We start from the raw sequence: 57,671 nt of genomic DNA, 5'->3' as shown, positions 1-57,671 counted from the left end.
TTTAACTTCTGATCCTTCTATTCCTTCTTTTAGAATGTATTTTTTACCATCAATAGTTATTATTTCCCCTGAAGTATTATCACCACTAACTTCTTCAAGTACTGGTGCAAATATAACTCTAGCTCCATTCATAAAGTCAGAACCCTTGATTTTTATTTCTTGTTCTCCATCTATATATATTTCAGATATACTTTTATTGCTTGTAGGATCAACTACTCCTGTTATTTTTGGATTACTTGAATAAGTAAATTCAACAGTATTAGAAAGTTCTCCATCTGGATTTTCTACTTTTACTTCTATCGTTCCTGGTGCATGAGGTGGTATTTTTTCAATTATTATTGTTGTATGGTCTATATACTTTACATCTTCAACTGGCTCATCTCCGAAATAAACGATAAGTTTTTTATCTTCAAATCCATCCATTTTATCTCTAAAATCTGAACCATGTATAGTAACTGTTGTTCCTCCTTTAGAAGTCCCTGTATCTGGAGTTATTTTATCAATTTGAGGAGACGTCTCTCCTTTTGTAAATACAATGTATATAGGAGGCTCTAAATCATCTGAACGTGCCATTCCTCCATCTTCATTTTGAACAACTACTGGATATTTTTGACCAACTACACTTTCATCCATAGCAGGCATTTTAAAAGTAAGCTCATTAGGAAGATTTGATGTTATTTCACTATAAGGAATATTTTTTATACTTCCTATAGAGATTGTTGCATTTTCTCTAAAATCAGTTCCTTTGATATTTATTGTACTTCCACCTTTATAATTTACATGAACTAATTTTATTGGTTTATTATTTTCATCAGTAGTTTCTTCAGGGTTTTGTCCATCCCTAGTTACTGCTATAATTGTAGGTTTACTATCAGGGTTTTTATATTCGAACTGTGCTTTTGCCTCTGATCCATCAGGATTAACTGCAATTAAATCTACAACTCCTATAGTATTATAATTTGGAGTCTTAACTTTAAGACTTTTCTTTGGATTTTCCTTATCAGGAATAACCTCTGGAGCATATCCTGCTTCTAAAAGAAACCTATTTATCTTTTGTTCATCTATATATACTCCTACCTTAATTAATTCTTGTTTTGTATATTTCCCTTTTTCATTTTCAAAATTTAATGTATCAATATACTTTATAGAACCATCGTAATTGTTTTCTGTATAAGTATATACACTTTCTCCTTCTTCTATATAAAGAACTAGTTGTTTACTTTGTGTATTATATTCTGCTCTATATGTTCTAAGAGGCTCTTCTAACATTACTCTTACTGTACTTCCTGGTGTTATTACTCCAGCATTTATATCATCTGTAGCCAAATGTCTATTAGTAATATTTCCGAACCTAACCTTAACTTTAGGATCAAATCCATCTCCTATTATTTCAATAATGTCTCCACCTTTTTTATTTCCTATATCAGGATAAACTTTCGAGATAGATATATTTGTCTTTTCATAGGTATACTTTATAGTATTAGAAATGCCTGTATCATTATTAACTATGTATACATCTACACTTCCTTCACCTTCAGGAACTATTACTTGTATTTCATCAGATGCAAAACCTATAATCTCAGCTTGTTTAGTTCCAAAATACACCTTTGGAAGAAGTGGAGAATCTATATATGTACGAGTTTCATCGTATTTAGACTTCTTTCTTTCTCCTCCTACTATTTTTTCTTCTATATCATATCTTCCATTTTTAAGACTATCATTTACAGTTCCATCTTGTAGGATTCCATCTAAATAGAATTTTTCATAATAGTCTCCTTTTACAATATCTATTGTCTCTTTTTCATCAGCTTCTTTTTCTCCATTACCATTTTCATCACTATATGGTTCAAAATCTCTAAAATCTTTCCCTTTTATATTTACTGCATTTCCAGGTATAGGGATAATAGATTCAATTTCCGGATTACTTTGAGGTCTTACATATGTATATCCAGTCACTCTGTTTCCATCAATAACAATAGGGTCGTTTATTGTTATATTAAAGCTTCCTCCATCAGGATTTACTAACACGATAGGTTCTATTTCCCAATCTTCTTTTATTTGTTTATTATATTTAGGAACTTTAATAGTTAATTCTTTTCCATCTGCAGAAACGTATACATCTTCAGCTGGAACTTCTTGATTTCCTATAAATACACGTGTTTTTTTTGTAATATAATCTACAAACCTTGTATTTGTATCTAAGTCATCTGGTCCTGTAAAAGTTACTATACTTCCTCCATCTACAGATCCTGATACCGGATCAAATTTTGTTACTACTGGTTTAGTACGTGAAGAAGCAAAATATTTAAAAGCATCTTTTTTTTCTACACTTTTTGTATCTGGATTTACTATTTTAACATCGCAAACTTTATTAGCAGTTCCAAGAAAAGGAACATTAAAAATAAGCTTAGAAGAATCTATAAAAAACACTCTATTTCCTACAATTGTATCAAATCCATCTTCATCTTGATCTACTTCATATGGAGTATATGCTTTTAACTCTATATCAGTATCAAATTTTAGTATACCTTTTTCGTCCTGTATAACAGAGTATTCAACACCTTCTTTTTTAGCGATGATATCACCATTTTTAAACATTATTAAATACTCAGTACCTAAACCATCTTCTATTTTAATTTGTTTATTTTGTTCTCTTATAGCATAGAATTTTTTATTTGTTTCATCTAATAAAATAGTACTTCTAAAGTCTTTACCTACAGTAATAGGTTCATCTTCATCTGAAGTTTCTTTTACTATTATATTTTCTCTTATATTCTTAAATTTATCTTGTGTGAAAGGTTCTAATTTAATAGCTCCATCATCTCTATTATATTTATTTATATCTTTAGCTATATCTTCATCCATAAATATCCTAGTCCCCATTAATCTATAGATCATGGTTTCATCTAAGTTTTTATAATCAGATGCATCTACTGTTGGATCTTTATCCTTAAAGTTTTCCCCAGTTGCAGTAACTGTAGTATTAGTAGTTCCCATATCTGGATTTAAACTATCAAATTTGGGTTGAGAATAAGTTTTTATATACCATAAAGGGTAACTAGCTAATGCATCATTTGGATTTACAACTACAATTTGAGTTTCTCCTTCTCTTCCATTAGGAGCATTAAATGTTATTTTTTGATTATCTCCACTAACTTTTACTCCTGTTACTTCTTTTCCATCAATGAATACTTTTAATCCATCATGAAAATTATTACCTATAACTGTGACTAAATCATTACTATCTACTGCAATTTGTCTTGGACTAATATCACTAATAGTTGGAAAATCATTTATCCCTATTTCTTTAAAATCTACAATTTGATCAAAATGTATGTATGGATCAAACTTATCATCTTGATTTCTCCAAGGATTTGAAATGCTTACAGGCTGTTTTCCAATGTGTTCTATATCTGATATTTTGCTTGTTTTTAATACTATTTTTATTCTATTTCCTATTTCATTGTTTTTTGTTCCATCTACATCAGTTTCTCCATTAAGTATTTCAAAAGAATTAACGATTGAATTATCTGTATCATTAAGATCATTAAGATCGATTTCTATATCTCCTATTTTAACTTTAGGATATACTATTTTATTATCAGAATTTCTAGTAACCAAAAACTTGTCTCCAAAAATATTTACTTCCATTAACTTAGGATTTCTTTGAGTAAAATTAGGAGAAATATGATAGTTATCATCTGATTCATTTTTTTCAATAGGTATAACACTTGGAATCATTTCTTTAACTTGTGGCATATCTGTATTAGGGATAAAAGTGAAATAATCATCACTATATATTTCCTTATGCATTTCTAATACTTTTTCAGCTTTCTCTCCATCTATCATTTTTATTTTAGTGTCTATGGCAATTTTAATTTTAAATTTATTATTATCGGGATCAACATTTACCTCAGGTGTCTTAACAACAAAGTTTTCTACAATTGGAATAGTATCACCTGGTTTTTTATTATTTTTATCAGCTATAAATGCTGTTTGTCCCCCAATATATACACGAATTTCTCTTGTCACATTTGCATTACCTACATATTGTCCACTAGAAAATGCATGGGTTCCATAATCTACAACAAGCGCTCCATTTGTATTTTCTGTTGGTGGAGTATAGACCTCATACTTTACAACTTTTTCATCCCAAGTATATCCTTGTAACTTTAAGTTTGTAATATAAGATCCTGTTATTGTTACTTCTTCATTTGTTTTCTCAGCGGCTTCCTTTGGAGTAAAATGAGTTATTTCAGGTGTTTCTTTTGCTTCTATATAAGTAAATTCTTCATTCTTTAGTACATATCTACTTTTAATGCCTTCACTTAAAGAGTTTTTATTTGTTAATACAACCTTATAATTTCCTGGTCCTTCTGGTAACTTAGGAACTTTAATCTTTAATACACTATTACCCTTTTCATCTTTCCCGTAATTTGAGAAAATACCTTTATGTGCATTATCAAAATTACTTTTATTAGATACATCCTTTACAAAATATACATCATGCTCTTGAAGTGGGTTTCTGGTGAAAGAAATTTCATCATTAGGCTCACCACTAGCTGGAAACATAGATATTCCATCTAAAGCTATAACTCCAACTATTTCAACAGCATCCTTATAAACATTTGATATTTCTAAGTTATATTTGTCTCTAGGATCAAAATCAGCTCCAGTTACACCCATAGATAGGTCATTTGTTTTAATTGTAAGTACAATGTCTTGTAAAATTTGAGTTTGCGCAAAAGCTTCTCCATTTGGAATAATTTTTGCTTCATCATCATTTATAGGAGTTCCATCCAGATTGGTATCTGTAGTTATAGTCTGATCTTTTCCTCCTACTATTACATTAATATCTGTACTACCATTTACAAGTTTTCCAAGATTTTTACCATTTAGAACAATAGGTCCTTTTGCATCTACTTGTGAAGTTACTACACTTGATACTTCTAGATTTTTTGCACTTGACATATTTTTATATTCAAGTACATCCCCATCTTTTTTATCTATTACTCTAATAGAATCAATATCCCAGTTTAAATCTATTTCTGCTTGTATTATCCCTCCCATATCCGTTATATCTATAGGTTCATATTTACCTTTATTTGGAACAAATGCGTACGCCTCTTTATCTCCCTTCTCGATTTTTCCTAAATTTGAATCATTTATAACTATAATTTTTGATATTGGTTTAAATGCAGATGGGTTTTCAAATTCATATGTTATCCTTACTGTAGGAGTATCATCTGCTGCATATGATATTTCTTGCCATGGCATCATCCCAAATACCATCAAAAACACTACCATAAGAGAAGTTATTCTCCTAAAAAAACTTCTCTTAAATATATTTTTCTTCATCTTCTCCCTCCTTAATCTACAACTACGAATATTCCCTTATTTTTAGATTCTATATAAACATTTTTATCTACTTTATCTACACTAAAAGGTACAGTATACCAGTTTCTCATCTTCTCATCATATCTTAGAACGTTTATATTATCCCCCGAGCTTTTAAAAGGAATTTTTAGAATTACTTTATCAAAGCTGTAATTATCTCCTGTTACTTGTATAAAATCTGAAACTACATTAGCCCCTCTTAACTTACCTTTAATATTTTTAGTAACAAAAGGTTCAACTCGTCCAATATTTACAATTACATCTTCATGCTTATCATAAGTATCAGGATTTAAATTATAAATAACTATATCAGAATATTTTGACTGAGTAGATAATGTAGCTAATACTTCCGTTTTACTTCCTTCATACTTTATCTTTCTAACAAGAGTATCTTCTCCCATAAGCTCATCTAAATTAATATCTACATAACTCTTCTTTTTATATTTAGAACTTAGAATAATAGTATCTTCACTTACCTTAATATTTTCTCTTATCTCCCCCTCTTTCTCTTCACCTTTTACTCTATACTCTTCATTTGGAATATAATCTCCTTCTTTTACAACACTAAATACTCCATGTACAACTTCAAACTTATGATGTTCATCGCTATTTTTTACTATAATATCGTAAAGTCCAACATCTAATCTATCACTTCCATCAGGAAGATAAACATAAAGTACACCATTATCTTCATCATGTTCTTCTTTTTCTGCTTTTATTTCTTCTCCTGATGAATTTCTAAAATAAACCTCTAATCCTGCTTCATAAAACATACTTCCTTGTAAAACAATAGGTTTATCATCGTCATAATTTTCTGGAACACTCCCTACAACTACATTTGAAACAACAGGATTTTTATTTGTAGTAAAGTTAACTTCTTTTTTTTCATTTCCTAATTTCTTTCCACCATCTTCAGCCCCATTATATACAGCATCTTTATCAATAACCAACGTATATGTAGTTGCTGATGATAAAATTTCTTTAATAGGTATAGATATAGTTGTTTGACCAGATGAACGATCAAATTCAGGAATGTTTGATACATCTAATAAATTATTCTCTCTATTTCCATCTACATATAAAATAAATTTATTAGGATCATCTATATAAATAGACTCATCTATATCTTCAAATACAATTATAATGTAATATACTTTTACACCATCATCATTTTTTTTGTAATATATTCCACTACGATCATATTTATCTTCAGTTCCATTTTCATCTATACCTGTAGTCCCATTTTCAGGATATGTTCTTATAATAGTAGGTTTTTTCTTAGGTTTTATATCTATTTCTATTGAACCTGGATCACCATCTAAATCATCTATCTCACCATCATCATTAAAATCAAACCCAAATTCATATTTTCCTGGACCTGCATCATAAAACCAATCCTTAGCTATAGATGCATTTATCTCTACAGAAACTTTTGTTACATCTTCAAAAGTTATTTTAGCTTCAGATGATGTAAGTGTAATTTTTTTACCTGAAGATGTATTTTTAAATACTATTTTTGCTTTACTTATATCCTCATCGAAGTTATAACCTATAATATCAAAATTAACTTTCTTCTTATAAAAATCAATAAGATTAAATTGATTTGTTCCAGAAGACCCTACTACTTTATATACCCCTTTAGAATCATCTTTATCTCCTTCTACTACAAACTGAATTCTTAAGTCTTTAGACATTCTTGTATTTGATCTTGTAACAAAAACATTCTTTGGTATACTCAAATTATAATACTTTCCAGCATCTAATGTACCTTCTGGATATAAATAAATTTTTGTTTTCTTAACCCCATTTTCAAAATAATACTCTATATAATACTCTTTTATATCTTTATCTTCAATTGAAGAATCATTATCAGTATATCCTTCATAAAGCTTTATATCATCTAAATGGTTCGATAATCCTTTATTGTATACATCCACCATCACTTCATTATCTACATTTATAATAATCGGCTTTGTGTCACTATATCTAGGAACCCCAAATAATGTATAAGACTTATATGGAGCATTTTTATCTTCTTTTATTTCTTCAGCCTCTATATCTTCTATATCCCATTTAGGAGATATTATATTACTTGAAGGTTTTGTCCAAATATCCTGATCTATATCTGATCTTAATTTTTTATCATAATCATCTATTATAATCCTTTTATCATCCGGCTCATCCAACTCAATTCTATATTGATTAAAATTAAGAAGTTCATATTTAGGCTTTATTTTTATAATATTTCTGTTTTTTCCATTACTATCTTTTAAAATCTCAACACTTTCTATATGTATTTCTTCTTTTTCTCCACCCGTATTATTTTTTGAACTATCATATATAAATTTACTATCATAAAGCTTTCCTGTTGGATCATAGTCTCTTTCACTAGCTTTAGGTTTTTTATATAATTTAAAATAAGATAAAAGTTCACTACCTTTAGGATTACTATCTTTAAGAATCTCATCATCCCATTTTATATTTCTATTAAAATGTATATATATACTTCCATCCTTATCAAGTCTTGTAGCTTTTGAATTACTAGAATCATAAGGCTTAGTAATATCATCACTTTTACTTTCATTTGACGAATATCCCTCTACAGAAAGACCCGGATCAGGGGTTATCGTTCTTGATCCTGTTATAAAGTCTAAATTTATATCTTTATATAATTTACCTGCTAAATCGCCACAACCCGTTAATGGTAAAGTACCTTTTTTTAATGATACAGCACCTTTTTCTAATTTTAATCTATATACTGTATTTTTTCTAAGTGGATTACTTCCTTCTCTATGCTCACTATTAATATCTATTTTTAATGTTTTTCCATCTTGAGCAATAGATACATCTTTCTGCATATCTACTGCAAATTCATCTCCATCTGAACTTAAAGTTATTTTATTTTTATTTAAAGTATCAATAGGATACTTAAAAGTTAACTTTATAAGTGGATTAATTTCAACATCTTCTTGATTTTTTTCAGGATATGTATATTCTACAATATCATTTGTATAAAAGTTAAAAGTATGAGAATCATTAGATATATTCTCAGCATTTTTTAGATGTACAGTATTAGGATTTAATTTAACAGTATATTTTGCAAAGTCAATTAATTCATTAGATACTGTATTGTCAGCTTTTTTTCTAACAGCTTTTAAAATAAGTTTATTTCCATCTACATCTAAGTCAAAATTTTTGATATCATCCTTTATATAATTATCTCCAACAGGATTAGTAATAGGATCTGTAGATATAGTTATATACTTACTTTTATTGTTTTCTTCATCATCTAAAAGTTCTTGATTTAAAACAATATCATCTATAAAAGTAAATGTTATAGTTCCATTTTTATAATCTACATTTTCTGATGTATTTGAAGGTGATATTCCTTCAATTATATCGTTTGGATATGACCCATCTCCTTTTGTAACAAAACTAAATTTAATTGCTTTACTTTCTTTTCCATCACCATCTACATAAAATCCCTGTGGAATATAAATAGTATATAAAGAATGCTTTCTAAGCTCAACTGGATGCATACTTGTTTTATCAGGATTCGGATCTTTAAGAGATATTTTTAAGTTATTCGCTATTTTATCATCAAAATCAAACTTAAAATCATCTGCTTTTGATACTCCATTAACTAAAACATCAATAGAACTTAAATCTTTATTTTTAGTAAAAGAACCAGCATAATTTATGTTGATCCAAGAAGCAGTATAATCTACCCCCTTTTTCCCATCAGTTAAAGCTTCCTTGTCGGTTGTTACACTATTTATATGCATTGTAACAGTATTATCTTCTGCTCTTACATTCCCCAATGGAATCATTGAAAAAATTAAAATAAAAATCAAAAAGAAACTCAATCTTTTTTTAAAACGATTCATTTTTATCCCCCCCATTTCAAAATATACATTATGTCTTATATATCGTCAAAATATAAATATTTTTTATAACGAATAGGAAATTATGTCCCCCTCCAAATCATGGAACACGTATAATTTCCGTGGAAATTATTGTATCCACCATTATATTATATGTTTTTGTCAAAAAAGCCAAATAAAAATTCGCCATACAAAAAAAGACCTAGAAAACTAGGTCTTTTAATCTATTACAAATCTCTTTTGTTCAAATACATCTTTATTTATACTTATATACACTTTATCACTTTTTCTAAGATTTTTTACATCTTTATCTGCTGTTATTTTTATTGATCCTTCTCTTTCTAAATAAGCAAGTATATCTCTTAAGTCAGAATGTTTTACCTTAGTGCTATTTTCTATATTATCCATTATTGTTGAAAATGATTGTCCACTATTTAATATTAAAGTTAATACTCTATTAAATTCATCTTGATATTTAATCTCAAATTTAATATTTTCTAATATTTGTTTTTCTTCTTCATCTAAATCAAGTACTTCTTCTGGTCTTGGAACTGGATTTGTATATATATACCTCATTATTCCTTCTTTATCTTTTTCAAGCTTTACAAGTTTATATTTTAAAAGAATGTCTAAATCATCAGCTCTAGATTCAGGATATTTTAGCCCCAGCTTATTTAATAATTTTTTCTTATCTTCAGTTACCTGAGGATGTTCTTCTCCTCCTTCAAGATTTGTATTTAATATATTTTGAGTAGCTTCAAGACCTTTTAATTGCTGTGAATTAGTAGCACCTACAACCAAATAAGTCTTGTACGTTGAAAGAGGCATATATCTAAACCACATATACTCTTGAAGTTCTTCTGGTACGTTTATCTTTACTCTTTTCTCCATACTAAATCCTCCTCTTCATATCAAACTTAATCTATAATAAATATTGTTCTATAAAGAATATCTTCATCATCCATAAGTCTAAATTCATATCTACCCTTTTGCATTACCTCTGATTTAAATGTTATAGATGCTTTACCTTTTTCATCTAACTTTATAGGGATCCCCGCAAGTATTTTGTTAGTTTCTATGCTTATCAACTCTCCTGTTGCCTCTTGCGCTTTCTTATTTGAATTCAAATCTAGACTAAACACACCTTGCTCTTTTGTGTATTTATCAGATACTATAAATGGTATTAATATCTTCTTCTTACCTATTTTTAACCTTATCTCATAATATCCGTTTTCCCATAAATTATCAGAACTTCTCATTTTGATTTTTACCTTATTATCTTCAACAGGCATTTCAAAATTTATCTTAGCTTTTTCATTTTTATTATATACAAGTTCACCTTTTATATTCTCTTCATAGCAATCTATGTCCGTATCTACAAATATCTCTTTTTGCTTTTCAAAAAACATTATATTCTTAAGTTCATGAGATTCTAACTCCCTAGATGGTTTATCTACTATAAAATTTATGTGCTTAACCTCTTGCTTTGAGACAAATACCTTTATCTGGTACCACCCCATAATCCAATTTCTATCTTTAGGTTTTTCAAAATCAGTGACGTATATACCTTTTATTTTAACATCCTTATCATACCCATCTAACTTTTCTTCATATCCATTATCCATATAATAAAGACTTACAGTAGCATCCACTTCTTCTGTAGCATTTATATCTACGCTAAACTTCATATTAGGAATATTAGATGGTATTTTTGATATAAACCATCTACTCATTCTATATTTGTCTTCTAATTCTTCTACTCTTTTTATTCTTTGCTCTTCATTAAATTCATGCTCTCTTTTAATCTTTTGAACTTCATCTAATTCTTCATTTATATTAGCTATTATAAATAAGGATTTTATAGAGTTTTCTTTTATTTCTTCTAACATATTAGAGAACATATCATATGCCTCTTTGTTGAATATTCTAACTGGACTTTGACCTCCTATATATTGGAATATTATCCCTTGTCTTATTTGATCAACCAAATCCAAATGATCAGTCCACTTTTCATCTATATTCTTCATTAAAGTTACTCTTTCTAGATATCTAAGCTGTGTTTCTCCAGTAACTTTTTCCTTTTGTTTGTATAATTCAAGAGCCTTATTATATACTTTTTCTTTTATCTCATCTTTTGCTAGGTTTTCAATCTCGCTGCTTTCCATTTTAGTAAAATCTATATAATTATTAAATTTAAATGTTTCATTCAAATACTCTTGTATAGAGCTCAAATCCCATTCTTCAGGATATTCACTATTAGATGTATAACTGTCTATATTTGTATCTATAGTATCTTTTAAAATCCCGTAGATAAACTCGCTCATATCGTCTCCATTTAATATCTTGTTTCTCTCATTGTATATAGTTTCTCTTTGTTTATTTAATATTTGGTCAAATTCAAGAGTATTCTTTCTAACATTGTAATTACTAGTTTCTACAGTTTTTTGTATACCATCTACAGCTTGAGACACTAATTTATCCTGTATAAATTCATCTGAATCCAAGTTCATCTTATCTACTATTTTTATGATTCTATCTAATGCCTCTTTTCCTACCTTCGAGAATAAAGAGTCTTCAAGTGATGTGAAAAATTGGCTTTCTCCTGGATCTCCCTGACGTCCAGATCTACCTCTTAGCTGATCATCTATTCTTCTTGAATCATGTCTTTGAGTCCCTATTACATAAAGTCCTCCAAGTTCAGAAACTCCGTCTCCAAGCTTTATATCCGTTCCACGACCAGCCATATTAGTAGCAATAGTTATAGCTCCTTTTTGTCCTGCTAAAGTTATAATATCTGCCTCATCTTTGTTTTGTTTCGCATTTAGAAGTTTATGCTTTATATTCTTTTGGGTTAAAAGTTCACTTAATTCTTCTGAATCATCTATATATATAGTTCCTATTAATATCGGCTGTCCTTTTTGGTATCTTTTTTGAACTTCATCGATTAAAGCATTAAATTTAGCTTTTTTTGTTCTGAACAATAAATCTGTTTTATCTATTCTTTTTACTTGTTTATTTGTAGGTATACACACAACATCAACATTGTATATATCCTTGAATTCTTGCTTTTGACTATAAGCAGTTCCAGTCATACCAGCTATTTTATTAAATAGTTTGAAATAATTTTGATATGTAATCATAGCTTGAGTTTTTGTTTCTTTTTTTATTTCTACATTTTCTTTAGCTTCAAGAGCTTGATGAAGACCTTTTCCAAATCTTCTTCCAGGAAGAGCTCTTCCTGTGAACTTATCTATTATCATAACTTCATTATCTTGAACTACATAATCCTTATCCTTAATAAATACATAATTAGCTTGAAGAGACTGTCTTATATGATGATATAACTCTGTATTTTTTATATCTGCTATATTTTCTATTCCAAATATCCTCTCAGTCTTTTCTATACCATTTTGAGTTAAATTAGCTATTCTCTTCTCATTATCTATTTCATAATCTTCTTTTTGAAGAGATTTTATAAATTTGTCTACAGTTATATAATATTGAGAAGGTCTTGCTGCCTCTCCAGTTATAATAAGTGGAGTTCTAGCATCATCTATAAGTATAGAATCTACCTCATCTATAATAGCGAAGTTTCTGCTTCTTTGAACTACATTTTGTTTAACCGTAACCATATTGTCTTTTAGATAATCAAATCCAAATTCAGAGTTAGTTCCATATACTATATCACATTTATATTCTTCTTTTTTCTGGTTAATATTTAGTTCTCTATGAGTAAGTCCTACTGTTAGTCCTAAAAAAGTATATAGCTTTTCCATTTCTTCTTTATCTCTAGCTGCAAGGTATTCATTAGCAGTTATTACGAATACACCATCACCAGTCAATGCATTTAGATAAGTAGGAAGTGTTGCTACTAAAGTCTTACCCTCTCCAGTTTTCATCTCAGCAATACTGCCCTCATGAAGAGCTATTCCTCCCATCAACTGAACCATATAATGCTTCATTTTAAATACCCTAAAAGAAGCTTCTCTAACTACTGCAAAAGTTTCTTCTAATATATCATCTAATGTTTCTCCTGATTTTAATCTATTTTTAAATTCTTCAGTTTTATTTTTTAGCTCATCATTTGATAAATTAGAAATCTCTTTTTCTAAATCCATTATATTTTGAGCTCTTTGTTGAAGATATTTAACTTTTTTATCATGAGGATTGATAAGTCCACTAAAAAAATCTTTCATATATATTCCTCCTACTATCACTTCATTAAATATTATTATTCCTATATCTTGAAATTTTATCCTCAATTAAAAATAAGAGAAGGAATAATTCCTTCTCTTACTTTATTAATTTATAAAATCAATTTATAAATATTATTTTTTAGTTAATAATACGTACTTAACGAATGTAGTTCCAGCTTCATCTAAAACTAACTCAACATTGTAATCGTCAAGCTTGATATCTGATACAGACTCAACAGTTACATCAGATGAATCAGTTACATCGAATACTTTTGCTCCAGATATTAATCTGTAAGTATCTCCACCAAATATTATTTCTTTAGCAGATATCTTAACAGTTGCAGTACCTGGTACTGTAGTAGTTGATAATGTATCTAAATCTGTATTAACAACCTTTCCAGATTTCTTATCTATTTCTAATTCAACAACTTTTCCTACTAAAGCTTCAGCTTTAGTCATATCGAATCCTGAGTTATTTATATCTAATCTTTCGTTAGTGTCTGTGTAGAATCTCTTCTCTTCTCCATTTACGTAAGCTTTGATTCTTAACTCATCTTCTCCAGAAACTTTCTTAACTTCTGTTATTAAAGCTTTTTCAGTTGTAGATTCTTCTGAATCATTATCAGCATCCATTACAAGTATATACTTAGCTTTTCCGTCTTTAGCATATACTACAGAATCTGTAACTTGATCAAAAGATACATCTTTCCAAGTGCTTATCTTAATATCTTTTGCATCTGTATCAGCGTAGTCATACTTTTCTATATTGAATACTAATACATCATCAGATAATCTGTATCCACCAGCATAATTGTCATCTTTAACATCTATGTCGCTATCTGTATCATTGTCTAATACAACTATTTCTTTAACATTTCCATCTTCATCTATTTCAAGCTCTACTAATCCAGTTATTCCATCAACTTTATTATCAGTTATAGTTTCAGTTCCAGCTATAACATCATCTTCAACTTCAACATCATAACTTACTTCTTTACCATCTTTATTGATTATATCAACTGCATAGTAATCTTTTCCTCTATTTTCAAATTTCTTAATAGATCCATTCTTTAAGAATCCAACTATTTTGCTTGTATTCTCAGAATCTTCATCAACATCTATAAGAACAACGTCACCTTTTCTATTTACATAGATAGTAGTTTCTTTATCTTCCATATCATTAACTTTATCTTCTAAATCTGTAGTAGATTTTTCAGAATCTTCATCTAAGTAGAATGCACCTTCATAGTTATATTCTACTCCCTTTATTGTGAATTCATCAGTTAATACATCTTCGATTTTTCCAGTTACAGTCTTAGTGTATACTTCTGCGAAATCTTTAGAATCGTTGTAGAATACTATATCTCCTTTTTTGATATCAGAAACCTTGATTTCTACTCCATCTTTTATTATAACGTAATCTTCTAAATCAACTTCTTCATCATGTCCAGATATAACATCTTTCTCAACATCTTCTACTAAGATGTATCCATCCATTGAAGTTATAGCGTCAAGTCCAACTACCTTACTATCTTCTACTATAACTTTAGCATATTCAAATTTATCTCCATCTGCTATAGATGTGAATAAATCACGCTCATAAGCGCTATCAGTAACTTTGTAAGTCTTATCCATTCCTACTAATTTGATTTCTAAGTCTGATCCATCTTTATCTACTTCTATAGCATCAAAGTATACATCATCCTTAGCTTCGTATGATACTAATTCATCATCATCATTGTAGTAAGCTTTGATTTTAACTCCTTTTAATCCTTCAAAGTTAAATCCGTCTTTAACTTCGATTTCCTTAGTTCCAACTTCTATTTTATTGTCATCTTTTTGAGAAGAAGAAAAATCTACTACATCTTCTTTAAATGCAACATCTAATTTAGTATCTAATAAAGTTTCTTTATCTGTACCATCAGTTCCAGACTTTACGAATTTAGATGAATCTCCGTATCCTACTTGAACCATCATAGATACTTCTAATGAATTATCTACTAATTGAGCAACTATTCCTCTTGGAGCAGATGTTCCTATTGTTCCTTTTACATCATCAGTTATATCTTCTTGTCCAGCTACTACTAAGTATCCATTTGGGTATCCACCTTTAGCTTTTGCTGCTGGCTCATATCCTAAAGCTCTTACTATCATAGTTACTGCTTCTTCGTACTTAACTGGTGCTTCTGGATCAAATACTCCATCAGCTTTTCCATTTATAACCTTAAGTCCTGAAGCTATGTTTATGTATCCTGACGCCCAATGGCTAGAAGGTACATCACCAAATCCAGTAGCTCCCATTGAAGATTTAGCTGAAGCATCAAGTCCTAATGATCTAACTACAACTGCTGCAAACTCTGCTCTTGTTATTGTTTTTTCTGGTTTGAATGTACCATCTTGGTATCCATTTAATACATTAAGTCCTGATAATCTTTCTACTGCTGTTTCATAATCTGTTCCCTTAACATCAGTTGGCATTGCTGCAAAAGCTGCACCCATTGATCCAAATGCTAAAGCTCCAGCTAATGCTACTGAAAGTATTTTTTTTGTATTTTTCATTTTATTTCCTCCTTAAACCTAGTTGTCTTTTAATTCTGTCTGTTGAGGATTTGAAATTTTTAACATAAAAACTGTCATTTCCCTCTAGTTGTCTTTTTTGTCTAGTAATGCCTCTTTCTTGATTGTCATTTTCCTAAAAATGTCTGTAAAGGCTTTGTTTATATGTAAAACTACAAGGTAATTATACACTTATACGTGACTTATTTCAATTACAATTATGTTACAATTTCTAAGAATATATTTAATTTTAGATTTTTCCACATTATACCTATGCATATTTTGGAATTTTCATGTAATTCTCAAGGGTATTCTTACATAGATGTAATTTAATGGTGTATTATGTTAAATTTTATTGACATTGGCTTTTATGACCATGTTAATGATTTCCTTTTATTAAAGAAAGAGACCCTAAGGTCTCTTTCTTTAATCATCTATTACTTAGCAGCCAATACTACGTATTTAACAAATGTTGTNTTTCCTACAAGAATCATTATATACTCATATTAATCCTATTACAATTACAGGAGTATTACAGTACGATTAATATAATATTACACGGTATAGGTCTAGGTAATAGAAAAGAGACCCTAAGGTCTCTTTCTTTAATCATCTATTACTTAGCAGTCAATACTACATACTTAACAAATGTTGTTCCAGCTTCATCTTCTATTATTGTTACTGTGTAATCAGTAAAGTCTATATCTGATACTGACTTAACTTCTACATCTGTTCCATCTACCTCAAATACCTGTGCACCTGAGATTAATCTGTAAGTTGTACCACCTGAAGTTATTTCTTTCTTAGATACTGTAACTGTTCCATCAGCTAATGTTGTTCCAGCTATTACTGCTATCGCTGCTTCATTAACTACTTTTCCAGTCTCATCATCTATATCAAGCTCTACTACTTTTCCTACTAATGCCTTAGCATCATCCATATCAAGTCCAGTTGCTGAGTCACTATCTATATCTTCTATAGTTAGCTTCTCGTTAGTATCTGTGTAGAATACCTTATCTACTCCACCTACATAAGCCTTGATTCTTAACTCGTCTTTTCCTGATACTTTCTTAACTTCTGTTACTAACGCCTTTTCTGTAGTAACATCTTCTGCATCATTATCTGCATCTTGNTGCTATCGCTGCTTCATTAACTACTTTTCCAGTCTCATCATCTATATCAAGCTCTACTACTTTTCCTACTAATGCCTTAGCATCATCCATATCAAGTCCAGTTGCTAAGTCACTATCTATATCTTCTATAGTTAACTTCTCGTTAGTATCTGTGTAGAATACCTTCTCTACTCCACCTACATAAGCCTTGATTCTTAACTCGTCTTTTCCTGATACTTTCTTAACTTCTGTTACTAACGCCTTTTCTGTAGTAACATCTTCTGCATCGTTATCTGCATCTTTAACTATCATGTATTTTACTACTCCATCTTCAGCATATACTGTTGCACTTATAGCCTCATCAAAGTCTACATCTTTCCAAGTGCTTATCTTAATATCATCTGCATCATCAGTGTATTTTTCTGTGTTGAATACTAAAGCTGAATCATCTAATTTANTAACTATCATGTATTTTACTACTCCATCTTCAGCATATACTGTTGCACTTATAGCCTCATCAAAATCTACATCTTTCCAAGTGCTTATCTTAATATCATCTGCATCATCAGTGTATTTTTCTGTGTTGAATACTAAAGCTGAATCATCTAATTTGTATCCACCAGCATAGTTATCATCAACATCTACATTAGTAACATCTTTTGAATCTAATACTACTATTTCTTCTAAGTTTCCATCTACATCTATCTTAAGCTCTACTAATCCTGATATAGCATCTAAGTCTTCAGTTCCTTCTATAAGGTCTTCATCAAACTCAACATCGTAGCTTACTTCTTTTCCATCTTTATTGATTATATCTACTCCGTAGTAAGTTTCTCCTCTATTTGTATAAGATTTGATCTTTCCATCTAATAATCCTACTACCGTTCCTGTTTCTTCTGAATCTTCATCAACATCTACAAGTATAATATTTCCTTGTCTGTTTACATGAATAGTAGTTTCTTTACCTTCCATATCAAGAACCTTATCAGCTAAATCTACAGTTGATTTTTCTGAATCAGAATCTAGGTATGAAGCACTTTCGTAGTTATACTCTACTCCATTCATTGTGAATTCATCTTCTNATCTACAAGTATAACATTTCCTTGTCTGTTTACATGAATAGTAGTTTCTTTACCTTCCATATCAAGAACCTTATCAGCTAAATCTACAGTTGATTTTTCTGAATCAAAATCTAGATATGAAGCACTTTCGTAGTTATACTCTACTCCATTCATTGTGAATTCGTCTTCTAATACATCTTCAACTTTACCAGTTATAGTTTTAGTGTATACATCTGCAAAATCCTTAGAATCGTTGTAGAATACTACATCTCCTGCTNATCTACAAGTATAACATTTCCTTGTCTGTTTACATGAATAGTAGTTTCTTTACCTTCCATATCAAGAACCTTATCAGCTAAATCTACAGTTGATTTTTCTGAATCAGAATCTAGATATGAAGCACTTTCGTAGTTATACTCTACTCTATTCATTGTGAATTCATCTTCCAATACATCTTCAACTTTACCAGTTATAGTTTTAGTGTATACATCTGCGAAATCCTTAGAATCGTTGTAGAATACTACATCTCCTGCCTTGATATCAGAAGCTGATATTTCTACTCCATCCTTCATTACAGTATAATCATCTAAGTTTAATTCTTCGTCATGTCCAGATATAACATCTTTATCAACATCTTCTACTAAAATATATCCATCAAATGAACCTACAGTATCAATAGCTACTACTTTTCCATCTTCTAATATAACTTTTGCATACTCAAACTCTTGTCCATCAGTAAGCCCTGATAAATCTTCACGAGTATCATCTGATACATCATAAGTCTTATCCATTCCAACTAATTTAACTTCTATATCACTACCGTCTACAGTTATTTCAACAGCATCTACATATACATCATCTTGAACTTCATATGATACTAATACATCATCATCATTGAAATAAGCTTTAACTTTAACATCTTTTAATCCTTCAAAGTTGAACNCCTTCATTACAGTATAATCATCTAAGTTTAATTCTTCGTCATGTCCAGATATAACATCTTTATCAACATCTTCTACTAAAATATATCCATCAAATGAATCTACAGTATCAATAGCTACTACTTTTCCATCTTCTAATATAACTTTTGCATACTCAAACTCTTGTCCATCAGTAAGTCCTGATAAATCTTCACGAGTATCATCTGATACATCATAAGTCTTATCCATTCCAACTAGTTTAACTTCTATATCACTACCGTCTACAGTTATTTCAACAGCATCTACATATACATCATCTTGAACTTCATATGATACGAATACATCATCATCATTGAAATATGCCTTAACTTTAACATCTTTTAATCCTTCAAAGTTGAACCCTTCCATTACTTCTAACTCTTTAGATCCTATAGATACCTTGTTATCCTCTTTTTGAGAATCAGTGAAAGTTAATACATCTTCAGTATACTCAACATCTAACTTATCAGTTAATAAAGTTTCTACATCTGTACCATCAGTTCCTGACTTTACAAATTTAGCTGAATCTCCGTATCCTACTTGAATCATCATAGGTACTTCTAATGAATTATCTACTAATTGAGATACTATTCCTCTTTCACTTGCAAGTCCTATTGTTCCTTTTACATCATCAGTTATATCTTCTTGTCCTGCAACTACTAAATATCCATTTGGATATCCACCTTTAGCTTGAGCTGCCGGCTCATATCCTAATGCTCTTACTAACATAGTTACTGCTTCTTCATACTTAACTGGTGCTTCTGGATCGAATGTTCCATTNCATCATAAGTCTTATCCATTCCAACTAGTTTAACTTCTATATCACTACCGTCTACAGTTATTTCAACAGCATCTACATATACATCATCTTGAACTTCATATGATACTAATACATCATCATCATTGAAATATGCCTTAACTTTAACATCTTTTAATCCTTCAAAGTTGAATCCTTCCATTACTTCTAACTCTTTAGATCCTATAGATACCTTGTTATCATCTTTTTGAGAGTCAGTGAAAGTTAATACATCTTCAGTGTACTCAACATCTAACTTATCAGTTAATAAAGTTTCTACATCTGTACCATCAGTTCCTGACTTTACAAATTTAGCTGAATCTCCATATCCTACTTGAACCATCATAGGTACTTCTAATGAATTATCTACTAATTGAGCTACTATTCCTCTTTCACTTGCAAGTCCTATTACTCCGTTTACATCATCAGTTATATCTTCTTGTCCAGCTACTACTAAGTATCCATTTGGGTATCCACCTTTAGCTTTAGCTGCTGGCTCATATCCTAATGCTCTTACTAACATAGTTACTGCTTCTTCATACTTAACTGGTGCCTCTGGATCGAATACTCCGTCTCCTCTACCATTTACAACCTTAAGTCCTGATGCTATATTGATGTATCCTGATGCCCAGTGGTTAGAAGGTACATCATTAAAGTTTGTAGTTCCCATTGAAGCTTTCGCTGAACTCTCAAGTCCTAACGCTCTTACTACAACTGTTGCATATTCTGCTCTTGTTATTGTTTTTTCTGGCTTGAATGTTCCATCTTCATATCCTTTTNTGTATCCTGATGCCCAGTGGTTAGAAGGTACATCATTAAAGTTTGTAGTTCCCATTGAAGCTTTCGCTGAACTCTCAAGTCCTAACGCTCTTACTACAACTGTTGCGAATTCCGCTCTTGTTATTGTTTTTTCTGGCTTGAATGTTCCATCTTCATATCCTTTTAATATATCAAGTGCTACCAGTCTCTCTACTGCCGTTTCATAATCTGTTCCCTTAACATCTTTTGGTACTGCTGCAAAAGCTGCTCCCATTGATCCGAATGCTAAAGCCCCTGCTAATGCTATTGAAAGTACTTTTTTATTGTTGTTCATATCTCTTTTTCCTCCTCGAAATTTTGATAATTTTTTAATTTGATTTTAATTACCACCTTTTCGTGTCGAACTTTGTCGTTCGCTACTTGATTCATTATACACACATAAATTATCAAATACAATTACAGGAGCATTACAGTACCTTTAATAAAATGTTACATTATAAAAAGACGGATAAGTTCACTTATCCGTCTCAATTTTATATCTATTTAATTCAAACTACTTAATATATTCTGAGCATATGAAGCCTTATTTATAGTATTCTCGTCTAAGTCTATTTTAAATCTATCATCTACATAGCCCTTAGGTATATTCTCTACACCATCTAATATAGATTTTTTTCTTTCCTCAAGAATGTCATTATTCTTATTTACAGTTTCATACGCATCAACTATATTAGAAAAATACTTCTTAGCTTTATTCATATCTTTGCTAGCAAAACCAAATGCAAGCTCATAGTACGAATTTATATAAGTTTCATAAGCACTATCTGATAAAGGGAAGTATTCTATAGTCTTATCCAACAACTGTTCAGCTTTCTTCAAATCACCTATACCTAGATAAAGTTGTGCTGCTTCAGTTAAAACCAATACATCTCTATCATTTATATTAATCGCCTTCTCCATATTACTTAATGCTTCTTTAACAAGCTCTTTTGATTTATTTTTTTTAGCCATGTGATACTGAACTTTAGCTAAATCAATCTTGTATTCCTCTTTGAATGGCTTATACCTACAAGCCTTTGAAAAATACTTTAATGCTTGATCATAGTCCTCACTTTCAAATGCCTTATAACCTTTATCATAACTGTAGTCTCCTAAGTTAAACATACAAGAATATCCTAGAATTATCAAACTTAAAACTATTGGTATATATCCTAATTTCGATTTAACTACACTTAACTCATTAGATTCATTAGATTTATGCTTAGCTGATACTATACCTATCATACTCCATACAAATATAGAATATGACCCAATAGACATATCAAAGTCTATAAAAGTATGTGCTACAAGAACTACACATGCCACCATTACACCTATTATATTACCGTTACAATCATTTTTTAATATCTTAAAACTAGAATACAAAGTTGATAAATACAATCCAATAAGAGATACAACTCCTATTATACCAACCTCTATAAATACTTGTATAATGTAGTTGTGTGTCTGAGTAGTTGTATATTCATAAGTTCGATACTGAGGATACAGCGCCTGCCATCCCCCACCGCCTGTTCCAAATATGAAATAATCCTTTATAATACTTACAGCATCTTTATAAAAAACATTTCTTTCAACAACTGTAAACGTCTTTAGATTTATACTGCTTAACCTATCAGATATGCTAGTTGGAAGTATACTTATAAACTTATCATTAAAAATCAAGATAACTCCTAAAATACTCATACCTATTATAAGTATAAATACCTGCTTTTTTGTAATACTTACTTTTTTAATATTTGAAACTATTTTATCCAATAGTGCGCATATAACTACAGAAGCTATAGTACCTAATATTATGTACATCCAGCCTTTAGAAGAACTCGATTCTATCGACTTATATATTCCTGAGAACGAAATCAAGAATCCAATTTTAGCAGAAACTAACGATATAAGCACTCTCTTTATTGCACCTATATTAATCAATGCCATAACAAGCAGGATAGCAATAGGAGCTAATATCCAAGCCCCTCTTGAATACGAAAATACAAGAGAAGAAAATAATAAGTAAGACATACCAGTAAATACATACGTCTTAATATTATTCTTATTAGATATTTGTCCCATACATAATGCTAAAGCTCCAACTATATAAGCGCCAAATGTATTGTGATATTGAAAAGTAGAATTTATAATCCCATCTCTAAAAGCACCTTCATACGAGAAAGTTTTAAATGCACAACCAAACCCTATAATTCCAACAACAACTGCACTAGCTATATATATATAGCTTAAATAATTTATCTCACAATCACTTTTAACTTTATTGCTTATTATAAAAAATAAGCATACATACAAAGCATTTTTAAGTATCTCATATATAGCTCCACCTTTATCTACTGCAAATAAAAAGGACAATGTATATATAATTAAAAATCCTAAAGCAAAATACTCTATAATAGAAAGTTTCCCTATAGTTTCACCTTTTTTAATAGAAAAAATAGATATGATCAGAAATAGTATAGAAAAAACCAACATAAAGCTATACATTTCCTTTTCAAAGAATAAACCTCTAAAAAAAGGTGTGAAAAATAATATTATGCCCAATAAAATAACACTTCTGTCAATCCTCTTGTTGTCACAAATCATCAAGCAAATCCTCCCTTATATATATTATCTATAATGCTAAATTATATCATTATAAATCATACAGCTTCAACATATTTCGTCATTTTTCGTCAATCCGCCAATACAAAAAAGCCCACACTGATTAGTATGGGGCTTTATTTCTATATGCTATCAATTTTTTCCATTATACATTCCATCAATGTATTCAGCTTCTCATCTGATTTTTTTTGTGAATCTGAATTAACAGAGAAATAAAATTTAATCTTAGGCTCAGTTCCAGAAGGTCTTATTGTAAACCAAGAACTATCATCTAATATATACTTTAATACATTAGATTTTGGTAAATTATCTATTCCATTTTGATAATCTTTTATATCAGATATCTTAAAGTTTCCTATACTATTCATATTATTTTCTCTAAAAAACTTTATTATATTCTGTATTTTATCATTTCCAGATTTTCCTTTTAAGGTTATAGATTTTAAGTCTTCTTTATAATATCCATATTCCTTGTATATCTCTTTTAGTTCATCACATAAATTCAAGCCTTTAGAATAATAATAAGCTGCCATTTCACATATAAGCATAGATGCTATAACTGCATCCTTATCTCTTGCATGAGTTCCAACTAAGTATCCATAGCTCTCTTCATATCCTAGCACAAAGTTTTTATCTTTATTTTGCTCAAATTGTTTTATCTTTTCACCAATAAACTTAAATCCAGTTAATGTCTTTAACGTTTGAACATTATAAGACTTAGCTATCTTCTCTCCAAGATCAGATGTAACTATAGTATTTATGATTACACTGTTGTTAGAAAGCTTATTATCTTTGCTCAAATTATCTAGAATATACTTAGTCAGCAGTGCTCCAACTTGGTTTCCGCTAAGACATACATACTCATCATTGTTTTTAACAGCTATCCCCACTCTATCACAATCAGGATCTGTTCCTATAACTAAGTTTGCATTTTCTTTCTTAGCAAGCTCTATTCCAAGCTTTAAAGCCTCTTTTTCCTCAGGATTTGGATATTTAACTGTACTAAAGTCAGGATCTGGCATCTCCTGTTCTTTAACTACCATTACATTTTTAAATCCGATTTCCTTTAATGCTCTTCTTACAGGTATATTTCCAGTTCCATGAAGAGGAGTAAACACTATCTTAAATTCATCAGAAACCTTATCTATAATATCTGATCTCAAAGATTGTTTTTTAACAGCTTCTATAAACTCTGTATCTACTTCATCTGATAACTCTATTATAAGTTTTTGATTTACAGCTTCATCATAATCTATACTAGGTATCATGCTGTAATCTTGTATCTTTTTAACCTCATCTATTATCTCATTTGCAACATCAGGAAGTATTTGAGCTCCATCTTCCCAATATACCTTGTATCCGTTGTATTCAGGTGGATTATGACTTGCAGTTATAACAATACCAGATATAGCCTTTAAATGTCTAAGAGCAAAAGAAAGCTCAGGTGTAGCTCTTAAACCATCAAATATATAAGACTTTATACCACAAGCCGCCAAAGTCTTAGCAGTTTCTATACAGAACTCCCTAGACTTATGTCTATTATCATGTGCTATTACTACTCCTCTATCTTTTGCTTTATCTCCTTCATTGATTATCTTATTGCTAAGCGCAAAAGTAGCACGTCTTACGGTATATTTGTTCATCCTGTTAGTACCAGCGCCTATTATACCTCTAAGACCTGCCGTTCCAAACTCTAGGTTTTTGTAAAATCTATCTTCTATCTCTTCTTTATCATCTTTTATATTTAAAAGTTCCTCTTTAACATCTTCAAAATAAGGGTCATTAATCCATTCTTTATATGTTTTTAAATAATCCATAATAACCTCCTCTATTTAAAATACCCTTCAAGAGCTGATTCCCAGCTTCTTATGTGATAATCAAATTCTAGTTCTAACATATAGTTTCTCATAACTGAGTATTTAGGTCTTTTTGCTGGTCTTCCTAGTTCTTCTGTTGTTATAGGTAAAACTTTAATGTCTACATTAGATATTTCAAATATCTTCTTTGCAAAATCATACCAGCTACATTTTCCATCGTTTGATACATGATATGTTCCGTATTTTTCAGTCTTTATAACCATGGCTATAACTTCAACAAGATCCTCCGTAAATGTAGGCGTCCCAACCTGATCATCTACTATCTTTAATGTGTCATTAGTTTCAGCTAATCTCAGCATAGTCTTTACAAAGTTATTTCCATTCTTTCCGTAAAGCCATGCCGTTCTAAGTATAAAGTATTTAGAACTCATCTTCTTTATGAAGTCCTCTCCAGCTTTCTTACTCTTTCCATATACACTAAGAGGATTAGAATTATCAAACTCAGTGTAAACACTATCAGTCTCACCATCAAATACAAAATCAGTAGATATATGAACAAGTTTGATGTCATTTTTATTAGATGCTATAGCCAAGTTCCTAGCACCTATACCATTTATCTTATAAGCTAAATCCTGATTTTCTTCACAACCATCAACATTAGTATATGCAGCACAGTTGATTATTACATCTGGATTTACTTCATTTATGCAGTTTAAAACACTTTCTAAGTTAGTTATATCCAAATCATCTTTATCTAATCCAACAACCTCATAATATCTAGATAGATGATTCACAACATCTATTCCTAACTGACCTTTGGATCCCGTCACTAATATTTTCATTGTATATTTCCTCCTCTATGCCAATTCCAAGCAGTCTTTATTATATAATCTAAATCATCATATTTAGGATTCCACCCAAGTATCTTCCTAGCTTTGTCGCTAGATGCTATTAAAACGGCTGGGTCTCCTTCTCTTCTTCCTTCAATAACTGCTGGTATTTCATGTTTAGTTACGTTTCTAGCCGTATCTATAACTTCTTTAACTGAAAAACCTTTTCCGTTGCCTAGGTTGAATATGTCACTTTCATTTCCTTTTCTTAGATATTCAAATGCTAAATAATGAGCTGATGCCAAGTCCATAACATGTATATAATCTCTTATACAAGTTCCATCTTCTGTATTATAGTCATCACCGAATATGTATATATGTTCTCTTTTACCTAAAGGAACTTGAAGTATTAATGGTATAAGATGAGTCTCTACTTTATGATTTTCTCCTATTTTTCCACTTTCATGTGCTCCTGCTGCGTTGAAGTATCTAAGTGATACATACTTTATGCCATGTGCTTTATCAAACCACTTCATCATCTTCTCCATAGATAGCTTAGTTTCTCCATATGTATTAGTCGGATATGTATCATCAGATTCAAGTATAGGTATATTCTTAGGTTCTCCATATGTCGCTGCTGTTGATGAAAATACAATTTTCTTTACATTATACTCATTCATCTTCTTTAATAAGCAAAGCGTTCCACTAACATTATTATCGTAATACTTATACGGATCAATCATACTCTCTCCAACTAATGAACTAGCTGCAAAGTGTATAACACCATCTATGTTATTTTCTTTAAAAACTTTATCTAGAAATTTTTCATCTCTTATATCTCCCTCATAAAGCTTTCCTCCAAATAAAGCTTCTTTATGTCCTGTAGAAAAATTGTCTACAACTATTATCTCTTCTTTTTTTTCTAAAAGATATTTTATAGCATGACTTCCTATATAGCCTGCTCCGCCTGTAACTAGTATAGCCATCTCTATCCCCCCCCTAATATGCGTTCTTATTTACAAAACCTTTAAACACTGTATAAAACAGTATCTTCATATCGAATATAATATTCCAATTTTCTATATAATAAAGATCGTACTCTATTCTCTTTTCGATAGAAGTATCACCTCTCCATCCACTCACTTGAGCCCATCCAGTAATCCCTGGTCTTACTTGATGTTTTATCATATACTTAGGTATTTCTTCCTTAAATTTATCTACAAAATAAGGCCTTTCAGGTCTTGGCCCTATAAGGCTCATATCACCTTTTAAAACATTAAATAACTGAGGAAGCTCATCTATACTAGTTTTTCTTATAAAAGATCCAAATTTTGTTTTACGTGGATCATTTTTAGTAGTCCACTGTACCTTTTCTTCTTCATCTTTTTGAACATGCATAGATCTAAACTTATACATATTGAATTTCTTTCTATTAAGGCCAACCCTTTCTTGATTGAATATAACAGGTCCTGGAGAAGTTATTTTTATACCCATAACAGTCATTATCATAATAGGTAAGAATAGCATAATAGCTATAGAAGATCCTATTATATCTATAACTCTTTTAACAAATTTATTAATAACATTATCAAGTGGTACATGCCTTATGTTTATAATAGGCAGTCCATCTATCTCCTCAACATATGGTCTTGCCGGTATATATTTATAATAGTCAGGTATAATCTGAGTTCTAACTCCACTTTTCTCACATACACCTATAACCCATTTCAATTTTTTATACTCGCTTATATCAAAAGTTATAATAACTTCATCTATATAGTGAGTTTCGATATACTCTTCTAAATCATAAGTTCTACCTATAATATTTAGTTCTTCAAATCTAGAACCTATATCTTTATTATCATCAAATATCCCAACTATATTGTATCCCCAATGTCTATTCTTTCTAGCTCTCTTTAAGAACTCAGTAGTCAACTCACTACAACCAACTATTAAAGAGTGCTTCAAATTATATCCTTTTTTTCGCATATTTCTAAGAACTAATCTTATACATCCTCTTTCACCTATAGTAACAATAGTATTTGTAATTACGAATATAAGTAATAGATATCTTGAATAATGAACTTCTTTATATATATACAGCATATTTATAAGTATCAATAAACCAAGTATATTTGATTTTAATATATTAAAAAACTCATGAAATATATTCTTGAATCTATGTGGAACGTAAAGACTGAACATACTGTATATAATAAGATATACAGGTATTATAATCAAAATAGGATTCATGTACTCTTCCAGTGTCAAATGTCCACTAGATACTTTAATAAGATTACTTTCAAATCTTATATACCAAGATATAAAAAATGATATAAATACAGAAATAGCATCTATCAATAACAATAAACTATTTAAATGTCTTTGATTTTGTTTTATCATATCAATCCGTCCCTTGTTTTTTGAATAAATTAATTAATAAAGTTATAATTAATTTAACACTTATTCCTAAATATATACTTAATGTAGTAAGTATACTATACTTTGACTTATAATGCTTATTATAAAACAAATACATAGCTCTATGAAATTCATATATAGTCTTAAATCTCTTCTTCTTTGCACTAGATCCTTTGAAGTGAGTTATTTTAGCTTCAGGATAATATATTATCTTATATCCAACTTGTTTTATCCTATAGCACCAATCTATATCTTCTCCGTACATAAAAAAATCTTCATCAAACATACCAACTTCATCTATAACACGCCTTGGTATTATCATGAATGCTCCAACTAAAGAATCTACTTCATTTATATCATCTTCAGATAAATATGTTAAATTGTATTCTCCAAAGCTTTTTCTATTAGGAAATAACTTATCCAACTTCAACATATAGTATAAAGACGCCTTTGGAGTTGGAAATCCTCTTTTACATGGCTTATCCAATTTTCCATCAGGAAGAAGTACCTTACATCCTAATGCACCTATTTTATTGTCTTTTTTTATATAGTCTAAACATTTATCAACGCAATCATCTACTATTACTGTATCTGAATTTAATACGAGTATATATTCCCCTTTAGCTATTCGTATACCTATATTATTAGCTTTTGAGAAACCTAAATTTTTATTATTTCTTATTATCTTTATTAAATTGGTCTTTATTTTTTCTTTAAAGCCTTGTTCTATTTTTTCTATACTACCATCATTTGATGCATTATCAACTAATATTATTTCATAATTAATAATATGATTTTTAGATAATATAGAATTTATCGTCTGTTTAGTAAGTTCATATGTCTTAAAATTCACTATTATTATGGATAAATCTATATATTTCATAATATTTCTCCTTAAAGTTCGCATCATGCTATCGCATGGCTCATGTCGCCAACGACTCCTAACGGTTTCCGTTGCTCAAAATAGTTGATATTTTTCTTCTCTTATCCATGTTATCCACGTATTGAAATTAACATAATTTACTTATATATAATATAAAATCATATATTATTTTAACATAAAATAATATATGATTTTTATATTTATTGGATTATTTTTTTATTTTTAAGAATACATATTTAAACGTATTCTTTATAAGTTCTAACTCTATTTTTATGTAATTAAAAAGATTTTTATTTCGATACTTAACTTTCTTTATCTTATGTAAATTAGTTAATCCTTCTTTTATTCCTTCTAAATAGATTTTCCCAAATCCTTTTTTTAGAAAGAACACGTATTTTACAAAGAATCCAAGTAATAAAAACGGGAAATTCATAATCAATTGTATTAAAGGCATATTTTTGTAAGGTACATATATATTATTTCGAGCTGCAAGTTTTACTTTAAATTCATTATATTTACTTCCGCTAGTTCCACTTCCTACATGATATACTAAAGCGTCTGGACAATATATGTTCTTATATCCATGAATCTTAGCTCTATACGATATATCTACATCCTCCATGTAAGCAAAGAAGTTTTCATCAAAACATCCTATTTCATCAAATATTTTTTTTCTATATATAGCCGCTCCTGCACAAGAGCTAAATACTTCTTCTTCCCTAGAATAGTTTTCTATATCTCGTCCATCTCCGCGTTTATATGCCCATCCTATTATTGAATATTCGTCTCCTGTATCATCTATTTTATCTCTGTCATTATATTGAATCATTTTGCTGCAAACAGAAAATATTTTTTCATCTTTTTTTATACAATTAACTAGATTTTCAAGCCAATCTTTTTCAACTTCTGTATCATTGTTTAATAAAGCAACATACTCTCCTTTAGCTGCTTTTATACCTTCGTTTACTGCCTTGGAAAAGCCATGGTTTTTATCTAACTCTTGTATAATAATATCCACATAATTATTTCTTAAATATTCTATACTTCCATCACTAGAATTATTGTCTATTATTATTACTTCAAATTCATTAAAAGATTGTTTATATAAAGAATCTAAACAATCTTTTAAATATTTCTTACCATTATAATTAGGTATTATAACTGATACTTTCATAGTCGCCTCTTTATTCATATGAATTATTTTCCAAACATACTTTTTTACTTAATATGTAATTTAAAATTACTATTATTATATTCATTATTATTTTTCCAATCGTTTGATTAAATTCTAAATATTCTACCAATAAAACCAATCCTACTAAATCTATAAAATATGTTGAAATTCTAGCTAATAAAAACCTAGAAAATTCTTCAACTATTCTTTTGAAATCTTTAGTATTACTTTTAAAAACCCAAATTTTATTTGTTACATATGCAAAAATTATAAATATAAAAAATGCTATAGTTGTGGAAATTTTATAATTATATCAAAATATTTTTAAGTTTTATATGCGAAATTATATACATCATAATAGAATTATTCATTATAGAATAATAAATAATTCACTAGTACTTTTCTCAATATTTTTTTCTTAATTTTTCATTTATGAAATGAATACGTGATTTCCAACTATTTCTTTGTATAAAATCTTTAATTTCATCATCACTATTAAAAGGATTTTTTATAAATTCATGTTCCTTCAATATTTGTATTAGTGAATCATAATTGATATAAAGGGTCATATAATTTTTAAACTTCTCAATTTCTATACTTTTACATCCTATAACTTTTTTATTTAGGCTTAAATATTCATAAATTTTTACTGGATCTATAGTATCTAAAAATTCATTTATCTTAAATGTATATAAGCAATAATCAAAAACATTTATTATTTTAGGCAATTCATTTTTTGAAACAGGAGCATAATAGTGAATTCTATTATGCTCTAATTCATTAATATTATTTTTACCAACAAGAACAACATGAAATCTTTCATCATGATTTATAATTCTTTTTATAGCCTCATAATCAAACCAATGATCTATAGTTCCTATATATCCAAATATCACTTTTTCATTTTGTTTCATTTTATTAATATCACTAACAATTTCATTATTTGCATTCTCTATAGTTTTTTCAAAATCAATAGGTACCCCATTATTTACAACAAATACATGTTTATTTTTATTTTTATTTTTTATATGTTGGAAAAAAATATTACATGTAGTGAAAATTATCGACGCTTTTTTTATTAATTCATCTTCGTTTTTTACTATAATTTTTTTTAGTAATTTATTATTAGTTAAAGTTACATAATCATCCATTTTGTCATATACTATTTTTTTATCTTTATCACCTTTAAACAAAGAATAGTATATTGGACTTCCAAGCCAAATAATATCACATTTTTGTATTAATTTTTTTAATTGAATTTTTTCATACGAACTATTAATCCCTAATACATCAAAAATTTCTAAACTTTTAGGTAGTCTGTACTTTCCACTAGGTCTTATAACTTCTAAATTTTTATTTACATTAAATTTATTATATTTATATAGATTATTTTTATTTATTACTGAATTTATAAAGCTAATCGACGGTTCTATATAATAAACCTTATGTTCATAAGATAATTCTTCTGCTATATGTTGTGGCCTTTGCTTCAAATCATTCCATAATATAGGTGAAAAATATAATATATTCATACTTAAACTCCTTTTATCTTATTCTACACCTTCTCTATATTCGTGAGGAGTCCATGTTGTATTCCATTTTTCTTCAAAAATCTTTTTATTAGTTTCAAATATTTTTCTAAATTTTTTATCTTCCATTTTTTTAAATGAAACACTTCCATAATGATGAATAAAAACGTCTTCAGCACAAGCAATATTATATCCTTTTCCCTTTACTCTATAAGAAAAATCATCATCTTCAAACATCCCTATTCCATAACTTTCATCTAAATACCCAACGTCTTCTAATACTTCTTTTTTTATTGCAACACAAAACATTGCTAAAACGCCTATATCTTTATATAATTCATTAAAATGTACATTCGTATATTCCTCTGCAAAATCATCCATGTCTTTAATATTACTATAACTAACATTAATTTTAGATTCATTTCCTATGGAATTTGTAACAGGCCCCACTAAACCTAAATTATTATCTCTATCTAAATGTTTTACTAATCCTGTAATCCAACCTTTAGTTACAACGGTATCATTATTAAGTAAAATAATATAATCTCCCTTAGCATGTTTAATTCCTATATTATTCCCTTTAGCGAATCCATAATTTTCTTCATTTAATATTATAGTTATATTAGGGTATTTATCTTGTAACTCTTTTAAATACTCTGGAGTATCATCACTTGACTTATTATCTACGATTACTAATTCATAGTTAGGATAAGCTGTTTTATTTAAAATACTATCGATACACTCTTTAGTAAATTCTAAATTGTTAAAAGTAACAAGTATAATACTAACTAACCCATGTCTTTTCTTAACTATTTGTTCTATTTTTTTAGATCTTTCTTTCCAATCTTGATTTTTAGCAAATTCTAATTTATCTTCTAATGAAAGCAATTCATCCTTATCATATAAACATTTTTCAGTATATTGTAAAAACTTTTCATTGTCATTAGTTAAATATACTAACCTATCTTTAAATTCCTCTAATTCAGGTATTTCTGTAGATACTACTTTTTTTCCTGCACTTAAATATTCATAAAATTTAACTGGATTTGTTGCTTTAATTAAATCAATATCTGTTTTAAAAGGTATAATACAAACATCAAAATCCTTTAAATAGTTTGGTAGTTCTTGATATTTCTTTTCTCCTAATAACTTTACATTTTCTAAGTTTTTTAATTCTTCTACATCCGCATAAGTACTATCCCCTATAAGGATAATATCCCATTCCGGCCTATGTTGTGCAATATACTTAACCTTTGCTATATCAAACCATTCTGCGATAGCACCATAATAACCTATAATAGGTCTTTTATTATTTTTTATTTCACTACTATCTAAAGCTTCATTAAAATGTTTATATTCTGTTCCATTTCTAACAATAGTTACTTTACTGTTTTTTTGTTTTGCTTTATCATATAAGTACTGAGAGGTTGCAATTATTTGATCACTCATATTAAAAAGTTTTTCATTGCTATCTATCAAAGTCGGATTAGTTGTATTAAATCCTGTAAAATCATCCAAATAATCAAATATAACTTTGAATTTATATTTTTCTTTCAAGAATCGTATTGCTGGAACCCATGTTGGATATTCAACAAATATAACACAATCTTTTATTCCATGCTCTAGAATAATCTGATCTAATTGTTTTTCTATTTTACCTATTTGATTACTAAAATCAATGTCATAAATTCTTTGCCCAAATTCATTAGGTAAAGTTAACACCTTTAATTTTTCTGTTAATTTTTCAATTTTTAAGGATCTCTCAGTAAAATTAGCATTAAAATAGAATACTCTATGCCCTTGTTCTGCCATATAAGATGCTAAATGTTGAGGTCTTTGATGTCTAAAATTCCAATCTATTATAGACATAAATAATATGTCATTTTTCTGATACTTCTCATGTTTTTTAAACTTTATTTCAGATGTTATATTATTATTTTTATTTGTTTGATTATTTAAGTTATTTATATTGTTATCAATTCTGTTTTTTTGTAGTTTTTCTAAATTCTTTTTCTGTATATGTTTATATATTTTATTAAATGGCCATACATTATCTCGGAATCTATAATATTTTAATGCTAGCTTCCAAAAATCCGATTTATGAATTTGTTTTAATTCAAATTTTATCTGATTTAATTCTTTGCTATATAATCTTTCTCTATCATTTAAAATCAATATATTATTTTCTTGTTTTTCTATCTCTTTAGTTTGCTCTTCTATTTTTTCATTTTGTTCTTGTATTTCTTTAGTTTGCTCTTCTATTTTTTCATTTTGTCCTTGTATTTCTTTAGTTTGCTCTTCTATTTTTTCATTTTGTCCTTGTATTTCTTTAGTTTGTTCTTTTATTTTTTGATTTTGCCCTTCTATCTCTTTAGTTTGTTCTTTCAAATTATCTAATAATGGTTTTATATATTCATCTTTTTCAATTAATTTCGTTTCGTAATTGTTTTTAGTGTTTTTCAGAATATTTATATTATTTTCTAATCCAAAAATAATAGCTCTTAAATCAAAAATTTCAGTAATATTCTCTGTGTTTTCCTTATCATTTGATTCTTTGGTATTTTTATTATTTATATTTTCAGATGGAGCTGCTATGTAAATTTTTAAATATTTTTCTTTTTCTGGTAGTAAATTATTTTCCACAAATTGATGAAAATACTCTTTTATATCCATATCGGAATTAGAAACAGAAAATAAATATTCCGTCATTTTAGAAGCTATATATCTCTCCCCTATTAATTCAAACCCACTATCATTTAAAAATTTTTCATAGTCTCTTCTTAGATATTCTTTGCCATAACTCCATTTTCCCTTGGACATTAAATTATATCTGAAAAATAAATATGATAAAGACTCTGGATTTGGGACTATAAATATAAAGTATTTTTTAACTTTTTTTCTTATAGCTATAAAAGCTTCTAATAAATCTTCATCATTAAAATGCTCCATAACTCCACTATTCCAAATAACATCATACATTGGTTTAACTTTATCAAGCTTAAACATATTTTCTTGTATAAATTGCCCTTTTAGATTATAGAACTCAAAAAACTTTTTCGACTTTTCTAAAGCAACTTTGCTAAAATCAATTAAAGTTGTATTAAATCCTTGCTTATTTAATAAACCTGATATATGACCACTACCACATCCTAATTCTAATAATTTATCATTTTCATTTATATTATATTTATGAAAAATCTTTGTTATTTCTTTAGTAATTTCTATTTCTTCTTCTGTTATTTGATTATTGTAAGAATTTGCTATTTCATCCCAAGTTTCTACTCTAGAAAAATTTAAATTATTTTCTATATTAAGTTCTTCTTTTTCATATATTGCAATTATCTGCTCCCCTGGCCAATAGCTACTATTCTTCATATTTATTATTTTTTTAAATATCAATTTAGATTTACATATATACTCAGGAAAACTATTTTCTAAAAATTTACTTTTGTGATAGGTAGATAATGGATCTTCATTATAAGGAACCATTAAAATGTATAACTTTTTTGCATATTTTAATTGTTTATTTAATTCTTCAAGAGGATTTTCAAAATGTTCTAAACAATTACTAGAAATTATAATATCAAAACTTTTCTCTAAATTTTCAATATTGTTACAATAAAAATCTAGTTCAGGGTTCAAATCTTTTGCTTTTTCTATAGCTACTTTTGAAAAATCCATACCTATAACATGATTATTTTTAAAATTTTCTTTTAAAATTTTAGTCCCTTGACCTAAAGCACATCCCAGATCTAATATAGAATAATTACTTTTTATTTTTTCTTTTACTAGATGTGGAATATTATCAATTATAGTTTTCATAAAAAATGAAGATTGTTCTTTCCCTCCATTTTTTTCCCATTCATTCATAAAATAATTGTTCCACCAATCTTTTGAATTTATATCATTCATTTTCATATCCCTCTATCCTAAAAAATATTATCTTTATTATGATAATCTTAATCATTTGAATATTTTTTGATCAATGTCAATATTAACCAAAGAAAAAACTTTTTTTTGTGATACAACTTTAAAAACCCTTGCATTTTCTATATAATCATAATACATAGGTTCTGAATCATGTCTATCTTCCACAGCTAAAATTAAAGAATATTCTCCTGGACATAAAATATTCTTTAAATTAAATTCTATATATACCTCTTCATCTTTTTTTAAAGGACCTATTCTTTTTCCTTCTTCTATAGTTGTAGATGTAATTATATCTAAAGCATTTTTATTTCTAAAACTAAAGCCACATCCTATATTAAAAGAATTTATTGTTTTCATCGCTCTAATTTTAAAAATTATAGTTATTTCTTCTCCCCATTCTAGTACATCAGTTTCAATATTTTTATTATTCATTAGTTTCATACCCATTATTTGAATATCTTCATTTCCCCATCTAGTGGAAGATTCAAAAGTTTCGTACTTAATATCATTTTTTTTATCATACTTAAAATTATCTTTGTAGATTGTATTTTGATCTATTTGGGTATTTTGATTATAGTTATCATCATCATTATTTTCGTTTTTGCTAAATAAATAGCGTGTATATTCGGATGTAACATCATATGGATTTCCTATAGATTTTAATTTTCCCTTTTCAATCCATATAACTTTATTACAAAAACTCCTAATGGTTTGTATATCATGTGTAACAAAAATAACAGTTACTCCACTTTTTATAAGTTTTCTCATATAATTCATACATTTTAATGAAAAAGCAGCATCCCCTACAGCTAAAGCTTCATCTACTATTAATATTTCAGGATCCATTGAAGCTTGAACTGCAAAAGCTAGCCTAACAAACATCCCACTAGAATAATTCTTTACTGGCTGATATATGAAATCTCCTATATCTGCAAATTTTATTATAAAATCCTTTTTTTTATCTATTTCTTCTTTTGTGAGTCCCATCAAGGTTCCATTTAGATAAATATTTTCTATTCCAGAATATTCAACATTAAAGCCTGTTCCTAATTCAAGTAAAGCAGATACTTTACCTTTTACATCTACATTTCCTTGAGTTTGAGTTAATACTCCTGTTAATATTTTCAATAAAGTAGATTTCCCTGACCCATTTGTTCCTATTATTCCTATTGTCTCTCCTTTTTCTATTTCAAAAGAGATATTATTTAATGCATAAAAGTCTTTATGATATTTTTTTCTAATTAAACTTAATGACTCTTTAAGCCTATCTATTGGTTTCTCATATAATTTATATACTTTAGAAACATTCTTAAATTTAACAACTCTATCGCTCATATTTTTCCTCCCTATTATAAAACATCAGAGAAGTGAGGTCTTAATTTTCTAAACAATAAAGCACCACACATAAATAATATAAATGTTACTACCCAAAAATAAAAAGTTTGATTATATCTTTCCCAAAACCAAACATGATTAATAAATGTATCTCTATATCCTTCAACTATGTAATACATAGGATTTAACTTGAATATCTTAGCATATTTTATTGGTAGCGTTTTATAAGACCAAAATATAGGAGTTAACCAAAATCCAAATTGAAGAATTATAGCAACAATTTCACTAGTATCCTTTAAGAATACTATTATTGATGAAGTTATCCAAGATAATCCCAAAAGCAATACTGTCATTGCAAAAGAATAGTATACAACTTGAATATTATATATGCTAGGTTCATATCCATATAGAAAAAACATTATAAATATAAATACAATAAAAAATATATGTACAAATAAAGAAGATATTATTTTAACTATAGGAAGTATACTTACTCTAAAAACAACCTTTTTAACTAAGTAACTATACGCTATTAAAGAACCGGTTGCATTGTTAAGAGCTTCTGAAAAAAAGAACCATGGCACCATACCACAAATTAACCATAGTATAAAAGGAAAGTCTTGCACTGGTGCTGATTTAAATCCAACTTGAAAAACAAACCAGAATACAAGAATTGTTATAATTGGTTGAACAAATGCCCATATTATACCTAAATATGATCCCGCATATTTTACTTTAAAATCATTTTTAGATAGTTCAAAAATCAATCTTCTACTTAATAATATATCTTTTAAAAAACATATAAATTCTTTTAATTTATTTAACACTATTAATTCCGCTCCTTTAAAAAACATCATAGCTAATGTTCTTATTTCTCACATTTAAAAGCTATCTATTTCCATACATTTTTTCATAATACTCCATGTATTCTCCAGAAATTATATTTTCCCACCAATCTGTATTATCTAAATACCACTGAATAGTTTCTTTAATTCCTTCTTCAAAAGTATACTCAGGTTCCCAACCAAGTTCAGTCGTAATCTTTGTATTATCTATTGCATATCTTCTATCATGTCCTAGTCTGTCTTGTACATATTTAATTAATTCTTCTGATTTTCCAAGTGTCTCTATTATAATTTTAACTATTTCTATATTTGCTTTTTCATTGTTTCCACCTACATTATAAACTTCTCCTAATTTCCCTTTATGAAGAACTGTATCTATAGCTCCGCAGTGATCTTTAACATGAAGCCAATCTCTTATCTGCATTCCATCTCCATATACAGGTAAATCTTTTTCATTCAAGCAATTAGCTATCATAAGCGGTATTAACTTCTCTGGGAATTGATATGGGCCATAGTTATTTGAACATCTAGTTATATTAATTGGTAATTTAAATGTTTCACTGTATGCTCTAACTATCATGTCTGCCGATGCTTTTGATGATGAATATGGACTATTTGGTGATAAAGGTGTTATCTCTGTAAACATACCATCCTTTCCTAATGCTCCATATACTTCATCTGTAGAAACTTGAAGATATTTAACACCTTCTTTATACATAGGATATCCCAATTCATCTTTTCCTGTAATCCAATTATTCTTTGCTATATCCAGAAGTATTTGAGTTCCTAATACATTAGTTTTAACAAATACTTCTGGATCTTCTATACTTCTATCTACATGAGATTCTGCTGCAAAATTTATTACACAATCTATATTTTCTTCTTCGAATATATTTTTGATTAATTCTTTATCAGTTATAGATCCTTTTATAAATCTATAATTCTTATTTTCTTCTATTCCTTTTAGATTTTCTAAATTACCTGCATAAGTAAGCAAATCTAGATTAACTATTCTATAACTATCGTATTTATCAATCATATATCTAACAAAATTAGAACCTATAAAACCGGCTCCACCTGTAACTAATATATTCTTCATCTACTTATCTCCTTTATACTCAAATGGTAAATTTAAATCTTTAAACAATGGTTGTTTCTTATCTTTTTCAGAAAGAAGAATCTTATCAATTCCATCTAAAGGCCACTCTATATTTATATCTGGATCATTCCAAAGTACTCCACCATCGTATTCTGGAGCATAGTAATCTGTACATTTATAATTGAACACAGCTTCATCTGATAAAACTAAGAATCCATGTGCAAATCCTTCCGGAACATAAAACTGTCTTTTATTTTCTTCACTCAGAATTACACCTTCCCACTTTCCATAAGTAGGAGAGTTTTTTCTTAGATCTACTGCCACATCGAAAACCTCACCCTTAGTTGCTCTAACTAGTTTTCCTTGTGTATGCTTAGTCTGAAAATGAAGTCCTCTTAAAACTCCTTTGGAAGATTTAGATTCATTGTCTTGTACAAATTCCATATAAAGTCCTTCTTCATTGAAATCCTTCTTATTGTACGTCTCCATAAAGTATCCTCTATTATCTCCAAATACTTTGGGTTCTATAATATATAAATCTTCTATACTTGTTTTTATAAATTTAAAATTCCCCATAATTTCACCTCTTTATATTCCATTAGCTATATCTTCTAAATACTTACCGTAGTCTGTTTTTAAAAGCGGTTTACAAAGCTCTAATAACTTATTTTCATCTATATATCCCATTCTGTAAGCTATTTCTTCAAGACATGCTATGTATAGACCTTGTCTTTTTTGAACTGCCTCTACAAAATTACTAGCTTCTAAAAGCCCACTATGTGTTCCCGTATCAAGCCAAGCCATTCCTCTACCGAATAATTCTACTTTAAGGTTCTTTCTTTTTAGATATTCATTATTTACACTAGTTATTTCAACCTCTCCTCTGTCAGACGGCTTAACAGTCTTGGCTATTTCAATAACATCGTTGTCATAAAAATATAGACCTGGCACTGCATAATTTGACTTAGGCTTGTCCGGTTTTTCTTCTATAGACAATACATTTCCTTTATCATCAAAATCTACAACCCCAAATGCTGTTGGGTTCTTAACATAATATCCAAATATAATAGCTCCATCTTTTAAAGATGATGCTCTTTTAAGTATTTCACTAAAGCTTTGTCCATAGAATATATTGTCTCCTAAAACTAAGGCTACACTCTCATCTCCTATGAAGTCTTCTCCTATTATAAATGCCTCTGCTAAACCATTCGGCTTTTCCTGAACCTTATATTCAAATGATATTCCTAAGTCACTTCCATCTCCTAAAAGTTCTTTATACATAGGTAAGTCTCTAGGTGTTGATATTATAAGTATTTCCTTGATACCTGCAAGCATAAGTACAGATATAGGGTAATATATCATTGGCTTATCATATATAGGTAATAACTGTTTTGATATTGATTTAGTTATAGGATAAAGTCTTGTGCCAGACCCTCCTGCTAATACTATCCCTTTCATAAAATCCTCCTAAGTTTGTATACTTTCATATAATTATAATTCATAAGTAATTTATTTTACTAATATATTCATTAATAGCTATCCAACTTATATTGTATATAAAATTACAACATTCTTCAATGTTATTTGTTATAAAATTATAAAAGCTGTCAGATTTATGATCTAACAGCTTTATATAGTCTTACAATATAATAATTTTTATAGAGAATTTAATAATATCTTAGATTGATTTATTTGATTAGTTGACTTTTCGCTTATATTTATTTTGAATCTATCATTAACATAACTTTCTGGTACATCCTGTACATCTTTTAATAATGTATTTTTTCTATTATCTAACTCTTGATTTAATTGTATTATATTTTTGTCCATCTCTACTATCTTCTCAAGATATTCTTTTGCTTTAGCTCTATCTTTATTAACAAAATTAGTTCCTAAAGTATAGTAAACATTTATATAATGTGTATATGCATCATCTCTTAATGGATAATACTGTACAGATTTATCTGTTAGTTCTATTCCTTTATCTATATCTCCATATTGTAGATAAAATCTTGTTGCATTAACTAGTGTTTGTAAATCTCTTTCATTAATTTCTAATAACTTATCCATATTTTCTTTTGATTTTTGAACTAATTCATCTTTATTCTCAGATAATCCTACATAATTTTGAACACTTGATAAATCAAGCTTATAGTCTACTTCAAAAGGTTTGTATTTTGAAGCTTTTTCAAAATACGTTATTGTTTCTTCGTAGTTTTCACTTTTATATTCTTTTAAACCTTTGTTATAATTCAAAGTACCCATATTAAACATACCTGAAGTTATTAATACTATTATACTTAGAACTCCAGCTATTAAAGGGTTGGTATTAATTAGTTTAACATTAAACTTAGATTCAATCTCTTTATCTTTAGAAGCTATTATTCCTAAAAGTGCCCATATTAATAATGCGTATGAACTTAAAGACATATCAAAATCTATAAATGTATGAATTACAAGTACAATAACTGCTGTTATTACACCTATAGTTCTATTATCTTTTGAGTTTCTAATTATATTAAAGCTTGAGTATAGTGTTGATAAATATAATCCTATAAGAAATATCAATCCTAATATTCCAACTTCAACAAAAACTTGCATTAAGTAGTTATGAGTTTGTGTTGTTGTATACTCGTAAGTTTGATATTGAGGATATAAAGCTTCCCATCCTCCTCCACCAGTTCCTATTATAAAATAATCTTTTACTACCTTAAGAGCATCTTTATAAAATACATTTCTCTCTACTACTGTAAATGTTTTTAAATTTATACTTGTTAATCTCTGTGACACAGATTCTGGTAGATACTTTGTAAGTGTACCACTTAAAAATAATCCTCCAAGCACTACTGTTACTCCTATTATTGTTATTGCTATGTACTTCTTTTTAATGTTTATATTAGGTAGTTTTTCAGATGATTTATCTAATATTAATGATACTATAACCGAAACTAAAAATCCTACTATTATAAATGTCCATCCACTACTTAGATTAGAATTAACAGCTTTGTATACATTAGAAAAAGATACTCCAAATCCTAAGATAATACTAATTGTAGCTATACTTACTCTTTTTAACCCTATATTATCTAATAATATAAACATAATTAAAGCTGCTAAAGGAAGTAATAACCATGCTCCCCTTGAGTAAGAGAAAATCAATCCAATAAATAAAATATATGATATTCCACTTAATATATAGTTTTTAAAAGATTTACTTTCTGATATTTCTCCAATAGATAAAACTAAAACTCCAAGCATATAAGCTCCGAATGTATTGTGGTACTGAAATGTTGAATTTATCATTCCAGCTTCAAAAGCTCCTTTATATGAAAATGTTCCAAATGAAGATCCAAATCCTATAATCGAAACTACTACTCCACTTAAAATAAAAATCCAATTTAAAAAACTTATTTGTTTATCATTTTTTATTATATTACTTATTATCATAAATAATATAATGTATGTTACATTTTTTATAACTTCATAAACAGCAATACTTTTGTTTATTGCAAAAGGAAAATTAATTAAATATGTAAATACAAAAGCAATTCCAAAGTACTGCATTAAAGAATGTATATTTATTTTTTCTTTAGATTTAATATTTTTTATTACAATAAAAGAAAACACTACAGATAAAGCTGTAATTACCCTATACATTTCTTTTTCAAAGTAAAGCCCTCTAAAAAAAGGCGTAAAAAACAGCACTATTCCTAATAATATTATTCCAATATCTATTCCTATACTTTTTTTACTTTCTTCAGCTATCATTAATTGTAACTCCTTTCCTTGCAGTCTACTTCTATTCTATAGAAAATAAACAAAAACAACTCCCACATTTTACAATCTGTAAGTAAAAGCCCCATATTATTTTAAATTAATATAAATAATATGGGACTTTACAATTTATTAACTTATTACAAATCTTTTTTCTTCAAATACTTCTTTTACAATGCTTAAGTATAATTTATCATTTTTTCTAAGCTGCATTGCTTCTTTATCTGATTTTATTTTTATTGACCCTTCTTCTATTAAGTAATTTATTACTTCTTTAATATCAGAATGTTTTACTTTAATTACTGAATGTATATTATCAAGTGTAGTTAACATATTACCATTACTATTTAAAAGTAATGTTAATAATTGATTAAACACATTTTGATGTTTGTATTCAAATTTTATTTTTTCAAGAATCTCTTTTTCTTCTTCATCTAAATTAAGTACTTCTTCTGGTCTTGGAAGAGGTGTATTATGTAGATATATTAAATTTTCATTTTGGTCTTTTGCTACGTTTATAAGTCTGTAGTCTAAAAGAATCTTTATATCTTCCATTCTGTTTTCTGGATATTTTTGACCTAATTTATTTAATGCTATCTCTTTTTGCTCTCTCATAGGTCCTACTTCTGTTTCTATTTCAAAATCAGTAGTTAAAAGCTTTTTACTAGCTTCTTCTCCTTTTAACTTTTGTTGTTGCAAATATCCTACCATAACATAAGTTTTGTAAGTTGTTTCTGGTAAATACCTGAACCAAAGGTAGTCTTGTATCTGTCTTGGTATCTTTATAGCATTCATTAATTTTCCCTCCTATATTGCTACTTTACTAAAAAGTGCTTGACTAATATAACTTCATTGCTAGATAATAATTCAAATTTATACATTCCTTGCTTCCAGCTCATGTCATTTCTATCAAAGTTAACATTAAAGTTTCCAGATCTATTTATTTTAATAGGTACATTAGCTACGATTTCTTCTTCATTTAAACAAGTAATTTTCCCATTTAAAACAACCTCTGCTCCTTCAGGAATGTTTAGTGAAAAACTTATAGATATATTTTCATTTTCTCTAAATTCTTCTCCTATTACAAAAGGTATTATTATATTATTTTTATCAGTAAGTACTATAAGACTGTATAAATCTTTTATCCATCCATCAGATGGTCTTTTTATATTTATTTTTACATTTCCATCTTGAACAGGTGCATCAAATGTTCCTAAATCATTTTGTTTATGTCTTAAATTAACCTTTACAGTGTTTTTGTCGAAATTAGCTAATTTAAAATCAAAATTTATGCTTTCTAATTTTTCAGAGAAAAATCTAACATCTTGAATATTAGTATTTGGTGTATTTTCTTGCTCTACTATTAAAAAGTTTATAACACTTGCTTCTTGCCCTAATACAAGAACTTTAATTTGATACCATCCTAAATCCCAATCTTTATCATTTTGTTTGTTGAATTCTACCTTAAATGCTCCTTTAACAGTTAATTCGTTCTCATAACCTTCTAACTTCTTCTCATATCCTTCTTCCATATAATACAGATCTGTTTGTACTTTTATTTCCTCATTTGCATTAATATCAACATTAAATGCTAGTTTAGGAGTATTTTTAGGTATTTTAGGCAAATGTTCTCTATTTAATTTATATTTATCTTCAAGTTCTAATACTTTTTCTGCTTTATCTTTTTCTTCTTCTGCTTTTTCAGCTGCTTCCTTAAAGTTAAATCCTCCAAGTACAAATAATGATTTTATAGTTAATTCTTTTACTTCACTAAGCATATCATCAAAAAGCCTAAAAGCTTCATCATTAAAAACTCTTACAGGATCTGCTTTACCTACATGATGGAATCCGATTCCTTGTCTTATCTGTTCAACTATATCTAAGTAATCAACCCATTTTTGGTCTATTGTCTTCATCAATGTAAGTCTTTCTATGTATCTCAACTGCTCAGTTTCTATGTTTTCTTCTTTTTGTCTATATATTTCAAGAGCTTCATTTCGCACTTGTTCTTTAAGTTCTTCCTTATCTAGATTTTCTATTTCATCTAAACTTAAATCTTTTAAGTTTATCTTATTATCAAAATATAGTTTTTCATTTAAATCTTCTTGAAAAGAAACTAAATCCCATTCTTCTGGATAAGGAGAATTAGATGTATGTATATCAACAATTTTATCAGCAACCTCTTGTATTATTATTTTTATAAAGTCACTCATATCTTCTCCGTTTAATATTTTGTTTCTTTCATTATATATTGTTTCTCTTTGTTTATTTAAAATCTCATCAAATTTAAGAGTATTTTTTCTAATATTATAATTAACATTTTCTACACTTTGTTGTATTCCCGCTATTGATTTTACTACTAATTTATCTTCTATAGCTTCATCATCTTCTAAGTTGAATTTATCAACTATTTTTTTAACTCTTTCTAAATGCACTTTATCTATTTTTTCAAACATGCTATCTTCTAATGATGCATAGAACTTACTTTCTCCTGGGTCTCCTTGACGTCCTGAACGCCCTCTAAGCTGATCATCAATCCTTCTTGAATCATGTTTTTCTGTTCCTAGTACAAACAGACCTCCAACTTCAGCTACTCCTTCTCCAAGCTTTATATCTGTACCACGCCCCGCCATATTAGTAGCTATAGTTATAGCTCCCTTTTGACCTGCTTGTGATATAATACCCGCTTCATCTTTATCTTGCTTTGCATTAAGTAAATTATGCTTTATATTTCTTTCATCAAGCATCTCACTTAACTTTTCTGAATCATCTATGTATATAGTACCAATAAGTACTGGCTGTTCTTTTTTATATCTTTTTTCAACTTCATTTACTATAGCTTTAAATTTAGCTTCTTTTGTTTTGAATAATAAGTCTGCATTATCTATTCTTTGAATTGGTTTATTAGTAGGAACACATACAACCTCTATTCCATATATATCCTTAAACTCTTCTCTTTCAGTATAAGCAGTTCCTGTCATTCCAGATATTTTATTGAACATTCTAAAATAATTTTGATAAGTTACAGTAGCTAAATTTCTAGACTCTTTTTGAACTTCTACTCCTTCTTTTGCCTCAATGGCTTGATGAAGCCCTCCACCAAAGGTTCTTCCAGGCATTAATCTTCCTGTGAATTTATCAACAATCAATATTTGTTCATCTTTTACTACATAATCTTGATCTTTTTTCATTATATAATTCGCATTAAGGCTTTGTCTTATATGATGAAGAAGCTCTGTATTTCTTACATCAGCTATAGTATCAAGTCCAAATATTCTTTCTACCTTATCCATTCCCGCATCTGTAAGATTTACAGTGTGCTTTTCAATATCTACTTCATAGTCATCATCTTCTAATGATTTAACGAATTTATCTACTGTTATGTAATATTGGGAGGGTCTAGTACCTTGTCCCGAAATTATAAGCGGTGTTCTCGCTTCATCTATAAGTATAGAGTCAACTTCATCAATTATAGCATAATTTAACTTTCTTTGGATAACATTCTCCTTTGTTGTTACCATGTTATCTCTTAAATAATCAAATCCGAATTCACTATTTGTTCCATATATTACATCGCAATTATAAGCATCCTTTTTCTGCGGTAGAGCCATTTCACGTCTTGTAATACCTACAGAAAGACCTAAAAATTCATGTACTCTTCCCATCTCTTCTTTATCTCTAGATGCAAGGTAATCATTTGCAGTTATAACGAATACTCCATCTTCCGTTAAAGCGTTAAGATATGTAGGAAGTGTTGACACTAGTGTTTTCCCTTCACCTGTCTTCATCTGAGCAATATTCCCTTCATGAAGAACCATTCCTCCTATTAGCTGAACAGGAAAGTGTTTCATTCCAAGAACTCTAAAAGATGCTTCTCTAACTACTGCAAAAGCCTCTTCTAGTATATTGTCCAAAGTTTGACCATTTTGTAATCTTTCTTTAAATTCCTCTGTTTTTAATTTTAATTCTTCATCTGAAAGATTAGTCATTGTATCTTCAAAAGCTAGTATTTTATCAACTCTTTTTTGCAGTTTTTTTAATTTAGCTTCATGAGGATTTATAAAACTGTTTAAAAAATCCATTTTGTTTCCTCCTAGGTAAAATATATATTTATCCGTAAATACGATTTTTTCATTATTATATAAAATTAATTTTCTTACTTTAATACATTCTTATATAGTATATCAAATATTTAGCATTTTTTCATCGAAAAATTTGGAATATAAAAGAAAAAACAAGCCCCGTATCGTTTTTTTGACAATATCGGGACTTTTTATTGAAATAACTATATCTTATATTTGATTTAAAAGCTGTTTTATTTGTTCTTTCTCTTCTCCATCTGGAGCTTTTTCTATATATTTATTAAAGACTTCTTTAGCTTTTTCATTATTCTTTAGGTTAAGAGAACCAAATCCTATGAATCTATATGCATCATAGTATTTATCCAAATTAGTTATAGTTTCTAAAGCTTTTATGCTTTCTTCATATTTTTGTTTAGTAAATAAAATCTGTCCTTTTTTATAAAGAAGCATATCATTTTTAGAATCAGCTTCTAATCCTTTATCTATAAAAGTTAATGCTTCATCATATTTTTCTTTCATCATCTTTATACCCGCTATATTGTTATATGAGTCAACTAGTTCTGGAGATTTTTTAATTGAACTTTCATAGTAAGAAAGAGATTTTTCATAATCCTGCTGTTGTAAGTATATATAACCTAATAAGTTATCATATTTACCATTGTCCTTATCTTTTTTCATAGCTTGTTCAATAATAGTTTTTGCTTCATCATATTTTTGCTCATTGATAAGTATAGTTGCTTTATCGTAGTTTTGATTTGATGTATCTTTAGTTTCTTTTTCAGACGAACAACCTATTAAAGATACGCTTATCGTTATTAATAGTATGAATAATAATACCTTTTTCATACATATCCTCCTTTTAATTCATTAAAAAAATGAGGTATAAATATACCTCATTTTTTTATATTATTTATTTAGCTTCTTATTTTTTTATTTCCCATTTTTTAGATGTTTCATTGTAAGTGAATTTATATGTTTTTACATCATTAGTTAAGCTTTTAGCTCCTTCAGTATTTACAGTTTTAGCTTCTACTGTTACAGCTATATCCGCCATAGACTTAGGATTAGCAAATTCTATGTTTAATCCATTGTTAGCTACTTTAACTTCATCAACTGTATTACCAGTAACTACTACATTACCGTGTCCTGTTGCATCATTGATTTCGATTGCTTTATCAGCTTCAACTCTTACTATATAAGTCTTTTCTGATACAGCTAACTCAGCACCTGTTAACTCAGGCTTAACTAATTTAGCTCCATCTTTTTCAACTGTAACATTAGTTCCTGTAACTGAAGCACCTGATGCTTTAACTATTACCTTAACAGTAGTAGATCCTGCATCTATTTTAGCATTTGTATTTACAACAACTTCCTTAGCAGTAGTTCCGCCTTGTAATACAACTCCTACTTCTCTCTTGTTAACTTCTACATTTTTTAAGTTACAGCTGTTTAATACAACAGTTTGGTCATCTCCACCATTTATTATAGTAGTTCCTGTAACTTTTACATCATCCATTCCGAAGTCTTTAGTAACTTCAGATGATACAGTTAAGTTTCCTTCTACATTTAAGTCCTCAACAACTGTTTTATGAGTATTAGTAGTATCTTCAGCATTTACTAAAACATTTCCATAAACAGTTAAATCGTTGAAGTCATATCCTGTAACAGAAGCAGTAACATCTTTATTTAATTCTAATCCAGTTACTTGGTATATCTCTTTATCTGCTGCAGTAGATTTAAAAGCTATCTTATCATTAACTTTTAATTGTGCTATTGCAGTTTTCATAGAAGTAGGAACTGGATATTTAACTGCATCTATTATTATATAAGATCCATCATTTGCAACAACCTCTATAGTTTTAGCATCTTTAATTTCTCCATCTGTTACATCTGATGCATTATCTCCCAATATTTCAATAGCTACTACTTCATTATCTCTAAGAGCTATATTTATATACTCATTTTTCTTAACATCGAATAATCCTTTTTTGTCATCCTCTTTGTAGATAACAGCTTTACTATTTACTTTGTATTCTTTTCCAGCTACAGTGATGTAGCTTCCATCTTTGCTTGTAACTTTTAAGTTAGATTTAACTTCATAAGTGTAATCGCTATCTTTTCCGCTTGTTAAAGCTTCTTTAACTTCTCCATCAGAATCTAACTTAAATAAAGCAACCTTCTCATCTTCTAATAAGTTTTTATCTGAAGAACTCTTAAGGTCTAGCTTGTAAGTCTTAACTTCTCCATCAAATAAAGCAACCTTGATGTAATCGTCAGAACCTTTTTTATAGTTATCTATAACATATCCTGCTATTATATCATCACCTACTGGATCTAATCCTTTAGTGAAGAATACAGCGTCAACTCTCTTATTAGTGTCTCCATCTTCATGTCTATATATATAATCTAATTCTGTAGTTTCTTCTTGGTCTAATACCTTCTCCCAAGTTAATACTTCTATGTCATCAGAATCTAAAGTATTTACATAATCAGATAAGTTAAATGCTACAACTTTATCATCAACAGTTACTTTGTTATTCTTATCTTTAGCTAAAGAAGATCTTCCTATAGCATCATATACATCAGCACCTGACATATCATTCATTTGAGCATCAGAAGTATAAGTTATAGCTTTTGTAGTTTTATCTATGTTACCTAATACAACTACATCTTCTAATTCTCCATCTTTATTTACACCATATTCAATCATAAACGCTTTGTTATTTTGATTAGTTGATCCGAATGCTGTAGTAAATTCACTTTCAGTCATATCTACATCGTATACTACTTCTTTACCTTCGTTATTGAATAACTTAACTCTATTAGCTAATCCATCATCAACTCTAGTTACTATACCGTATAATCCTGAGTTAACTTTAGCAGCAGTTGTTATATGTCTTATCTTACCAGCTGCATCGAATATAGCTAACACTTTCTCAGATGAATCAGAAGCATCTGCTAATAAATCATCATCTACTCTATCTATATCTCCATTGTTGTTTAACGATATAGTTTTAACATATCCTAACTTATATTCTTTGTCTCCTATTTTAACTTTTTCATCGTCTCCAGCTACTTTATAATCATTGAATTCACCTTCAACAGTTTCTCTTACTACATATACATACCATTCTTTGTCTTTAGTAGTTTGGTTAGTAGCTTCTGTAATATATACAACATCGTTTGCTTTAATATCTTTTAACTCCATTTTTTCTCCAGAGTTATTGTACACGTAGTACTTATCTGGATCATCCTTTAAGTTAACAGAATCTGTAGCTTCACTTTCTTCAAAGAAAGATAAAACTTCTTTATCTGTATCTACTTTAGTAACCACTCCTGCTTTTACCTTGTTATCAGTATAAGCATCTACTACAGCAACTTTACCATCTTTATCAAGAACTACCTTAGCAAATACTTGATTTTCTGATTTCATATCTTCTATGAATTGTTTTTCAGATCTTGAATCGTTATCTAAGTATATCTTAGCATCCTTAGCGAAATCGTAATCATCATCAGCCTTAACAAGGTTTATTCCATCCTTCTCAGTTGCTCCACCTACGATATCGTAATATACTTTGAATTGCTTTTCTTCTTTTTCTACATAGAATACTTCGTCATCATCGTTAACATATACAGTTAAGTTTTCTCCTATATAGTTACCAAGATCTAAATCCGCTTTAACATCTAGTCTCTTAGTTACTTCTTTATTAGTGTCTGCTTCATATTTTATTTCTATTTCATTCTTACCTAATCCAGAGCTTACTCTTGGAACTGCAGTTATATAAGCTTCTTTGTACTTATCTATTTGTAATTTTTCTTCTAATAAAGTTTTACCCTTTTCATATCTGATTGCATTATCATTTGTATCGAAGTAATCTTCGCTGAAAGAGCTTGCTTTTATAATTTGAGCATCTAAAGTGTTGTCTAATAATACAGCAGCATCTCCTCTGTTTACTGCTCCACTATTTAATTTAACATCATCAGTTATATCTTCATCGTTAGCTTTAGCGATGTAGTTTCCTGGCCAAGTTCCTTTTAAGAACTCATCTTTGTATCCTAAAGATCTAACAAGCATTGTTAATGCTTGAGCATAAGTTACTTTATCATTTGGAGCGAAGTTTTTAGCACCCATACCTTTGATTAAGTTTTGTCCTGAAGCTACGTTTATGTATCCCCAAGCCCATTGGCAAGATGCATCAACATCGTTAAAGTCAGGTCTAATACCTTGAGCAGCTACTGCAGCTTCTTTTAATCCTAAAGCTTCAACTAACATTTTAGAGAATTGAGCTCTTGTTAATTCCATTTCTGCATGGTATTTTCCATCTTCCATACCATTTACTATTCCAAATGCTGATAATCTCTCAACAGCTTTAACCATATCTTTGTTATCTATACCTTCAGTTATTGTTCCAGCAGCAAATGCAGAACCCATAGATCCGAATGCTAAAGCACCAGCTAATGCAACTGAAAGAACTTTTTTAGTATTCTTCATATTCTTATATTCCTCCCTTAATTTATGTAAATCACCATTTATTATATAAAATGGTTTTACTTTATTATTCATGAAAATTATACCACTGTAAAATTTACCAGTCAACAAGTAAAGCTACTTTGTAATGTTTTTGTAATAAATATCAACTTTCTTGTAACATTATAAAAGTTTGACTATAATTTACATGGATAATTTTTCTTGTATCCTTACAAGAGTAATTATATGTTAATTCATGAAAAAAATCCATTACAAATATATTACAAAATAGAGCTGTTCTGTAATATATTTGTTATATTTTTCTTCTATAGGTTGCAATTACTAGTTTTAAGGATATTTGTTCCTTGGTAAATTTATCATATTTTATTTATCTATTTTCCAATTGTATTGTTTTACTCTTTTTATCTTTTAGTCAAATTGAATTCAAATACTAACCACTAATCTAAAAAAATAAATGGTATTAAAATATTAGTGAGTGATTTAAATACTTTTGCATAAAACTAGTATTACAACGTTTGAATATCCGTTAAAAAAGTTCGTTGTCTAACCGTAAGGGAGTTTAGAACGTTTAGGATATTCAATACGATGTAATGATTAGTATTTAAGCAACGGAATTCATTAGAATTCGTTGGCGCCATGAGCGTAAGCGAATTTTATTAAAAGGATTTAACATACGAGCGGTATTTTGATACCATTCATTTTTCACTCAACCACTCCCAAAAATTTAATCCATAAAAAAAGAGCGATAATAATAGAAATTAATTTCTATTATTATCGCTCTTGCTTATCTCTACTTTGCAGCAGCCTTTATAAATTCTCTAAATAATGGATGTGGTCTTGTTGGTCTTGATTTGAATTCTGGATGGAACTGTCCAGCAACGAACCAAGGGTGATCTTTGTGCTCTATTATTTCAACTAATCTCTCATCTGGAGATATTCCTGAAATTATAAGTCCTGCTTTAGTTAATAACTCTTTGTACTCATTATTGAACTCGAATCTATGTCTATGTCTTTCATATATTAACTCTTCTCCATAAGCTTCATAAGCTTTAGTATCTTTGTATATCTTACATGGATAAACTCCAAGTCTCATTGTTCCACCCATATCTTCAATACCCTCTTGATCTTCCATTAAAGCTATAACTGGATATTTAGTCTCTGGATCAAGCTCTGAAGAATGAGCTCCATCTAAACCTGCAACGTTTCTTGCAAAGTCTACTACTGATAATTGCATTCCAAGACATATTCCAAAGAAAGGAACTTTGTTCTCTCTAGCGTACTTAGCAGCAGCAATCTTTCCTTCTACTCCTCTATCTCCGAATCCTCCTGGAACTAATACTCCATCAGCATCCTTAAGTATCTCAGCTGCATTTTCATTAGTTACATCTTCAGCATTGATCCAATCTATATCAATCTTAGCATCATTGTGTATTCCAGCATGCTTTAAAGATTCAGCTACAGATATATATGCATCTTGAAGCTCTACATACTTACCTACTAAAGCTATCTTAACTGTCTTTTGAAGTTGTTTTTCTTTCTCAACTATTTCAATCCACTTAGTAAGATCATAATCTTTAGCATCAAGCTTAAGCTTGTCTACTACTAATTGATCAAGACCTTCTTCTTTAAGCATTAAAGGAATGCTGTATAAAGTCTCTGCATCTAAGTTCTGGATAACATGATCTGGCTTTACATTACAGAATAATCCTATCTTTTCCTTCATATCTTCTGATATAGGTCTTTCTGATCTACATACTAATAGATCTGGTTGAATACCTATACTTCTAAGCTCTTTAACTGAATGTTGTGTAGGCTTAGTCTTTAACTCTCCTGATTTAGCAAGATAAGGTATTAATGTTACGTGGATATACATAACATTCTCTTCACCTGCATCATACTTAACCTGTCTTATAGCTTCAAGGAATGGTAGAGACTCTATATCTCCTACAGTTCCTCCGATTTCAGTTATAACTACATCTACATTTGATTCTTTTCCTACTTTATATGCTCTATCTTTAATTGCATTAGTTATGTGAGGTATAACTTGAACTGTAGCTCCAAGATAATCTCCTCTTCTTTCCTTATTAAGAACTGACCAGTATATCTTTCCTGTTGTAACACTTGAGTGCTTTCCTAAGTTGATATCTACGAATCTTTCATAATGTCCAAGATCAAGATCTGTCTCTGCTCCATCTTCAGTTACGAATACCTCTCCATGTTGGTAAGGTGACATAGTTCCTGGGTCTATATTGATATAAGGGTCGAACTTTTGAATTGTTACATTAAGTCCTCTAGATTTTAAAAGTCTTCCAAGTGAAGCTGCTGTTATTCCTTTTCCTAATGAAGATACAACTCCACCAGTTACGAATACATACTTAGTTGCCATTATGTTCCTCCTTGTATTATATATATTTATTTAAATTTCAATTTTTCCTTAAAAAAGGGGTAGGTCGCCCTAGGAAAAGGGCGACCTACCATCTATTAGAAACCACCCTCTTAGGGTCAGGCTTTTAAATTTTCTTTTTTAAAATAACTATTCTATTGTATCATCACTTATTTAATATTTCAATAGATTTTTTTAATTGTTTGTCCATTTTATCAGAAGTCATATATTTTACAAATTCTTCATTTATCTTATTTAGAGTTGTCACATCTGCCACTCCATATGCATAAAGTCCATTATCTCCTTGGAACTTCTCTATAGCCTTAAATGTAGAATCTTGATATATTCCCTTAGGATCACTTATATCATATCCCATGGCACCAAGTCTTTCTTGAACCGCCAACACCTCAAATCCTGCATTTCCTTTAGAAAGCTTCATATCTTTATTAAGCTCCATAAGCTTCTCAACATCTATATCGAATCTATCACAATCTATATCAGGAGTAACACCAGTACCATCTATACTTCTATCAGAAGGAAGATAGTATTTTGCTATTGTAAGTTTGATGCCCTCTCCATTCTTTAAAGGAAGAACAGTTTGAACAGTTCCCTTACCATATGTAGTCTTACCTATTAAAGTTCCAGACTTCGTATCCTGTATAGCTCCAGATAATAACTCAGATGCTGATGCTGAATTCTCATCTACTAGAACAGTCAATTTATCAAATGCAACTTCACCTTTAGAATAATGGTTGATAACCTTATCTTTTGCATCACGTACTATAACAACCTTACCCTTTGGCACAAAGTGCTTAGATACTTCAACAACAGCAGATAAACTTCCTCCTGGATTTCCTCTTAAATCAAGAACAGCCTTCTTAATGCCTTGTTTCTTAAGTTCATCAACAGCAACTTGCACTTCATCTGCTACATTAGTTGTAAACTGAGATATCTTAATATAACCAATATCTCCTTCTATTACTCTATACTTAACAGATTTTATCTTTATTTCATCTCTTTTTATATCTACTTTAAATTCTTTGCCACCTCTAGATATAATAAGATTTACATTAGTTCCCTTATCTCCCTTTATCTTGTTTATAACTTCTCTAATATCTTTAATTTCTCCAAGTCTTTCACCTTCTATAGCAACTATAATATCTCCAGGCATAAGACCAGCCTTTTCAGCAGGAGAATCTTCTATAGGTTCTACAATCTTAAGCTTACCATCTTTAGCATTTATCAAAGCACCTATACCAAACATCTTTCCACTAACAGATTGACTAAAACTCTCTTTAGTCTCCTTGTCCATATACATACTATGCTTATCTAACTTCTCAAACATCCCCTTAATAGCACCATCATAAAGCTCATCATCAGTAATTTCCCCAGCATAATTATTATTTACATACTTCTTAACAGCATTAAAAAATTCCTCATTCTTAACAAAATCATCAGCAAAAGCAATGTTAGTAATTAAAACCATTACAGTTACTACACTACATAAAAATCTACCCATTCTTTTCAAATTCTCACCCTCTTCTATTTTTATAAAAAATTTAACAAATAACAGTTAACTAAATAGAATACTTTCAATAAGTACCGTTTTTCACTTAACCACTAAACCAAAATTATGGTTATTAAAATGTTAGCTACTTTTCTGTTAATATTTTTCTATTAAGCTTAGATTGTGACATTGAAATATACATCAAAAAACTTCTGTGTCTGACCGTAGGGAGTTTCAGAAGTTTTAGGATATTTTATAAGACACAATTTATTAGTTCTATGAAAAAATCAACTAAGTAGCGATATTTTAATGACCATAATTTTACGCTAAACTACCAGGCTAAAAATACCACCAATATTTTCCTGATGTTTTTATGTAAAATAATTCAAAATACCCTTTTATTATAGCACAGTTTTACGATATCCTATATATATACTAATTTCAAAAGGAGGTAAAGAAATGAAAAAAAGAATTATATGCTTAACATTCATACTAACACTAGTATGTAGCTCACTAGCATTCGCAAGCGGATACTCTAGATCAATAACAGCTTATTTCTCAAACATAAAAGTATCCTTAAACGGAAAAACACTTAACTTCTCAAACGAGCCTTTCATATACGGCGGTACTGTATACGTTCCTTTAAGAGACGTATCAGAAAGCCTTGGAGTTAACGTAGCTTGGGATGATAGAAATAATACTGTTTATATGCACGATGATTCAAGTTTAGGATATACTAACAGTTCTTCAGAAATAGAAATGCTAAAGAATCAACTTAAAGCTAAGGACGCTGAGATTGACAGACTTAAAAAAGATGATGATGACGATGATGACAAAGATTTAGAAGACTTAGAAGATAAACTAAATGACGATTACGATAGATACACTAAAGGACGTGAAACTCTAAAGTTTAAATATGATTTGTCACAGCGATCTAATGGAGATATCAAGGTTAAGATGACTGGAGATTTTGATAGAACTAGTAGTGCTTGGAGTAGACGTGAACCTTCTCGCTTTAGAGATTTCATAGAAGATACCGTATGCGATAAAATAAGAGATGAATTCAGAGAAGATATTGAAATTACAGTTTATGATGAAGATAAGGATACATGTGGTGAATATGAATATGACTACAGTGATAGAAAACTAGAAAAAGACTACGACGAATATGAAGATTAAAAAAGCTGCTCAATTGAGCAGCTTTTTATATTTTTTTAGAATGTGCATATCTTTTATTGTATTTAAGTTCCATTATATTTATTCTATTATTAGCCGTATCCATACTTATCATATCCACATTACTTTGAAGCTTGTCTATTTTTTTATTAGTATTCTTAACAGCCACTTTAATTATATCCGTTTCCTCTTTTAAATTGGTTACAGCTTTTTCTATATTTTTGCCACCAACTTCTCTATTGTTTTGAAGTCCTTCTAACGATAATTTTACATTACTCGCTATTTTCTCAGTGACAATCTCTAATTTACATAATTTCTTATCTAATGTGTCTGCCTTAACTTCAATACTTTCTACTTTAATCTCTAGATTTCCTACTCTCTCATCTAACTTGTCTACCTTAGTTTCCAATTTATCAAACCTTTGATCAATCTGATCGAACCTTTTATTGAAATCATCATTCATCTTACTAAGTAAATGTAATATTTTTTCTTCCATACTATGCCTCCTGTCATACGAAATCTAATACTATAATTATAGCATATATATCCAGATATAAATATTGGTTAAATATCCCTTGTATTTTTTACCTATCCCCACAAACTATAAGTGCTACAACTTAAAAATAAGGCTTATCAAAATGTTAGTGAATGATTTAAATGTTTTTAAATAAAACTTGCGTTACGTCGTTTGAATATCCGTTAAAAAAGTTCGTTGTCTGACCAACGGGAGTTTAGAACTTTTAGGATATTCAATAAGACGTAATGCTTAGTTTTATAAAAAAGTCTTTATTCTAAAGATTTTAAATGTAGACTTTTTTGAAACTCATAACGGAATTTATATTTATCCACAATTTGAAGAGGAATATAATTTCCTATTCGTTATAAAAAATATTTAATACGTTCACGGTATATACTGTACCCTATAGAGTGGACACTTAAAAAAAGTCCATTCTATAGGGTATTTTATGTATAATGAAAAAAAGGACGGTGGGAGATGAAATGAGTAATAAAAT

General features: G+C 28.9%; 31 protein-coding genes (1 of these 31 running past the window's edge). 1 reads left to right on the top strand and 30 read right to left on the bottom strand.

The window, feature by feature from the left end; genetic code table 11:
- The 29 genes from WJW32_RS04175 to WJW32_RS04040 form a co-directional block, all read right to left on the bottom strand.
- Positions 1-5,358: the 5' portion of an IPT/TIG domain-containing protein gene (locus WJW32_RS04175; RefSeq protein ID WP_340255435.1), read on the bottom strand. Its footprint begins 1,011 nt before the window's first position; 5,358 of the gene's 6,369 nt are visible here — the first part of the coding sequence; it begins with the start codon at positions 5,356-5,358; its stop codon lies beyond the left edge, outside the window.
- 11 nt (positions 5,359-5,369) lie between these two features.
- On the bottom strand, positions 5,370-9,284 hold the full coding sequence (locus WJW32_RS04170; RefSeq protein WP_340255432.1) for an Ig-like domain-containing protein: 3,915 nt from the start codon (positions 9,282-9,284) through the stop codon (positions 5,370-5,372).
- A 216-nt stretch (positions 9,285-9,500) separates the two neighbouring features.
- Positions 9,501-10,172, bottom strand: a complete 672-nt coding sequence (locus WJW32_RS04165) for a DUF6042 family protein (RefSeq protein ID WP_340255429.1) — start codon at positions 10,170-10,172, stop codon at positions 9,501-9,503.
- A gap of 26 nt (positions 10,173-10,198) precedes the next feature.
- Entirely contained in the window at positions 10,199-13,477 is a 3,279-nt protein-coding gene (gene secA, locus WJW32_RS04160; protein ID WP_340255426.1) for a preprotein translocase subunit SecA, read from the bottom strand.
- Positions 13,478-13,609: 132 nt separating this feature from the next.
- On the bottom strand, positions 13,610-16,036 hold the full coding sequence (locus tag WJW32_RS04155) for an S-layer homology domain-containing protein (protein WP_340255423.1): 2,427 nt from the start codon (positions 16,034-16,036) through the stop codon (positions 13,610-13,612).
- 613 nt (positions 16,037-16,649) lie between these two features.
- Positions 16,650-16,973, bottom strand: a complete 324-nt coding sequence (locus tag WJW32_RS04150) for a hypothetical protein (RefSeq protein WP_340255420.1) — start codon at positions 16,971-16,973, stop codon at positions 16,650-16,652.
- Positions 16,974-19,896: 2,923 nt separating this feature from the next.
- Entirely contained in the window at positions 19,897-20,994 is a 1,098-nt protein-coding gene (locus WJW32_RS04145; RefSeq protein ID WP_445330210.1) for an S-layer homology domain-containing protein, read from the bottom strand.
- 269 nt (positions 20,995-21,263) lie between these two features.
- On the bottom strand, positions 21,264-23,366 hold the full coding sequence (locus WJW32_RS04140; protein WP_340255414.1) for an O-antigen ligase family protein: 2,103 nt from the start codon (positions 23,364-23,366) through the stop codon (positions 21,264-21,266).
- A 140-nt stretch (positions 23,367-23,506) separates the two neighbouring features.
- Positions 23,507-25,201, bottom strand: a complete 1,695-nt coding sequence (locus WJW32_RS04135) for a phospho-sugar mutase (RefSeq protein WP_340255411.1) — start codon at positions 25,199-25,201, stop codon at positions 23,507-23,509.
- Between the two features lie 11 nt (positions 25,202-25,212).
- Positions 25,213-26,043 carry a dTDP-4-dehydrorhamnose reductase gene (gene rfbD / locus WJW32_RS04130; RefSeq protein WP_340255408.1) on the bottom strand — a complete coding sequence of 277 codons (831 nt, stop codon included), beginning with the start codon at positions 26,041-26,043 and terminating at the stop codon, positions 25,213-25,215.
- A complete protein-coding gene (gene galE / locus WJW32_RS04125; protein WP_340255405.1) occupies positions 26,040-27,017 on the bottom strand; it encodes a UDP-glucose 4-epimerase GalE in 978 nt (325 codons plus the stop codon). Before galE ends, rfbD begins: the two co-directional genes overlap by 4 nt.
- Positions 27,018-27,030: 13 nt before the next feature.
- Positions 27,031-28,434 carry an undecaprenyl-phosphate glucose phosphotransferase gene (locus WJW32_RS04120; RefSeq protein WP_340255402.1) on the bottom strand — a complete coding sequence of 468 codons (1,404 nt, stop codon included), beginning with the start codon at positions 28,432-28,434 and terminating at the stop codon, positions 27,031-27,033.
- Between the two features lies 1 nt (position 28,435).
- The gene (locus WJW32_RS04115) at positions 28,436-29,335 is read right to left on the bottom strand and encodes a glycosyltransferase family 2 protein (protein WP_340255398.1); all 900 of its coding nucleotides are present in this window, start codon (positions 29,333-29,335) and stop codon (positions 28,436-28,438) included.
- A 208-nt stretch (positions 29,336-29,543) separates the two neighbouring features.
- Positions 29,544-30,509: a glycosyltransferase family 2 protein gene (locus WJW32_RS04110; protein ID WP_340255395.1), complete on the bottom strand. Its 966-nt coding sequence runs from the start codon at positions 30,507-30,509 to the stop codon at positions 29,544-29,546.
- Positions 30,510-30,519: 10 nt separating this feature from the next.
- Positions 30,520-30,810, bottom strand: a complete 291-nt coding sequence (locus WJW32_RS14895) for a GtrA family protein (RefSeq protein WP_445330209.1) — start codon at positions 30,808-30,810, stop codon at positions 30,520-30,522.
- Between the two features lie 103 nt (positions 30,811-30,913).
- Positions 30,914-32,041, bottom strand: coding sequence for a hypothetical protein (locus WJW32_RS04105; protein WP_340255392.1), 1,128 nt, complete (start codon positions 32,039-32,041; stop codon positions 30,914-30,916).
- Positions 32,042-32,059: 18 nt separating this feature from the next.
- On the bottom strand, positions 32,060-35,950 hold the full coding sequence (locus WJW32_RS04100) for a glycosyltransferase (protein ID WP_340255389.1): 3,891 nt from the start codon (positions 35,948-35,950) through the stop codon (positions 32,060-32,062).
- 51 nt (positions 35,951-36,001) lie between these two features.
- The gene (locus tag WJW32_RS04095; protein ID WP_340255386.1) at positions 36,002-37,303 is read right to left on the bottom strand and encodes an ABC transporter ATP-binding protein; all 1,302 of its coding nucleotides are present in this window, start codon (positions 37,301-37,303) and stop codon (positions 36,002-36,004) included.
- 14 nt (positions 37,304-37,317) lie between these two features.
- Positions 37,318-38,130: an ABC transporter permease gene (locus WJW32_RS04090; RefSeq protein WP_340255383.1), complete on the bottom strand. Its 813-nt coding sequence runs from the start codon at positions 38,128-38,130 to the stop codon at positions 37,318-37,320.
- Positions 38,131-38,191: 61 nt separating this feature from the next.
- On the bottom strand, positions 38,192-39,247 hold the full coding sequence (rfbB, locus tag WJW32_RS04085) for a dTDP-glucose 4,6-dehydratase (protein WP_340255380.1): 1,056 nt from the start codon (positions 39,245-39,247) through the stop codon (positions 38,192-38,194).
- A complete protein-coding gene (gene rfbC / locus WJW32_RS04080) occupies positions 39,248-39,823 on the bottom strand; it encodes a dTDP-4-dehydrorhamnose 3,5-epimerase (RefSeq protein ID WP_340255377.1) in 576 nt (191 codons plus the stop codon). It abuts the gene before it with no gap.
- Positions 39,824-39,835: 12 nt separating this feature from the next.
- Complete coding sequence (gene rfbA / locus WJW32_RS04075; RefSeq protein ID WP_340255374.1) at positions 39,836-40,705, bottom strand: glucose-1-phosphate thymidylyltransferase RfbA; 870 nt, start codon at positions 40,703-40,705, stop codon at positions 39,836-39,838.
- A 198-nt stretch (positions 40,706-40,903) separates the two neighbouring features.
- Positions 40,904-43,015: an O-antigen ligase family protein gene (locus tag WJW32_RS04070; protein ID WP_340255371.1), complete on the bottom strand. Its 2,112-nt coding sequence runs from the start codon at positions 43,013-43,015 to the stop codon at positions 40,904-40,906.
- 138 nt (positions 43,016-43,153) lie between these two features.
- On the bottom strand, positions 43,154-43,816 hold the full coding sequence (locus tag WJW32_RS04065) for a DUF6042 family protein (protein WP_340255368.1): 663 nt from the start codon (positions 43,814-43,816) through the stop codon (positions 43,154-43,156).
- Between the two features lie 20 nt (positions 43,817-43,836).
- Complete coding sequence (secA, locus tag WJW32_RS04060; RefSeq protein WP_340255365.1) at positions 43,837-47,103, bottom strand: preprotein translocase subunit SecA; 3,267 nt, start codon at positions 47,101-47,103, stop codon at positions 43,837-43,839.
- Positions 47,104-47,313: 210 nt separating this feature from the next.
- A complete protein-coding gene (locus WJW32_RS04055) occupies positions 47,314-47,949 on the bottom strand; it encodes a tetratricopeptide repeat protein (protein WP_340255362.1) in 636 nt (211 codons plus the stop codon).
- Positions 47,950-48,025: 76 nt separating this feature from the next.
- On the bottom strand, positions 48,026-51,595 hold the full coding sequence (locus tag WJW32_RS04050; protein ID WP_340255359.1) for an S-layer homology domain-containing protein: 3,570 nt from the start codon (positions 51,593-51,595) through the stop codon (positions 48,026-48,028).
- A 787-nt stretch (positions 51,596-52,382) separates the two neighbouring features.
- Positions 52,383-53,978 carry a CTP synthase gene (locus tag WJW32_RS04045; protein WP_340255356.1) on the bottom strand — a complete coding sequence of 532 codons (1,596 nt, stop codon included), beginning with the start codon at positions 53,976-53,978 and terminating at the stop codon, positions 52,383-52,385.
- 163 nt (positions 53,979-54,141) lie between these two features.
- Positions 54,142-55,494 (bottom strand): S41 family peptidase, encoded by a 1,353-nt coding sequence (locus tag WJW32_RS04040; protein WP_340255468.1) that lies wholly within the window; start codon positions 55,492-55,494, stop codon positions 54,142-54,144.
- Positions 55,495-55,941: 447 nt separating this feature from the next.
- Here WJW32_RS04040 and WJW32_RS04035 point away from each other — a divergent pair, with 447 nt between their 5' ends.
- Entirely contained in the window at positions 55,942-56,661 is a 720-nt protein-coding gene (locus tag WJW32_RS04035) for a copper amine oxidase N-terminal domain-containing protein (RefSeq protein ID WP_340255352.1), read from the top strand.
- A 25-nt stretch (positions 56,662-56,686) separates the two neighbouring features.
- Here WJW32_RS04035 and WJW32_RS04030 read toward each other — a convergent pair whose 3' ends face one another.
- Complete coding sequence (locus WJW32_RS04030) at positions 56,687-57,154, bottom strand: hypothetical protein (RefSeq protein ID WP_340255349.1); 468 nt, start codon at positions 57,152-57,154, stop codon at positions 56,687-56,689.
- Positions 57,155-57,671 lie beyond the last annotated feature (517 nt).

The organism is Tepidibacter sp. Z1-5 (assembly GCF_037844525.1).
GTDB lineage: Bacteria > Bacillota > Clostridia > Peptostreptococcales > Peptostreptococcaceae > Tepidibacter_A.
This window is presented reverse-complemented; position numbering and strand designations above follow the sequence as displayed.

Excerpts from the sequence above, each read along its gene's own strand:
- WJW32_RS04170 (WP_340255432.1), bottom strand. The coding sequence starts at position 9,284 with ATGAATCGTTTTAAAAAAAGATTGAGTTTCTTTTTGATTTTTATTTTA.
- WJW32_RS04165 (WP_340255429.1), bottom strand. The coding sequence starts at position 10,172 with ATGGAGAAAAGAGTAAAGATAAACGTACCAGAAGAACTTCAAGAGTAT.
- secA (WP_340255426.1), bottom strand. The coding sequence starts at position 13,477 with ATGAAAGATTTTTTTAGTGGACTTATCAATCCTCATGATAAAAAAGTT.
- WJW32_RS04155 (WP_340255423.1), bottom strand. The coding sequence starts at position 16,036 with ATGAAAAATACAAAAAAAATACTTTCAGTAGCATTAGCTGGAGCTTTA.
- WJW32_RS04150 (WP_340255420.1), bottom strand. The coding sequence starts at position 16,973 with ATGGATGATGCTAAGGCATTAGTAGGAAAAGTAGTAGAGCTTGATATA.
- WJW32_RS04140 (WP_340255414.1), bottom strand. The coding sequence starts at position 23,366 with ATGATTTGTGACAACAAGAGGATTGACAGAAGTGTTATTTTATTGGGC.
- WJW32_RS04135 (WP_340255411.1), bottom strand. The coding sequence starts at position 25,201 with ATGGATTATTTAAAAACATATAAAGAATGGATTAATGACCCTTATTTT.
- rfbD (WP_340255408.1), bottom strand. The coding sequence starts at position 26,043 with ATGAAAATATTAGTGACGGGATCCAAAGGTCAGTTAGGAATAGATGTT.
- galE (WP_340255405.1), bottom strand. The coding sequence starts at position 27,017 with ATGGCTATACTAGTTACAGGCGGAGCAGGCTATATAGGAAGTCATGCT.
- WJW32_RS04120 (WP_340255402.1), bottom strand. The coding sequence starts at position 28,434 with ATGATAAAACAAAATCAAAGACATTTAAATAGTTTATTGTTATTGATA.
- WJW32_RS04115 (WP_340255398.1), bottom strand. The coding sequence starts at position 29,335 with ATGAAATATATAGATTTATCCATAATAATAGTGAATTTTAAGACATAT.
- WJW32_RS04110 (WP_340255395.1), bottom strand. The coding sequence starts at position 30,509 with ATGAAAGTATCAGTTATAATACCTAATTATAATGGTAAGAAATATTTA.
- WJW32_RS04105 (WP_340255392.1), bottom strand. The coding sequence starts at position 32,041 with ATGAATATATTATATTTTTCACCTATATTATGGAATGATTTGAAGCAA.
- WJW32_RS04100 (WP_340255389.1), bottom strand. The coding sequence starts at position 35,950 with ATGAATGATATAAATTCAAAAGATTGGTGGAACAATTATTTTATGAAT.
- WJW32_RS04095 (WP_340255386.1), bottom strand. The coding sequence starts at position 37,303 with ATGAGCGATAGAGTTGTTAAATTTAAGAATGTTTCTAAAGTATATAAA.
- rfbB (WP_340255380.1), bottom strand. The coding sequence starts at position 39,247 with ATGAAGAATATATTAGTTACAGGTGGAGCCGGTTTTATAGGTTCTAAT.
- rfbC (WP_340255377.1), bottom strand. The coding sequence starts at position 39,823 with ATGGGGAATTTTAAATTTATAAAAACAAGTATAGAAGATTTATATATT.
- rfbA (WP_340255374.1), bottom strand. The coding sequence starts at position 40,705 with ATGAAAGGGATAGTATTAGCAGGAGGGTCTGGCACAAGACTTTATCCT.
- WJW32_RS04070 (WP_340255371.1), bottom strand. The coding sequence starts at position 43,015 with ATGATAGCTGAAGAAAGTAAAAAAAGTATAGGAATAGATATTGGAATA.
- WJW32_RS04065 (WP_340255368.1), bottom strand. The coding sequence starts at position 43,816 with ATGAATGCTATAAAGATACCAAGACAGATACAAGACTACCTTTGGTTC.
- secA (WP_340255365.1), bottom strand. The coding sequence starts at position 47,103 with ATGGATTTTTTAAACAGTTTTATAAATCCTCATGAAGCTAAATTAAAA.
- WJW32_RS04055 (WP_340255362.1), bottom strand. The coding sequence starts at position 47,949 with ATGAAAAAGGTATTATTATTCATACTATTAATAACGATAAGCGTATCT.
- WJW32_RS04050 (WP_340255359.1), bottom strand. The coding sequence starts at position 51,595 with ATGAAGAATACTAAAAAAGTTCTTTCAGTTGCATTAGCTGGTGCTTTA.
- WJW32_RS04045 (WP_340255356.1), bottom strand. The coding sequence starts at position 53,978 with ATGGCAACTAAGTATGTATTCGTAACTGGTGGAGTTGTATCTTCATTA.
- WJW32_RS04040 (WP_340255468.1), bottom strand. The coding sequence starts at position 55,494 with ATGGGTAGATTTTTATGTAGTGTAGTAACTGTAATGGTTTTAATTACT.
- WJW32_RS04035 (WP_340255352.1), top strand. The coding sequence starts at position 55,942 with ATGAAAAAAAGAATTATATGCTTAACATTCATACTAACACTAGTATGT.
- WJW32_RS04030 (WP_340255349.1), bottom strand. The coding sequence starts at position 57,154 with ATGGAAGAAAAAATATTACATTTACTTAGTAAGATGAATGATGATTTC.